At 36.8% G+C, this 43,119-nt stretch carries 35 protein-coding genes and 3 pseudogenes; 6 read left to right on the forward strand and 32 right to left on the reverse strand.

Translation table 11 applies throughout. From position 1 onward, the window contains the following. Positions 1–595: 595 nt before the first annotated feature. Complete coding sequence (locus F6K54_RS08410; protein WP_293076439.1) at positions 596–730, forward strand: hypothetical protein; 135 nt, start codon at positions 596–598, stop codon at positions 728–730. Next, positions 727–2,499 carry a VWA domain-containing protein gene (locus tag F6K54_RS08415; protein WP_293076441.1) on the forward strand — a complete coding sequence of 591 codons (1,773 nt, stop codon included), beginning with the start codon at positions 727–729 and terminating at the stop codon, positions 2,497–2,499. The genes F6K54_RS08410 and F6K54_RS08415 overlap by 4 nt, the downstream gene beginning before the upstream one ends. A 130-nt stretch (positions 2,500–2,629) precedes the next feature. On the opposite strand, the gene F6K54_RS08420 is transcribed toward F6K54_RS08415, so the two are convergent. After that, positions 2,630–2,812 carry a hypothetical protein gene (locus F6K54_RS08420; RefSeq protein WP_293076443.1) on the reverse strand — a complete coding sequence of 61 codons (183 nt, stop codon included), beginning with the start codon at positions 2,810–2,812 and terminating at the stop codon, positions 2,630–2,632. Between the two features lie 505 nt (positions 2,813–3,317). On the opposite strand from F6K54_RS08420, the gene F6K54_RS08425 reads away from it, so the two are divergent. Beyond that, complete coding sequence (locus F6K54_RS08425; protein WP_293076445.1) at positions 3,318–3,782, forward strand: hypothetical protein; 465 nt, start codon at positions 3,318–3,320, stop codon at positions 3,780–3,782. A gap of 44 nt (positions 3,783–3,826) precedes the next feature. Then, on the forward strand, positions 3,827–4,744 hold the full coding sequence (locus F6K54_RS08430; protein WP_293076447.1) for a hypothetical protein: 918 nt from the start codon (positions 3,827–3,829) through the stop codon (positions 4,742–4,744). 57 nt (positions 4,745–4,801) lie between these two features. Here F6K54_RS08430 and F6K54_RS08435 read toward each other — a convergent pair whose 3' ends face one another. Next, positions 4,802–5,149, reverse strand: coding sequence for a hypothetical protein (locus F6K54_RS08435; protein ID WP_293076449.1), 348 nt, complete (start codon positions 5,147–5,149; stop codon positions 4,802–4,804). A gap of 5 nt (positions 5,150–5,154) precedes the next feature. Here F6K54_RS08435 and F6K54_RS08440 point away from each other — a divergent pair, with 5 nt between their 5' ends. After that, positions 5,155–5,295 carry a hypothetical protein gene (locus F6K54_RS08440; protein ID WP_293076450.1) on the forward strand — a complete coding sequence of 47 codons (141 nt, stop codon included), beginning with the start codon at positions 5,155–5,157 and terminating at the stop codon, positions 5,293–5,295. Between the two features lie 17 nt (positions 5,296–5,312). Here the strand turns inward: F6K54_RS08440 and F6K54_RS08445 are convergent, their stop codons facing one another. From F6K54_RS08445 to F6K54_RS08555, 23 genes and pseudogenes are all read right to left on the reverse strand, one after another. Continuing rightward, positions 5,313–6,167 (reverse strand): Uma2 family endonuclease, encoded by an 855-nt coding sequence (locus tag F6K54_RS08445; RefSeq protein WP_293076452.1) that lies wholly within the window; start codon positions 6,165–6,167, stop codon positions 5,313–5,315. Between the two features lie 118 nt (positions 6,168–6,285). Further along, positions 6,286–7,110: a Uma2 family endonuclease gene (locus tag F6K54_RS08450; RefSeq protein ID WP_293076454.1), complete on the reverse strand. Its 825-nt coding sequence runs from the start codon at positions 7,108–7,110 to the stop codon at positions 6,286–6,288. 200 nt (positions 7,111–7,310) lie between these two features. After that, entirely contained in the window at positions 7,311–8,084 is a 774-nt protein-coding gene (locus F6K54_RS08455) for a hypothetical protein (RefSeq protein ID WP_293076456.1), read from the reverse strand. 1,554 nt (positions 8,085–9,638) lie between these two features. After that, positions 9,639–11,792, reverse strand: a complete 2,154-nt coding sequence (locus tag F6K54_RS08460) for a PAS domain S-box protein (protein WP_293076458.1) — start codon at positions 11,790–11,792, stop codon at positions 9,639–9,641. 761 nt (positions 11,793–12,553) lie between these two features. After that, complete coding sequence (locus F6K54_RS08465; RefSeq protein WP_293076460.1) at positions 12,554–13,759, reverse strand: AAA family ATPase; 1,206 nt, start codon at positions 13,757–13,759, stop codon at positions 12,554–12,556. Between the two features lie 698 nt (positions 13,760–14,457). Continuing rightward, a complete protein-coding gene (locus tag F6K54_RS08470) occupies positions 14,458–15,216 on the reverse strand; it encodes an RNA 2'-phosphotransferase (protein ID WP_366558080.1) in 759 nt (252 codons plus the stop codon). A gap of 887 nt (positions 15,217–16,103) precedes the next feature. Then, entirely contained in the window at positions 16,104–17,363 is a 1,260-nt protein-coding gene (metK, locus tag F6K54_RS08475) for a methionine adenosyltransferase (protein ID WP_293076462.1), read from the reverse strand. Between the two features lie 558 nt (positions 17,364–17,921). After that, positions 17,922–18,140, reverse strand: a pseudogene (locus tag F6K54_RS08480) (HAD family hydrolase); the annotation flags it as partial. Between the two features lie 3 nt (positions 18,141–18,143). Continuing rightward, positions 18,144–20,087: pseudogene (gene ltrA, locus F6K54_RS08485) on the reverse strand (group II intron reverse transcriptase/maturase). A 604-nt stretch (positions 20,088–20,691) separates the two neighbouring features. Continuing rightward, positions 20,692–21,198 (reverse strand): annotated as a pseudogene (locus tag F6K54_RS08490) (HAD family hydrolase); the annotation flags it as partial. Positions 21,199–21,464: 266 nt separating this feature from the next. Further along, positions 21,465–22,724, reverse strand: a complete 1,260-nt coding sequence (locus tag F6K54_RS08495) for a 30S ribosomal protein S1 (RefSeq protein ID WP_293076464.1) — start codon at positions 22,722–22,724, stop codon at positions 21,465–21,467. 826 nt (positions 22,725–23,550) lie between these two features. Then, positions 23,551–24,126 carry a transposase gene (locus F6K54_RS08500; RefSeq protein WP_293076466.1) on the reverse strand — a complete coding sequence of 192 codons (576 nt, stop codon included), beginning with the start codon at positions 24,124–24,126 and terminating at the stop codon, positions 23,551–23,553. Continuing rightward, positions 24,057–24,839, reverse strand: a complete 783-nt coding sequence (locus F6K54_RS08505) for a transposase (RefSeq protein WP_293076468.1) — start codon at positions 24,837–24,839, stop codon at positions 24,057–24,059. The genes F6K54_RS08500 and F6K54_RS08505 overlap by 70 nt, the downstream gene beginning before the upstream one ends. A gap of 157 nt (positions 24,840–24,996) precedes the next feature. Continuing rightward, complete coding sequence (nrdR, locus tag F6K54_RS08510) at positions 24,997–25,548, reverse strand: transcriptional regulator NrdR (RefSeq protein ID WP_293076470.1); 552 nt, start codon at positions 25,546–25,548, stop codon at positions 24,997–24,999. A gap of 848 nt (positions 25,549–26,396) precedes the next feature. Then, a complete protein-coding gene (locus F6K54_RS08515) occupies positions 26,397–26,492 on the reverse strand; it encodes a photosystem II reaction center protein T (RefSeq protein WP_011613950.1) in 96 nt (31 codons plus the stop codon). A gap of 181 nt (positions 26,493–26,673) precedes the next feature. Further along, the gene (psbB, locus tag F6K54_RS08520; RefSeq protein ID WP_293076472.1) at positions 26,674–28,200 is read right to left on the reverse strand and encodes a photosystem II chlorophyll-binding protein CP47; all 1,527 of its coding nucleotides are present in this window, start codon (positions 28,198–28,200) and stop codon (positions 26,674–26,676) included. Positions 28,201–28,748: 548 nt separating this feature from the next. Beyond that, the gene (locus tag F6K54_RS08525; RefSeq protein ID WP_293076474.1) at positions 28,749–29,063 is read right to left on the reverse strand and encodes a hypothetical protein; all 315 of its coding nucleotides are present in this window, start codon (positions 29,061–29,063) and stop codon (positions 28,749–28,751) included. 409 nt (positions 29,064–29,472) lie between these two features. After that, positions 29,473–30,255 (reverse strand): SDR family NAD(P)-dependent oxidoreductase, encoded by a 783-nt coding sequence (locus F6K54_RS08530; RefSeq protein WP_293076476.1) that lies wholly within the window; start codon positions 30,253–30,255, stop codon positions 29,473–29,475. 103 nt (positions 30,256–30,358) lie between these two features. Further along, on the reverse strand, positions 30,359–30,676 hold the full coding sequence (locus F6K54_RS08535; RefSeq protein ID WP_293076478.1) for a multidrug efflux SMR transporter: 318 nt from the start codon (positions 30,674–30,676) through the stop codon (positions 30,359–30,361). 32 nt (positions 30,677–30,708) lie between these two features. Continuing rightward, complete coding sequence (locus tag F6K54_RS08540; RefSeq protein WP_293076480.1) at positions 30,709–31,047, reverse strand: multidrug efflux SMR transporter; 339 nt, start codon at positions 31,045–31,047, stop codon at positions 30,709–30,711. Positions 31,048–31,382: 335 nt separating this feature from the next. After that, on the reverse strand, positions 31,383–32,114 hold the full coding sequence (locus F6K54_RS08545; RefSeq protein ID WP_293076481.1) for a sulfotransferase family protein: 732 nt from the start codon (positions 32,112–32,114) through the stop codon (positions 31,383–31,385). A gap of 477 nt (positions 32,115–32,591) precedes the next feature. Continuing rightward, positions 32,592–33,695: a mandelate racemase/muconate lactonizing enzyme family protein gene (locus F6K54_RS08550; RefSeq protein WP_293076483.1), complete on the reverse strand. Its 1,104-nt coding sequence runs from the start codon at positions 33,693–33,695 to the stop codon at positions 32,592–32,594. A gap of 398 nt (positions 33,696–34,093) precedes the next feature. Beyond that, complete coding sequence (locus F6K54_RS08555) at positions 34,094–35,107, reverse strand: mandelate racemase/muconate lactonizing enzyme family protein (protein ID WP_293076501.1); 1,014 nt, start codon at positions 35,105–35,107, stop codon at positions 34,094–34,096. Positions 35,108–35,402: 295 nt separating this feature from the next. Here F6K54_RS08555 and F6K54_RS08560 point away from each other — a divergent pair, with 295 nt between their 5' ends. After that, on the forward strand, positions 35,403–35,594 hold the full coding sequence (locus tag F6K54_RS08560; protein ID WP_293076485.1) for a hypothetical protein: 192 nt from the start codon (positions 35,403–35,405) through the stop codon (positions 35,592–35,594). Between the two features lie 252 nt (positions 35,595–35,846). Here F6K54_RS08560 and F6K54_RS08565 read toward each other — a convergent pair whose 3' ends face one another. The 7 genes from F6K54_RS08565 to F6K54_RS08595 form a co-directional block, all read right to left on the reverse strand. Beyond that, positions 35,847–36,734, reverse strand: a complete 888-nt coding sequence (locus tag F6K54_RS08565) for a hypothetical protein (protein ID WP_293076487.1) — start codon at positions 36,732–36,734, stop codon at positions 35,847–35,849. A 139-nt stretch (positions 36,735–36,873) separates the two neighbouring features. Beyond that, entirely contained in the window at positions 36,874–38,034 is a 1,161-nt protein-coding gene (locus F6K54_RS08570; RefSeq protein ID WP_293076489.1) for a TauD/TfdA family dioxygenase, read from the reverse strand. Positions 38,035–38,236: 202 nt separating this feature from the next. Beyond that, positions 38,237–38,986, reverse strand: coding sequence for a CmcI family methyltransferase (locus tag F6K54_RS08575; RefSeq protein WP_293076491.1), 750 nt, complete (start codon positions 38,984–38,986; stop codon positions 38,237–38,239). 25 nt (positions 38,987–39,011) lie between these two features. Beyond that, the gene (locus F6K54_RS08580; protein WP_293076493.1) at positions 39,012–39,713 is read right to left on the reverse strand and encodes a bifunctional 2-polyprenyl-6-hydroxyphenol methylase/3-demethylubiquinol 3-O-methyltransferase UbiG; all 702 of its coding nucleotides are present in this window, start codon (positions 39,711–39,713) and stop codon (positions 39,012–39,014) included. 697 nt (positions 39,714–40,410) lie between these two features. Next, the gene (locus F6K54_RS08585) at positions 40,411–41,187 is read right to left on the reverse strand and encodes a CmcI family methyltransferase (protein ID WP_293076495.1); all 777 of its coding nucleotides are present in this window, start codon (positions 41,185–41,187) and stop codon (positions 40,411–40,413) included. A 119-nt stretch (positions 41,188–41,306) separates the two neighbouring features. After that, entirely contained in the window at positions 41,307–42,620 is a 1,314-nt protein-coding gene (locus F6K54_RS08590; RefSeq protein ID WP_293076497.1) for an NAD(P)-dependent oxidoreductase, read from the reverse strand. Between the two features lie 114 nt (positions 42,621–42,734). Next, on the reverse strand, positions 42,735–43,119 hold a 385-nt coding region (locus F6K54_RS08595; RefSeq protein ID WP_293076499.1), incomplete at its 5' end, for a hypothetical protein.

A 43,119-nucleotide genomic window follows, 5' to 3' on the forward strand; every position in this document is an offset into this window, starting at 1 on the left:
TTTGATACTCAGGGGAAAAGTATTAGCATTTTGAGGCAAAAACAGCCAAAAACCTTGCACTTTTTAAAGGCCAAAAAAGGCTGAAAGCAATATCAGTCAATGCGCGTGATATTTAATCAGCAAGCCCTAATTAATAAAGCTTTTATCGTAAACTAAAAGGAATAGCTGATAGCTGATAGCTGATGGCTGTTTGCGCAGCATTCCGGAGGAAATGCTTACCTCCTTGAAATCTTATTCTATGCAGCTTCATTTCAATTTGATATAAAGTCTATATTCATTAAAACCACCTTATGAGAAAAAAATAAAATTCATTATCGTACTTTTATTCATTAATTCTTTCTGCCTACTTTGTACGGACTTTGGATGCAACCTCCCTGCCTAGAGATACTAATAAATTACCGAATAATTAATAATTAATAGTTAATAATTACATAATTCTGCTTTCAAGCCTCCCCCTTTTAAAGTGAAAAAGCGGTTGAGGGATGGCGAAGTCCCCTCGCAATATCCAATCAACCAAGAGAAGAAATAATATTCCCTTATATTCAATCCTCTCGGTTTTAACCAGAGGTAATTATCAATTATCCATTATCAATTAATGAAACATGGATTTTATAACTTTTACGGAAAGCGATCGCTCTTTTTTGTAGTTCAGACTAATTTGCTGAAATTAAGTAAAAATTTTTGGTCAAATTATCTCAATACTCAATCAATATCAGAGCCAAGAATATGAAGAGAAAAAATGTAAAATTCTGCCAATTTAGTCAAATAAAATTATTACTAGGCTTGTTTCCTTTATTAATGTTAATAGCCTGTGGTAGTCAACCAAAAAATGCCAGACAAGAAGCCAAAGTAGAACAAATTTCATCAGCGCCACCTGCATCTAAACTACCAACTCCAGCAACTTTAAATACAACTCCTCAAAACTCAATATCTTCTCAAGTCAGAGAAGGTGCTACTAGAGGAGGAGGTGCTAGAGGGCGTCAAAAATCAGCAGATATGGCTCTAACACAAATTGCTCCCTATTCAAATTCACAGTTTGAAACAGATTCTACAGTAGAATTAGAATCCTCAAATACAGAAGAATACAACCTCATTAATGACAACCCTTTTAAAATAGTAAAAAATAACCCCCTCTCAACATTTTCCATTGATGTAGATACAGCATCTTATAGTAATTTACGTCGCTTTATTAATGAAAATCGGCTACCACCAAAAGATGCTGTGAGAATCGAGGAATTAATAAATTACTTTACTTACGACTATCCTCAACCAGAAGCTAATCAACCCTTTTCTATTACTACAGAAATTTCTGATTCTCCTTGGAATTCCCAACATAAATTAGTTCATGTTGGCATTCAAGGCAAAGATATAGTTACAGAAAATTTACCTCCTAGTAACCTGGTATTTTTGTTAGATGTTTCTGGTTCAATGAATACCCCTAATAAACTACCCTTAATCAAATCAGCTTTTCAATTATTGGTAGATGAACTAACAGAAAAGGATACTGTCTCAATAGTTGTTTATGCTGGAGCAGCAGGAGTAGTTTTACCACCAACTAAAGGCAGCGAAAAAGATAAAATTCTCACAGCAATTAATAATCTCGAAGCTGGAGGTTCCACTGCTGGAGGTGAAGGAATTAAACTTGCTTATGATTTAGCTAAAAGGTTTTATCAATCTTCAGGAAATAATCGAGTTATTCTGGCAACCGATGGAGATTTTAATGTGGGAGTTTCTAGCGATGCTGAATTGGTAAGAATGATTGAAAATTATCGGGATGAAGGAATTTTTCTCACGGTACTTGGTTTTGGTACGGGTAATTTTAAAGATGCAAAAATGGAACAATTGGCTAATCAGGGAAATGGCAATTATGCTTATATTGATAATCTTTTGGAAGCGAAAAAAGTGTTAGTGACTGAGATGGGAGGAACTCTACTAACTATTGCTAAAGATGTGAAAATTCAAGTGGAGTTTAATCCGGCAAAAGTACAAGCTTATCGTTTAATTGGTTATGAAAATCGACTATTACGTTCTCAAGATTTTAATGATGATACAAAGGATGCGGGAGAGTTAGGTGCAGGACATTCGGTTACGGCACTTTATGAAATTATTCCTGTGGGAGTAGAAAGTAATGTGAAATTGCCAGAAGTTGATGAGTTGAGATATCAAGATAATCGAGTTGAGGAAGCGGCTTATAATAGTGATGAATTAATGTTGGTAAAGTTGCGTTATAAGGAGCCAAAGGGTACAACTTCTGAGTTGATAAAACAGCCAGTTGTTGATAAGGGAGTGAGTTTAAATGATGCTTCAAATGATTTTAAGTTTGCTGCTGCTGTTGCTCAGTATGGGATGATTTTGCGAGAATCTGAATATAAAGGTGATGCTAGTTTTAATGAAGTGTTGAAATTGGCAAATGAATCGAAGGGTTTAGATTTAGAAGGTTATCGGAGTGAGTTTATTAATATGGTTGAAAGTAGTCAGAAATTGATGGAGAAAAAGTAGATGACTGGAATTTAGGCAAAATTTTGCCCATTTTAGATTAGTATACACCAAAATTTGCGACTTTTATCCCGCTACTCTCTGAAAAAGAGAGTGCGGGATTTTTGATTAGGCTGTTAATTCAAGAACTTATTTATTTGTTCTTTTTCATTACTGGAAGAGATACCTCCACTAATTTGGCGATCGCTGTAATTAGAACAGCTGTTGCCAAGATAATATCCCCTAGACTATCACTGTTAGACAAATCAGGTTTTACCTGAATGTTTTCTGTTGCATTAGAGGGCTGCGTAATCACTACTCTTTTCTTGTTCATCATTTTACATTCAATTAATTTTTCTATTTTTATTGTCGCTGGTAATTATAGGTAGTTGAATTGTTTAGTTATTTCCTAGTAATTGTTTAGTTATTTCCTAGTAATTGTTTTATGTTCAATTTACAAGCGATTAAGTAATTAACTTTAACTATATTAAAATCTATAAAAAAAGCCGAAAAAGCTACAATAAGATTAGAAATATTTTCAGAAGTAAAACTTGTAGAAATAACTCAATTATCTTGCAGTACAATCAACTAATTTTTTACTAAAAATCCTGGAATACTTATTATGTAAAGGTTTTGTTGTGATAGCTTTGTGTTTTGTGATTGTCTTATGGTTGCCTTATTATTGTTTTACGCTCAACTTAGCTTTCCTAGAGTAGTGACCACAAAATAGGAAAAACCATAGTTAAACTTAATAGTGAGCTGCTGCGATTCGTTATAAACTACCAAAAAATAACTTTTGAGCATCCCTTAAGATTTATTTTTATAGATACCTTTTATGGCCAATGAATGTAAGCAAAGATAAAAAATCTTCGAGTAAAAAACGGGCAACTGCTACAGCAAATGATGAGTTAATTGAAAGAGCCAAAAGAGCTATGCTAATATTTGGGATATCTTCGCGAAAAAAACTTCAAGACAGAATCATAGCTAATACAGAAATTGCAATAGGTCTCAGTACAATAGATAAATTTTTTAATCAAAAGCCTATTAAACTAGATAAATTTAACATATGTAAGACACTTAAATTAGTAAACTACGAATCAGCAATACAAGAATTAGCAATACAAGAAGAAGGTAGAAAGCGGGTTTATGCTACAGCAGAAGAAACAGCCAAATTTGCAATTAGTGGTGCGATTGATAGAAAATTGATAGAAGAGTTCAAATCTATTGTTGAAGTTTTGCAAAAATTAACTGGTGACAACTTTTTTTTTCTAATAATAGAAGGGGAAAATACGGAAGAAACACCATAATTAGCTTAGATTAAGGTTACTCTCAAAACGTAATTGGTCTAGCTATGAGCAACACAAGCCAAGATAAAAAATCTACCAGTAAAAAACGGCCAACTGCTACAGCAAAAGATGAATTGCTCGAAAGAGCCAGAAAAGCTATGCTAAGATTTGGAATATCTTCGCAAAAAAAACTTCAAGACAATATCGCAGCTAATACAGAAATTGCAATAGGTCTGAGTACAATAAGTAAGTTTTTTAATCAAAAGCCTATTCTACTAAGTAGATTTAGTATCATATGTAAGACACTTGAATTAGTAAACTATGAATTAGAAATACAAGAAGGAGAAGAAGCAGAAAAAGGAGAACAAGAAGAACAAAAGGGAGAGAAAGAACAAGAAAAATTTGACGATAGAATTAACTATAGAATTATTGGTATTCCAGAAAAAACAGGAGAGGAAAAGCAAGAAAAAAATAAACAAGGAATGACCTTTAAAGAGAATACCACTGTTGATGAAAAGCTTATAAAAAAATTAAAAGATTTTATTAAATTTTTGCGGCGTAATTATACTGGTGATGCTATTCTAATAGATATTAGAGTAGGCAGTATTAAATTAATTATAAAAAGTGGTTCTCAATCAGGACTAGAAAAAATAGAAGAACTTTTTCAATCAGGGGAATTAAATAAGAAAATTTCTGAAGAAAATCTAGATATGACTGTTGTAGATGTCAGTTTTAGGGGTACTAAACTTTTTGGCAAGCCACAATTAGCTGTTACCATTCCTGGGAATTATAGTCAAGCTGGTATAGATACTTTAAAATACGAACTTATAGACACTTCAGCCAACAATATATTTAAGCAAATATCACCAGGACAAATGCTTTTACTTTTATTATTATTTTCCTTCTTGGCAATGCCTCTTATTTTAGAAGGAATTTTTCCAATAATCTTTAACGATCCACCTAAAATAGAAAATAAAAAATGAACACGATTTATGTATCAATTGCCTTTTAAATAAATCAGGCGATCGCTAATCCTAGCATCAAATTTTTGCTTGAGGTTCTCGCACTAAATCACCTTCCCAACTACCACAAGTTTTTTCAAAAAAATCAGGAGACCATTGTCGTTTTTCTTTCACAAAAGCCTCTCTTTCCTGATATTCTGGTTGAGGTTCTCGCACTAAAGGTTCACCCCTCCAACCTCCAATAACCTCTTCAAAAAATCCCGGTTGCCATCCTTCATATTTCGGCTTAATTTCCACTTCAGTTTCTAAAGCTTGCTCCAAAATTTCTGTGATTTCTTCTTCCAAACTACGATTATTTTTGGCAGCTAAATCTTTTAATCTATCTATTAAATAAGGCTTGAGTTTTTCTAAAATAATCTGAGTCATTTTTCTTGACATTTACATCAGTAATTAACTTATCTTATCATTTTATTATTTATCCTCAAATTTTTCTACCACTTAACAGCACAATCGGAAAAACAACTCGCTTTTATAAGATTTATAATTATCTCGGCGATCGCTCTAATACATAACTCTTTAACCTCAAACCTCACACCTCCGCATCGATACCCATAGCTCTTAACATTTCTGCCAACTTTTCAGCTCTTTGACGTTCTTGTGCCAATAATAATTCTTTTGTTTCCAACCTTTCCCCACTTGTAGTTAACAAATTACCCTCACTATCCCACCAACGTAACCAAGGTAGTTCCATATTTTGATAACTACCAGACCAAATACCTAACTCTACTCCTAAGTCTAAAATTGGATAATGACCCCGCTCATTTGCCTCTATTAATTCAAACTTAGCTACCAATTCATCTCCATGTATCAATTGATATACTTCTAATCTTGGTTTTTGAACTTCATAAATAGCATAATAAGCTGGTCGAATTACCCTTTCATAAACCCAGAATTTACCAGGTGTTTGTGTGGATTCATTTTCCCCTCGAATAAGAGGTGTTTTATCTCTTTCTTCCGAACCATCTCCCAACACAAATTCTATAACAATTGATGGTAAAATAGCTTCTCTCCAAAAAAAATAAGAACGACGAATTTCACCATCTAATGTGGGTAGAATATGAGGAAAATAACACCAATCTGGAGCAATAGCACCTCGTTCTAAAGGTTCCACAATTCGCCAATAAATTCCTAAACTTTGACCTATACAATATTGTTTTTCCGGATGAATTTTATCTAGTACAGGTTGAATCGAATCTGTTAATAAACTGCTTTGGGGATACTGAAAACTATTTACAAAAGTACCGTCTGATTCTGGTAAATGAGTATGGTCAGGTATAAATATTTTCGGAGGTGGATTGTTACTGAAAATGCTGTCTGATTCTGGTAATTGAGTATGGTCTGGTAGAGACATTTTCATATTAGGTGGATTATTACTGCTAGTCATTTTACCCCTTAATAATTAACTTGAATTTAGCAATTAAAACCGATCATCTTTTCATTATAATTCTGATTTTAATCTGGCGACTAATCCTCTGTAAAAAATCGTCAATTTATATAAAAACTCACTCCTCCGGATCTATACCCATTGCTCTTAACTTTTCTGCTAACTTTTCAGCCCTTTGACTTTCTTGTGCCAACCTTTCTTCACTTGTAAATAACAAATTACCTTCACTATCCCACCAACGTAACCAAGGTAGTTCCACATTATAATAACTACCAGACCAAATACCTAACTCTACTCCTAAGTCTGAAATTGGATAATGACCCCGCTCATTTGCCTTTACTAATTCATACTTCTTTCCTTCCAATTTATACACTTCTACTCTTGATTTTTCAACTTCATAAATAGCATAAAATTTTGGTTTAATTTTCTTTTCATAAACCCAGAATTTACCAGGTTTTTTTGTGGCTCCATTTTCCCCTCGAATTGGAGGTTTTTTATCTCTTTCTTCCGAACCATCTCCCGACACAAATTCTATGGCAATTAATGGTGGAACAACTTCTTTCCATAACACATAGGAACGACGAAATTTACCATTTAATGTAGGTGGAACATTAGGAACATAAAACCAATCTGGAGAAACAGCACCTCGTTCTAAAGGTTCTGTCACTCGCCAATAAATTCCTGAATCTTGACCAATACAATATTGTTGGTCTGGATGAATTTTTTCTAGTACAGGCCGAATAGAATCTGTTAATAAAATACTTTGGGGATGCTCCTGAAAATTCTTCACAAAAGTGCCGTCTGATTCTGGTAATTGATTATGGTCTGGTAGAGATATTTTGATGTTAGGTGGATTGGTACTAAAAGTGCCGTCTGACTCTGGTAATTGAGTATGATCTGGTAGAGATATTTTGATATTAGATGGATTTTTATTGATAGTCATTTTTTTAACAAAGTCTGAGTCATTTTTCTTTAAATCTACATTAATTAATAAACTTATCTTATCATTTTATTATTTACCAAAAAATTGTGCTTGAAAGCCTCATATTTTAAGGGGATAAAAAGAAAATTTTTCCTTTGAGTCAATCCTATCCGTTTTAAAGGAGAGGTAATTATTAATTATTAATTATTAATTATTAATTTTCAAAACCTACCTTCAGGTTGCTTCACTGACTCGCTAGTACGTTCTCTGAATTGTTGTTTTGAAATTACAGATTGATGAGATGATGAGTTTGAATAACTTGTATGTTGTAATTGTCTAACAAGAGTAATTAAACGCTTCAAATGAGGTTTGACAACTTCCGTATTTTGTATTTCCAAATCTTCAATTTTTGCCTGAAGTTGAGATATTTGTGATTGAGGTTCCTTGGCCAATACTTCCATATCTCTTTGCAAATTAGCGATCGCTTCCTCAATTACCAAAAGACGGCCATTCACTGTTTGCCAATCATTTGTACTCAAAACTTTTGTATCCACAGACGCTAAACTTTGTTGTACAGAAGAAACTGAAGATTCTAGTGCAGTTAGTTGCTGTTGTATTTCTGGGTTGACGGCCTGTGTTGATTGATGAGAGAGTGTTTCACGAACTGATTCAATATCTGTAGAAAGCTGTTGACGAAGCTTTAATATTACCTTTACAGCATCTTTTTCTAGCTTTTCTACTGATTTTTGAACTTCTACCATCTCAGAATGCTGAGATAATTGCATCTGTTGTTCAAATCTATACCTATTAGCCATATTTAGAGATAAGGCCAATGTTAGAGGAGCTACTGCGTAAAAAGTATGACTTCCAGCTGCTACTGCAAAAGCACCTACTGCCGAACCTACTATCGAAGCATACTCTATCAAATTTATCCAATGCTTTTTATACAAAGTTGGTTTCAAAGCTTTCCGGAGTAATGAATTTTGATTCCCCATAACTATATATTCCTTAAGCCGAATGTAAGGCAGTAGCAGAAAAAGTTTTCCATTCTTAGTCTTGAGTGCATTCGATGCCAATTTTTTTGACAGTAATCAACTTACCCTATCTGTATTTATAACAGTATTTCCCTAACATACCTATTCCATTTCCATTATGAAATTGTCCTATGGATTCTAACCATAAATAATTGTAAGACTTGGTGATGTTTCTTAACTAATCGAGAGTATCAACTTTCATAATTAAGTATGAGGTCATAAATCTAAATGCGATAAGACTTGCTTCTATACTATATTATATATGAATACTATACATATCCAATAAATACTATTGATTGTCGGATTTTGAGCAGTTTATAGTATTTTCTAATTTTCACTTTCCCATCTAAATCTCGTATCAAAAATTTGCTATGAAAAAAATTCAGTCTATTTTTAGTGTCACTTTGTTTTTTATCCTTCTTTTAGGAGTTGCATTTTTAACTGTAAATTTTTTATTAGCTATGGTAGAAAAATTTTCTTGAGATTCTAATTATAGAACCCATTTTAGGTAAGCATTTCCTAGGTCATGCTGCGCAAACAGCTATTAGCTGTCAGCTATCAGCAACAAGAATGTCTCCTTAAGGACAGTGTTTAAATTAACAACTGACTTTAAGAGTAAGGGAGGCAACTTTTGTAGTAAGACAATTCATAAAGCTTTTATCCAAAACTAAAAGCAATAGCTGATAGCTGATGGCTGACGGCTGAATGCTTACCATTTTAGATATATATAATTAGGGCTTACTGAAAAAGTCTTATGGGTGAGGGTAGGAGACAGGAGACAGGAGACAGGAGACAGGAGAAATGGGAATTATAGAGGAGATAGTAGTAAGAATCGTCCCTAGATTTTTCTGCCCAACTCTTGAGCAAAATCCGCTCTTTTTTGAACCATTACCACCTAAAGCTTCGCACTTTTTGATACTTAAAAAGGCACTTACCTTTATCTGTAAAGACTTTTAGATTTAATCAGCAAGCTCTAATTATGGTATTTAAGTCTTTTCAGGCATCAATTTTGAGGAAAAATCTGAAGAAGGAGTGTTGAATTTTTTGTATTATTTCTCCCCACATCTTTCTTATTCCCTCTTACCGAATTATTAATTATTAATTATTAATTATTAAACAATTCTGGTTTAAAGCCTCCCCTTTTAAGGGGAAAAAAATTGCTAGGATATTTCCTTCTGTTCAATCCTCTCGGTTTTAACCAGAGGTAATTATCAATTATCCATTATCCATTATCAATTAATGAACTTCTGTCTCCTGTCTCCTGTCTCCTAGCTAAAAAAACTTAATATTCATGAAGATACGGTTAGGGGTTCTATAGATAATTTTGCAACAATTAATAATCAACAATTACCTCTCCTTAAAACGGATAGGATTGGTGATATGATGTCCGTACTTTATAGTTTGTGTAAACCCAAGGGTGAATATATACAGGAAATTTAAGTTTTTTTGCCCTCCTTCCTCCTTCCTTCTTCCTTCTTCCTCCTTCCTTCTTCCTTCTTCCTTCTTCCTTCTTCCTTACCTTTCTAACTTAATAGGAATCTCAATTACAAATTCTGTGCTTTCTCTCCCTCGAGAATTACAGTACAATTTTCCATGATGTTTTTCAACAATTAATTCTTGAGAAATTGACAAACCTAAACCTATATTTTTTTCTGTATGTTTAGTAGTAAATAGAGGTTCAAATATACGACTAGATATTTCTTCAGTCATGCCATAGCCATTATCAGCAATAGAAATCTCTACAGAATAATCTTTTACATTTGTACTAATTAAAATCTCTGGTTCAAATGGTTGATGGCAGATATTTTTTGCTACTAAATCTTCATGTTTTTCCTCCAGTGAATCAATAGCATTAGTTAAAATGTGCATAAAGACTTGATTCAACTGCCCAGGATAACATTCGACTTTTGGTAAGCTCCCATAATTTTTAATCAAATTAATATCAGGACAGCCTCCTTTGCCTTGAAACTGATGCTGTAAAATTAAAAGTGTACTGTCTAAACCTTTGTGAATATCTACTGCTTTTATAGATTCTTCTTCTGCTGTAGAAAATTGTTTGAGTGAGCGTACTACATCTTGAATTCTTTCTGCTCCTGCCATAATTGACTCTAATAATTTTGGCAAATCTTCTTGAATAAAATCTAATTCTATATCTTCTATTTCTGACTCAACTTTTGGCAAAAGACTGGGATAATTTTTTTGGTAGATATCTACTAAATGCAACAAATCTTTAACCTCATTTATTGCATGAGCAATATTGCCAGAAATAAAATTAACAGGATTATTCACTTCATGAACAATACCTGTAACAAGCTGTCCTAAGAAAGACATTTTTTGCTTTTGAATTAACTGAGTAGTTGTCGAGTTTAGTTTCTGCAAAGTTTGCTCTAATTGATAAGCTTGTTGCCGGAATCTTTCCTGACTATTTCGTAGTGAAGCTTCCATTTCCAAACGTTCTGTAATATCTAAACCGACAAAAACTGCCGATGGTAACGATACTTCATCACGATAATATTTTTGAGCAACTATTAGATAAATTCTACTATTTCCTCTAACATTTGTTGTTACTTCTTTTGCATAACTCCAATCTGGTTTAGCAAAAAATTCATATACAAAATCATTAAATTCTGGACTTGTTTGCAAAAATCCTACTTCTTGATTAATAAAAGTTTCTATAGGTAAATTATAAGCATTAGCTAGATGTTGATTAACCCCTATATATCGTAAATCTGCATCTACCCATGAAACTAATCCTGGTACAGCATTTAAAACAGCTTGCAATGGTTCTTTAGCTTCTCGTAAATGTAGATTAATATTATTTTGCTGCGAAATGTTACGCACAAAAGCACATTGATATTCATTACCCTTAAATTCTAAATAATTAACATTAACTTCCACAGGTAAAATATCGCCTTTTTTTGTAAGAAAATTAGACTCAAATCTCAAATAATTTTGATTTTTAACTTTTTGCCAATGAGTCTGCCAAACTTCTAATGATAATTTTAAATCTATATCGTGGATTGTTAATTCAAGCAGTTCAGATTCAGAATAACCAAGAAAATTACAGCCCTGTTTATTTGTGTAACAAATTTTTCCACCAACTGTTATCCAGAAAATAGCATCAGCAGCATTATCTGTTGCTAACTGAGTTAATTCTTGTTGTTGTTGAAGTTGTTTGTCTGATGTTATTTCCTCTGTAGAGATAATCAGGCCACCAATAATACCTTCATCTGTATGCCAAGATTTAACATTCCATTTTACCCATTGCATTAATCCATTATCAACAGGAACCGCAATTAGATGTTCCAAATCAAATTGGTCAATGATACCCAGTAGACATTTTTCAGCTTGTTGATGCCAAAGTTCTGGAAGATTAGGGAATACCCGATCATGTTGATTACCGATAATTTCATCAGATTCAAGTTGCCAATATTGTAACCACATCCCAGAAGTTGCTATGTAGCACATTTCCTTGTCTAGCATTGCTGTAGCAAAAGGTATGTGTTTGATGAATTGACATAATTGATGGTGACTTCCATGTCTCTCTGGATATTGATGACTCTGGGGAAGGGTTGAATGACCATCATTAGTTGCTTTTGTTGGCCTTTGTTTCATTTTTGAAGTTTCTTCCCTAGTCTTATTTAGTGTTTGTACTGTTAGATGGTACATAATCTTAAATTTAATAAATTAAATTAGGGGGTGTTGAGTATGGTGGGTTTAACCCCCTGGGTTATTATATTTTTAAAACTAACTTTTCTATCAAAAAAAAGCTTTCAAATATTAAGAATATCTTGGACCGAGAAGTTAGTTATGATGCCTGAAAAAAAAGAAGAATCAGAAAAATATTTATTATACTTCTGAATAAGTTCAAAAGTGAAGAATATGAAATAGGTCAATATCAAACATGACAGAAATGAAATATAAAAAGCAAAAATTACTTTGACAAAAGATTTACTACCATAATCATTGCTCATATTCTATCTATTTTTTTTGATTTTAGAAAATTATTAAACAAAGAGTTTATTCAATCTAAAGTTCACAAATAGACAATATTAGTTACATGAATATTAAGCGATAATTATAGGTAATTGAATATAATTAAACCTTGATGCATTTTATTCAGTAATTTTCCACTAATACATAGTTATTTATAACTGAATAAAATACATATTTTAAATTCTTACACTGAACAATAAATATTGATATCTACATTCTAGTATATTATTAATTATTGTCAAGAAAAAAAACTTTTACTCTTTATTATCCAATTTTTATGATTAGTTTACCTGTAAACAGCTATAAACTCAATCCTAAGTATATTTCCCACTTAAGAGTTATAATTCTAATCTTTAATACATTTTAGCAAGCTTTTGTTGATAAACTAAAGTCTACATGAAAACTTTATAAACAATACTAAGTTCTACGCAAATTTACACAAAGCAGTAAGTAAATTCATACATTAAATCTACTCTACCTTTGCGTAAAATAGCTGGATCTAGCCTTTCTTTAGTATTACAGGTCATTAAAACAACTAATTTCTGTTTCAGATTAATTCCTGATTCATCTACGACACTTTGATATAAAGTACCATCTAGCAAACTGAGAATATGTTCTGTTTTATTGTTAATTTGTGCAGCTTGAAGCGAGCGGTCCTGAGCTAAATTATCTGCCTCATTGATAATAATACAAATTTGTTCTAGATATGCTGGTGGTACAAAATTTTCTACTGCATCATGATCTAATATAAAAATTACATATCCTAAAGGAACTAGAACTTCTTTTGCTAATGCTTGAGTCCAAGCTGTTTTACCTGTTCCTGGTTTTCCACTTACTAATACAGCTAATTGATTTTGTTCTAGAATTGCTTGTTGTACTGTGTCAGTAAAATTTTGAATATCTTGAGGAAATGTATCGATCGGAAATTGACTTTGAACCTGTCCTATACGACATTGATAACCACTTACCATCACTGCCATATTATAGGTTGATTTTCTCACAAGTGGTGCTATATCTTTAGCAATTAAACTGTAGTAACGTCTACCTTTATCATAAGTTTCTATTTGTAACCAACAAGAATATCTTGACCAATAACCATATACTGTTCCTAAAGTTTCTAGACTTTGCCAACTGATAAATCTTTCTATCGGATAGTAAAAATTTCTTTCCATGAATGATTGAGTAATTATGTCAGGTTTACCCAATAAATCAAGTATTTTAAAAATAGTAATTTCCTGTAATCTATTAAGAACATATTCAATAGCAATAGTATCTCTAGTAATAGTGCGTGTCACAGGTGTTTCTACACTTAATACATCTTGATAACGATAATCTGGAGCTGGAGGTTGAGGAGTTATATAGTCCCAAAATTCATCAAATTCATATCGTGTATTTTCCGAAAAAACATTTAATATATTCGCCCACCAAGCAAATTGATGACGACCCAAAGCATCAGCAAGATCGCTAGCTATATCAAGAGTTTTTTGACTTAGTTCCCAAAGATCATTAGATAATAAATACCATAGATATTCCAAATCAAAGTCTCGATGAAGTGGTCGCCAACCAGCTCCTAATAAACCTTTATTTTGAGGATTATTTTGTTGATAATTTTCTTTACTACCGAAATATTCTGTTCCCATATTTTGTCAAAAATCTACTTGAAGAAGGAGTCAGGAGTCAGGAGTCAGGAGTCATATCATGTCCGGTTGAACAGTGATAAATAAATAACTACGGAGGAGTCAGTCCTCAGGAGTCAGGAGTCAGGAGGAAAGAGGGAAGAAAGAAGAAGAACTGGAGTTGAAGGAGAAAGTTTTTTTATCACTAATTATCCGGACATGATATCAGGAGAGAAAATTGCTTATCGATTCTAACCCCAAATAATTTTGAACACCGCAGGTGAGGTGTGGGATATTAAACCCGCAAAAGAAAAGATAAATAAATTCCTTTTGAAAATAGTCTTTATCTCATTCACTATTCAACTTTCATAATTAATTTGATACTTGATTAATTACTTTGATTATTTTCTCATTAGACATCTCCAAAAATCAAAAAGACAATCAATTATTATCCATAAATTATCAATTATTCCCCTCCCCTCCTGGGAGGCAGGGCTGTTTTAAAGTCCCGTAAGTTAACGATTTAGGGATAACGAGAGATGAGAAGATAGTGGAACAGTGAAATTAACCAAAACTTGCCGATTTTTCAGCAAAGTACGCGTCTTTAAGCTCTGAGAGAATATCTGGTTCAACGCTACTTAAAAGCCTCGATCCCCGTGTCTGGTGTGTCTCCGCGTCCCCGTGTCTATCGAGAATGAAACAGCCCTGCCTCCTGGGAGGGGCTAGGGGTGGGTTGGGAGGGGGAGGGGCGAGGGGTGGGTTCCCTGTTCCCAGTTAAGTGTTCCCTCTTTTCTGGAGATGTCTATTATTTCTAAATACTGTGAGGGAACTTCATCAACTAACCAGACATGATTTGCAGAAAAGTAAAATTTATAATCATCTTTGTACATGGCACTTGCATCTACAGCAAATACTGCTGGTTTTCCTTTTCTTTTCCCGACATTTATAGCAGTATTAATATCTTTTGATAAATGAACATGATGTCGAGACATTTTTTGTAGACCAGTCTGTTTAATCAAGTCAATTAAATGATTTCCTGTGCCATGATAAAGTATATCTGGAGGTTTGATTGCTTCTAGTTGTAAATCAACTGTTAAACTGTGTCCTTGATTAGCACGAATTAAAGTCTTAGTAGAGTCTAAAGAAAAGCGTTTTTTATCATTTTTTTCTACAACCTCATTTAATTCTATTTGAGTTATAGGAAAGTTATGATTTTGAGATTCTTTCAACAGTTCTTCAATAGCAACCCAACCATTAGCATCAAGTTTTATACCTATTTTATCCGGGCGATGTCTCAAAACCCAACTCAGATACTTGCTGATTTTTTCTATACGATAATTATTCATATTATTATTAGACTTCTTGCAGAAGCTAGGGAATAGGGAATAGGGAATAGGGAATAGGGAATAGGGAATTGTTGATTTAATATCTTGAATTGATTTAATTAAAACTTTTGCCAGAGGTCTATTCTTAGAATTCATTATTTTTTGACAATTAATATATTTATTTTTACTTATTCAACTGAGCAAATTAGGATAGTTTATATTGTCTAGCAAATCAAATACAAAAGTAAAATTATTTTTTGTAATGCCAGTATATTACATTAAGAATACAAAAAGTGTCAAGGATAGGTAAAAATGATGTAATCTTTTTGACTTCGATGAGCTAATACCAATTGGGAAAAAGAATGTTACGGATAATCAAGGCAGTAGGAGCTTCCTGGCCATTCCCCCTACTTGACAGGAGATTTTCCTTAGACTAAAAAGATAAATTATGACCTAATAAATGGTATCCAAGATATTCATTTTGTACCTCGCTAATCCGACGTCTCTCCTACTTTACTCCTCAGAAATAACCTAGTTATTTATAGCAAATATTTATCAAATTGGTATAAAGTAGCTAGACTTGAAAGCAAGGAAAAATAAATAAAAATTAAAAAGCAGAGGGATCATAACTGAATACTAATGATTATTACAAATTGTTCAAGAGGACTTGCGTTATAATCGTTAGGTTTAACGGTAAGATGAATTTTAACCAGAAAAATAATTGAGCAATACACGGGCAGATTTTTGGTGTTATAATCGTAATCAATAGCCGTGGGGCACACGGTCTGAGAAAAGCGCACCGCCTGCGCTGAGGTTTCCGAGCGCGTAAAGACGGAGCAAGAAAGCTTGTGGAGATGGTAGTAGCGGGGGTGCAACTCAACTTGTTTGATTTGTTACCTAGTTAAGAATCTGTGATACAAGAATCTCCCGTTAGAATCGCGAGATTTAACGGTGAGAGTGTCAAAAAACAGCAACCAAAAGAAACTTCTCTTGGTTGCTCAAAATCAGATATTATTTATTATTCAAACTCTATGGACACTTAATTACACGCTAGTCGCTAACTGTGGACTAAATGCTTCCTTCAGTAACTCTACCTTATCTGTTTGCTCCCAAGGTAAATCTAAGTCGGTACGTCCTAAGTGGCCATATGCAGCAACATCCTGGTAACAACGACCTCCCCTTTCTGCAGGTAAGTTTCGGAGGTTAAAAGTCTGAATAATTCCTGCTGGACGAAGTTCAAAGTTTTCTTTAACTACTTCTAGTAACTTATCTTCATCTACTTTAGAAGTACCAAAAGTTTCAATCATCATGCTCACAGGTCTTGCTACTCCGATCGCATAACTAATTTGAACTTCACATTTTTCTGCTAAACCTGCTGCCACAATATTTTTTGCTATGTAGCGACAAGCATAAGCTGCGGAACGATCGACCTTCGTAGGATCTTTACCAGAAAAAGCTCCTCCGCCATGACGGGAATAGCCACCATAAGTATCAATTATAATTTTACGCCCTGTAAGACCACAATCTCCCTGTGGACCACCAATTACAAATTTTCCAGTGGGGTTGACAAGGAAACGAGTTTGTGAATCTGGCTTAATCTCTATATCTGCAAATATAGGCTCTACAACATACTTCCAGAGGTCTTCTTTAATCTTTGCTTGAATTTCTGATAATTCTGTAAGTTCCCCAATTGTAGCGGCGTGTTGGGTAGAAATTAAAATTGTGTCAATACCAACAGGACGACCATCTTCGTAAGCAATAGTTACCTGACTTTTGCCATCTGGCCGTAAATAAGAAAGTTGACCAGTTTTTCTAACTGCCGCTAGTTGACGACAAACACGATGCGCCAAACTGATAGGCAAAGGCATTAATTCAGGAGTTTCATTACAGGCGAAACCAAACATCAAACCCTGGTCTCCTGCACCCACTGCATCAAGTTCTTCTTCACTTAACTGTTCGCGAGTTTCTTGGGCCTTATCTACCCCTTGAGCAATGTCTGCAGATTGCTCATCTAAAGCCACTAATACTGAGCAACTATCTGCAGAAAAACCATTTTCTGCATAAACATAACCAATATCAGCAATTTTTTTTCTAGCTAATTCTATGTAATTTACTTGGGCCTTAGTTGTAATTTCACCAGTAATTAGGACTAACCCAGTGTTAACTACTACTTCAGCAGCTACACGACTCTGAGGGTCTTGGGTCAGTAGAGCATCTATAATAGTATCAGAAATTTGGTCGCAAATTTTATCTGGATGTCCTTCAGTAACAGACTCAGAAGTGAATAAGTAACGACTAGACAATAGTAGTTCCTCCTATATTTTTCCAGGCATTAGCCGTTCAATCAACTTCAGCTTAGGGAGTTAGGTTGTATAAAATAACTACTTTCTACTATCTGTGAAGTCAGATAATTTTAAACGGCCTCACCTGAGATTATTTTTACTTGTTAATACATTTTTTTGACCAGAAGCAGAAAATTCTAAATTACTTTTTACAGTCTCTAAGCTAAAAGTTGTTTTCTACTATAACAGGCGTTGGTTATGCAAATACACAAATAATTAGGGTTTGCCGAAAAAAGCAGAGTGTGGGAAATGTGGGGAGGGTAGGGAGAAAGAGAAAGTAGGAAGAATAATTTTACCTGTATCTTTCTGTGCTTGTCTGCCCAAAGTCCTAACTTTTTGGTCACTCAAGCTGAAAACTTGGCACTTTTTTTCCCTCCAAAAAGGCTAAAACTTTATATATGTCAGTGCTTTTAGATTTGGTCGGTAAACCCTAATGAATCTCGTAGCCAACTAAATGTCGCGACTTGTATATATTCTTTTTACCTATTAGAATCCCCGTGACTTGAGTCCGGGGAGTAGTCAAAATACTTTGATTTCTTCTAAATGGGCGATCGCTACATCTGCTCCCTGTAAATAGTTAACTTCTGACTTGCCCCAACAAATTCCGATACAACCTGCTGCTCCTGCTTTTTTAGCCATTTCTATATCCATGGGAGAATCTCCCACCATTAACACTTTGTCTGGTGTAACACCTAACTTTTGGCAAGCTTGTAAGAATAGTTCTGGATCTGGTTTGTTAAACTAAGCCAGTTTGTTACCAAACCGACTCGTCTTCAGAACCGGACGTGAGACTTTCACCTCATCCGGCTCCTCTCTTAAACGTCCCTTGTCATGGGTACATCCCTGTCTTTAATATCAACATATCGTCAACCCATAAATATCCATCAGGTAAATCCTGTAACTTTGGTTCTGCGTATGTCTTTTTATCTAGGGCAGTTTTAGTATCGTGGCAATGTCGGTGCAACAGTTGTTTATTCTTATATGTGTTGTCACCACCTTTAGACCTTGGAATTATATGGTCTACTTCCATGAGGTCAGTCGATCTAAAGGTTAGTCCACAAGATGCGCATTTGTTCTTTTGCTGTTTTAACAGCGTTGTGACTTCTTTCCTTACACCTGAATATTTACCGATTCTGTTACTCCAATAAGTCCAGTCACCGTCATAAGGGGATTTATTACCTTTAACCTTTATGTGCCGTACTATGGGTACATCCGAGTGCAGGTTTAGTATATAGTCGCCATCATTAAGTAACCAATTTTGGGTTCCTTTGCAGCGAGGAAAATACTTTTTCTTTACCCATTTAGCCGACTTATTGGGATGCCTCCTATTTGCCCATCTCCATATTCTATTCCAGAGGAGATTATCCATTTTATTGAATATCCTTTTACTAACTTGAGCTGAAAAGTAGTTAGCCCATCCTCTGATTACCGGGTTTAACCTAGCTATTAAAGCTCTGGTAGGGGCAGTTTTGTGGGAATCCAATATATCCGCCAATTTCCGATAGTGAGTTTTGATACTCTTGGAAGATGGTGTAATCAGCGTCTTAAACCCTTGTTTGGCTGTCTTTACCTTCCATTGCCTGATTGTGAAACCTAAGAAATCGAATCCGGGTTTATTCCCTTCATACCCTTCCAAGGTGTGAGCAATTTTGGTTTTTTTCTGGTTTTAGTTCTAATCCTATCTGGCTTAACCATTCCTGTATTACGGTTTTTGCTTGTTTGACTATTTTGACGTCCTCATGTAGGATTACGAAGTCATCAGCATAGCGTATTAAAGATAGGCTGGTTCGTTTATCTCTTTTGCTCATATTTCCAGAAGGGTATTTGAGTTGGAGATTTTCTATAAATTCCACTAGCCTTTCTTCCATACCGTGTAGGGCGATGTTTGCGCTTTTGGGGTGATATTACCCCTCCCTGTGGCGTTCCTTCCGCAGTTTTTGAGAATTGTTTGTTGTCAAATACCCCGGCTTTTAACCATTGCTTGATTAATCGTCTATAGGGTGTTTGACCAACTTTTCTCAGCAACGCATCATGGTTAATTCGGTCAAAACATTTGGATATGTCAGCATCTAATACATATTTAGGTTTGAGCTTAATGCTTCCAAAGATGGCCTCAATGGCATCATGAGTTGACCGTCCTGGTCTAAAACCATAGCTATTAGGCTCAAAGCGTGCCTCCCATTCTGGTTCCATACCTAACTTAACCAAGGCTTGTAGCGCCCTATCATACATAGTAGGTATGCCTAATGGACGCTTTTCATCTTTACCTGGTTTTGGTATATAGACTCTGCGGGTGGGACTTGCTTTGAGGTGGCGTGATGCGAGTAGGTTCACCAAGTTTAGTCGCTGCATTGGTGGTAGATTTTTAATACCATCTACCCCCGCAGTTTTCTTCCCCTGGTTATCCTGTGTCACGCGTCTAACAGCTAGCAACCTTGCGTAATAACTTTTTAAAAGAAGTTTTTGGTATCTGTGCATCTTGCGGAGTTCGCCACGGCTGGATGCTCTGTAAATCAATTTTTGTAATTTGAATACAGATTTTTCTACCTTCTTCCAATTAATATCCTTCCATTTAAGGTTAGGATTGATTGAAATTTGTGAAGATATGTCCTCTGTATCCCTTGCTACGCTTGAAAATGGTTTAGGATTTCCTAACTTTCTTTTCAGTGTCTGAGCTTTATTCATTACTATTCATTGCCTTACATTACATTCAAAAGTGGGTATGTCTGCATTACTGCTTTTTACCCAATCCTACTCTCCCTAAGACCTACAACTAATTTGTAGATTGACCTTGAATGGCGCACCTTCGTTCTCGACCTATATGCTTAGGTGTCTTAGAGAGGTTTCCTCGTTCCCTTATTCCTTTTTACGGCTGATTTAGTGAGGTAAAATCTCCCGGAGGGTTCGGTATGGTTGCTGATATTGTACCTAACATTACAATATCCAATGACCCTCTGACTTTCGTCCTACATTCCATAGCTACCTTTGGAGTGGTTTGACATAACGAGAGTTTAATTACCTTCCTGTTCGTCCACTTGTCAGCCTTTGCTTGCGGTATCGTTCCTCGGTAACTGGTATTTTCCCGCTTTTAAACCAGCTTCGGAGATTGATGTTCAGTCTCTACTCCGTGGTCTATGCTTTCTACCTAACAACAAGGCGGTGGAATTTCACCACGAAGGATATAAGAGTTATTCACAAGTCGAGGTTGTCCTCATGTGTTGACTTGGAACGGCCGTTTATACCCAGTTTCACTGGTTTAGTGGCCAACGAGTCGCACACTAGGACCATCATCAACCCCCATTTCTAGTTGGATATAATCGTTGAGTTGATAGTATTTAACAAAATTTTGTACTGCTTTTGTGGAAGCCGCAGATAATATGCCCAGTTTTATACCTTTTTCCCAGAGATACTTCAGAGATTCCATACTTCCTGTAAATATAGGAGAAGGTTCAGACTGTTGCATGATTTTTTCAGCTTCTTCAAAAGTCTCTTTGGCAATAGCTAGTGACTCTAACCATCCTCGACCTGTTTCAGCAATATAAGCTGCTGCTGCTATTTCATTTTCTCGCCTACTTCCAACTGCCATTAATCCTGTGGGGTTAAGACTTTGTCCATCAATCCCAAAAGACATTAGTAATGGTTCTCCAATTCCTGGAATTTTAGCGTCGATGAGGCGAGCCAGCTTTTGTCCTAAATTTCTGAGAAACTCTTGGGAGTTTTCCAAAGTGCCATCTTTATCAAAAATTATTGCTTGAATATCTCGGAATATTACATCTCGGCAGTTAATAGCTACCATTTTTAAAATAGGGAAGAATATATTTTTGATTATTACTTAGTTTCGCTACACAGAAGTCAAAATTCAAAACTCAAAAGTACTGATTGGTAAGGCTTTTAGGATTTTGTAACTGGTTAGTTATTTCTGCCATCCTGCAGTAGAGTTTATTCTGATTAAGAATATTAAGTCAGCAGGATATAGGGAGTAGCTATAAGTTTTTTTTGATTCAGTTATTTTCTAACTTATTCTTTTATTTACTCCCTATTCACCTACTAATCTCAATCTACTTATTCTACAGCTGCTGCTGATTTTTCTTCATCTTCTGCTGTTTCTGCTGTTGCTTCAACTTCTTCAACTTCAGGTACTTCTGTTGTTTCTACCGTCGCTTCAACTTCAGGTACTTCTGTTGTTTCTACCGTCGCTTCAACTTCAGGTACTTCTGTTGTTTCTACCGTCGCTTCAACTTCAGGTGCTTCTGTTGTTTCTACCGTCGCTTCAACTTCAGGTGCTTCTGCTGTTTCTACCGTCGCTTCAACTTCAGGTGCTTCTGCTTCAGGTGCTTCTGCTGTTTCTACCGTCGCTTCAACTTCAGCTGTTTCTGCTGTTTCTACTGTTGCTTCAACCGCTTCTTCTATAGTCTCTCCCCGTTGTGCAGCCAGCATTTTTTCTCTAAACTTAGCCGCCATTTCTTCTGCTTGGTCATATACGAGTTGTGGATTTTTGACCATCGCCCCTGGTTCTGGTTCTAGTTGCTTCGTTGACAGAGATATCCGGCCTCTGTCAGAATCTAGGTCAATGATCATAACTTTTAGTTCATCATTGACTTTTAGTACGCTACTAGGAGTTTCAATATGATCGTGAGAAATTTCTGATATGTGCAATAGGCCACTAACACCACCAATATCAATAAAGGCACCATAGGGCTTAATACCACGAACTGCCCCTATAACTACCTCCCCTACTTCTAAACGATTCATCTTCCGCTCAACTAAGGCGCGACGATGACTTAGAACCAGACGATTACGTTCTTCGTCTACTTCTAAAAATTTTAGAGGCAATTCTTCGTTCAGTAAATCTTCTTTTGGTTTACGCGTACTAATATGCGAACCAGGAATAAATCCACGCAGTCCTTCTATCCTAACTAAAGCACCACCACGGTTTGTTGCAAATACTTGTGAGCGTACTGTTGCATCTTCAGCTTGTAGTTGCCGGACTCTTTCCCAAGCCCGCATATATTCTATTCGTCGAATGGATAAAGTTAACTGTCCATCTTCATTTTCATCTGTTAAGATAAAAAATTCTCTTGTTTCATTTGACTGTATAACTTCTTCAGGGTTTTCAACCCTGTTGATTGACATTTCTTGGATAGGGATATAAGCAGCAGTTTTTGCTCCAATATCAATCAATGCTCCTCTTGGTTCTATGCTAAACACTGTTCCTGCTACAATATCTCCAGGACTAAAGTGATAGTCATATTTATCTAGTAAAGCTGCAAAATCTTCATGAGTAAAGCCAACTTCTTTGGCGGGTGTTTTCAAATTTGTCATGCGTTATAGTTTCTTGGGATTTCTCTCCTTAATGTTTTTTACCGAACAATTAATAATTAAATAATTATAATGATTAAACAATTCAGGTTAAAAGCTTCCCCTTAAAAGGGGAAAAAAATAAATTTTTTCCTTATTTGTCAATCCTCTCACTTTTAGGGAGAGGTAATTATCAATTATCCATTATCAATTATCCATTAATGAATGGCCTTGATAGAGCTGAAACCTTAATTTCATTAGAGCGTATATATACTTAAGAAAGAGCGCATATAGATTTAGGCATTTTTGTACCCATATATTAATTACAAAGCTCTTGTACTGCTAGGACATCAGCTCTTAGTGAAACCTTTAGAGTCTTTTGGCTAATACTTCTTGCCTGGTTATGGGCTTTCACTTCATTAAATTTAGGTCAGTCTCATTCAAAGTTAAACTTCACCTAGAATATTAAAGTCCTCTGGCCTGGTTAAGAATATCATATAGAATATAGATTTTATCCAGCAAAAGCTAACCCTAATCTACTATTATTACTCAAAACAATTTATTTTACCATACACTTAAATGTTGGTTTTTCATTAATCACTTGTTACCGAAACAGTGCTAACCCATAGTTTTGTATGTATTTAGGACAAATATATTGCAGATTATTTAACCCAGTCTCTAATAATTTGCTTCGCTTAAATTACCTAATTCTTTTCTATAAGTAAATTTGAGGCCACACTAATTTATCAATCCACTATTCTTTTCAGCAGTTCAGCTCCAAAATATCAAAATATCTTGAACTTACTTACTCCTATAGTTATCATCAGTGACATCCTCCCGACGCTGACCTCTACGAGGTACAGCGCGGGCTTCCAACATCGCTGTTAGACATTGCTGCCCGACGCCACTTATCTAGGCAAAATGCCCCCGACAGCCCGACTTGACAGCCAATTTCTTTCCCCCAGAGTCCCTGGGTACTCAGTTGTTCATAGCCTCGGTTGCAGATTTCTTGCGCCGAGGCTACATCTCGATCAGCCTCATATTTACATTCTGGACAGCTATGCCATCTATCAGAAAGTTCCTTTCTCACCTCAATGCGGCAGTTTGGACAAACCTGGGAAGTCCCCTTGTGCTCAACCTCGCCAACGTATACACCTCGCTGTTTCCCCACATAGGACAAAATAGACCTAAACTGTCCGAACCCTGCATCAACGGTATGCTTGCCCAAAAACATACGAGCCATGGTTCTAAAATCGATGTCTTCTACAAAGATTGTGTCTGCCATGTCACAAAGTTTGTGGGCTAACTTGAACTGATAGTCTTTGCGTTTGAATGCAATATGATTGTGCTGTTTTTCTACCTTGATCCTGGTCTTTTCATAGTTCCTTGAACGTTTCTTTTTCTTTGACAGTCTGCGTTGTAGCACTTAGCCTTCGGCAAGGCTTCCGCCAACAGCCGACGATGCTCTGTTGCAAAGAATTTGCGTCCGGGTTCTATAAATCCATCACTGGTTGCCAGGTACTTGTCCAACCCGACATCGACTCCAATAAAATGCCCGTGGGGGGTAGGGTCTGAAATAGAGATATCAGATTGAATGCTAACTACAGCGAACCACCCCATTGCTTTTTTGAGGATTCTCACCTGCTTGACAGCAAAACCATTAGGTATCTCTCGATGCAGGTTGATTTGGACTTTTCCTAGTTTTGGAAGCTTGATTTGCCATCCTGTAATCGGATCTGCTTTGAATTGAGGAAACAATATGGACTTCATTTGTCCATACTTTTTGAAGCGAGGAAATCCATAACCTCTGTTTTGGAAAAAGTCCCAACCATCATGCAATCTCCTGATAGTTGTCTGCAACACCTGGGAAGGCACTGCTGCCAATCTAGGAAATTCCCTTTTTGCTTTAGGAAGGTTGTTTTGCTGCTGCTGATATCCAGGGAACGGATAATCAGCACTCATGATGTATTCTGACTCCAAACTACATCTATCTATCGGACACTTCCTCGAAGCAATCCAATCCTTTAGCTCCCGAAGTGCATAGTTATAAGCACAGCGACAAGTTTCGAGCCATTCATTCAATAACTCAACCTGTTTTTCGTCGGGATAAATTCGATAGCTGTAGTTGAGGGTTATCATGACCTTAATAATACCACAAAAGACGATTGCAGTAAATGCTGATTTTACCGGGGTTGACCGGATAAAATCAGCTTGGGGGAGTCCATGTATCCCAACGCTAAATCGTAGATTATAGCGCGGGACTTATAGCTCCCCCAAACCCCCTCTACAGTTAAATTTAAGATGAAGTGGCTAAAGTTGCAGGGGTTTCACAATCAATAGTATCTGGAGAAATTTCAGAACTTTCTAGGGAAGTAGAATTAAAATCTAAATTATTTTTTTGATTTTGAAGATGATTTAAGGTATCTACAAAATCTCTAATACCTTTAAATTTACGATAAACAGAGGCAAAACGGATATAAGCAACTTCACTAATGTGAACTAATTTACTCAGGACAATTTCACCAATTTCAGCGCTGGTAACTTCTCTCTGGGTTCTACCCTGTAGCTCAACTTCAATTTCATCTACAAAAGCTTCGAGTTCAGTAGGTTCAATACCAGTTTTTTCGCAGGAGCGGACAATACCTCGGAGTAATTTCAACTTGTCAAAAGACTCTTTTTTACCGTCCTTTTTAATCACTGTTACTGTAACAAACTCTATTCTTTCATAAGTCGTGAAACGATGCTGGCAATTCAAACATTCTCGTCGGCGTCGGATACTCTTACCAGATTCAGCTGAACGCGACTCTAGAACACGACTATTTGTATGTTGGCACACTGGACATCGCATACTTTAAATTTCTCAGACATAAGTTCATACTTGACATCCTCCCGACGCTGCTCTACGAGACAGCGCGGGATTCCCATCCATCAATCAAACATACTAAGCTGCTTGAAAGATTCAGGGCGGGTTGACACCTCACTGGAAAATGCTGGCAAAGCCAGTCTAACACTTCCTCCGTGTCCGTTTAACTTCTCCGAGTGCCCCTCGGCGACTTGATTGAACAGTTACAGTAATCTTAACCTTGATTTTTGGTTAAGCAATATTTGTATGTTAACAGATTATCTGTAAAACCACTCTTATTGATTGGCATTCCCATACGGCGCTCCCCTGCGGGAGAGCGCGGGTATAAATGCCAACATTTAGATAAATATTCTATACCTAAATTAGGCCAATGTTCAATAATTGATAATTGATCATGGATAATTGATAATTACCTCTTCCTTTTAGGGAGAGGATTGAATAAAAAGAAAATTAATTCATTGTTTTTCCTTTAAAGGAGAGGATTTTTACCTTAATTAGGGCTTGCTGATTAAATATCGCGCGCATTTATTGATATTGGTATTGGCCTTTTTAGGTCTTGAAAAGGTGCAAGGTTTTTGGCTATTGTAGCCTCAAAATGCTAATACTTTTCCCCTGACGATGCCAAAAATTTGGCCGTAGCAGATAGTCTAAACTATTCCCTGTTCCCTGTTCCCTGTTCCCTGTTCCCTATAATCACCATCAGACTTTTTCAGCAAACCTTAATTATTCGGTAACTTATTTAAACTTAGAAGAAATGAGTACTGGGTTGAGAACTCAGTACTCATTTATCATAAAAAAAGCAATTTATTTGATAAAAAATCGATCAAAACTAATTACTTTCCAATTCTGGGGGGATCGCGGAAGGCGATCGCAAAAAATATCACACCCAAGGCCAAAGCCAATACTAAGATGTAAGCTGCGCTTTCCATAAGGGAATTTCCTGAAAATCCAGTTCTATATTAGTGTACCAGTTGAAGGTAAAAAAAAGTCCAACGAAAATACTTTGTAACTTTTATCAAAGTAGTCGTTGGACTTTTATCGAAAATTTGAAGATAAGAGATACCTAGTTTTTTTCGTGGTCCATTTATTATTTGTTAAACCACAGTAGCTTTAGGTTTCCTTCCTACGAGTACTTAGGTCTCCCAATTTCTGGAATAGACCAAACTCTACTTGTTCCTCTAGGTCTGGGTCAATACCTGCGAATACATCGCGGAACAAAGTCCGACATCCATGCCAAATATGACCGAAGAAGAAAAGTAGAGCAAAACAAGCGTGGCCATAAGTAAACCAGCCACGAGTGCTAGTCCGGAAAACACCGTCAGACCCCAGAGTTTCTTGATCGAACTCAAAAGGTTCACCTAACTGAGCTTTACGAGCATACTTCTTAACATCTGTGGCTTTAGTAAAGGTTTGACCATTAAGTTCACCACCTAAGAAGCTAACTGTTACGCCCTTCTCCTCAAAACTATATTTTGATTCTGAACGACGGAAAGGAATATCAGCCTTAACGACACCATCACTATTGGTCAAGATAACTGGGAAAGTTTCAAAGAAGTTTGGTAGACGGCGCACAAATAACTCCTCGCCATCTTTATCCTTAAATACGGGATGACCAACCCAACCTTGAGCAAGACCATCACCATTATTCATTGGGCCAACGCGGAATAGACCACCTTTGGCAGGGCTATTACCAACATAGTCGTAGAAAGCTAATTTTTCAGGAATAGTTAACCAAGCTTCTGAAGCAGTTTTACCTGCTGCTATTTCAGATTGAACGCGACGATCTATTTCTTCCTGGAAGTAACCACTGTCCCATTGATAACGAGTAGGGCCAAATAATTCAGTGGGGGTAGCTGCACTGCCGTACCACATTGTACCAGCCACAACAAAGGCTGCAAAGAATACTGCTGCAATACTGCTAGAGAGAACTGTTTCAATATTACCCATCCGCAATGCTCTGTAGAGACGTTCTGGTGGTCTTACGGATAGGTGGAACAAACCAGCAATAATTCCCACAATTCCAGCAGCAATGTGGTGGGCGACAATGCCACCAGCATTGAATGGGTTAAACCCTTCCGGTCCCCAGGCCGGGGCTACTGGTTGAATAGAACCCGTTAATCCATAGGGGTCTGACACCCACATTCCGGGACCAAATACTCCTGTCAAATGGAAGGCCCCAAAGCCAAAACAGAGTAAACCAGATAAGAATAAATGAATACCAAACATTTTTGGTAAGTCTAGAGCAGGTTCTCCGGTACGTTGGTCAAAGAATAGTTCTAAGTCCCAAAAAACCCAGTGCCATACAGCAGCTAGGAACAGCAGACCAGAAAGAACAATATGAGCTGCTGCTACACCTTCAAAAGACCAAAAGCCAGGGTTAGAAGCTACTTCTCCAGTAACACTCCAACCACCCCAAGATTGGGTAACACCTAGACGTGCCATGAATGGCATGACAAACATTCCCTGACGCCACATAGGGTTCAGGACTGGATCGCTAGGATCGAAGATTGCTAGTTCATAAAGGGCCATTGAGCCAGCCCAACCTGCTACTAGAGCAGTGTGCATTAGATGCACGGATATTAGTCGTCCTGGATCGTTCAGAACAACTGTGTGTACTCGATACCAAGGTAGTCCCATTGACTACACTCCTCCTTATTAAGTGATGTCTATTCTGAAAACTTTTTTCTTTTGTTTGCTATGCCCCGATCTAAAAATTGCCCTAATTTTAGTCCAATTGCCAAGATAGTTACGGACAATATGGCCAATTTTATCAGATAGGAGCATAAAAATTAAAACTATTTCAAGAATTGTTTGACACTCTCACCGTTAAACTAAAGATTATAACGGGAGATTCTTGCTTCACAGATTCTTAACTAGATAACAAATCAAATAAACTGAGTTGCACCCCCGTCAGACCATCTCCACAAGCTTTTTATTCAACCGTGTGCCCCACGGCTGTTGATAAGATTATAACGCCAAAAATGCGCGCGCGTATTGCTCAATTATTTTTCTGGTTAATTCATCTCATCATTAAATAAGTGCGATTATAACGGCTCAAACTCTTTGTTTCAACATTTATGATAGAGTTTTTAAGTTAATAGCAAGCAAACATTACAAAAGCGAGAAAGTTGATGATTAATATTTAGTTAGATTGACTTTTGACTTGAGACTCAAGCCTAATGGCTTTAGCCAATTTGACAGATGGCTGAGGTAGTACAAAGATATTCCAAGACTTTTTCAGAATTAATCAAGCGGGTCAACACCACATTGCCAATATTCTGATTAGAGGCAGACTTTTGGGCTTCAGCAGTGGGATAAATCTCTACCATCAATACTGCTTCTTCGACTCGATGCAGCCACATTCTTTCATTTTTGTCCAAAATACAAAGATTCATTTTTTCAATATCTGGCGCTCGTCTCCAAGCTGTTTCACTCCAGAGGCCGCCGACAGTCCAAATTCTACCTACGGCCCACCCCTCTGATAAGAAGAAGTATTTCACAGACTTTATTTAAACTTGACTAATTTATCTGAAAGTTTATCAAACATAAGACCTTCTTTTTGTTTAAAAAAATAATAGGACTGTTCAATCTTGCATCATACACTCAAATGCAATGGCAGTAGCCTGTAGTATTCTAGACTTGATATGATTAGAATTTGCCATTATTCATGTAGCAATCATCGCGATCGCCACAAGGGCAAAACTAATTTCCATCACCAAAAAATAAGGTCTGAAGCCTCCCCTTGGCTGCGCCGCGAGCTACCGCTCTACAAGGGGATGAAAAAAAATCAAGTTCAATATTTCAAGCCTCTGACTTTAACTAGAGGTACTGATAACTGATAACTGATAACTGAAATGACCTGTTTTCCAACTGACAAATACTTCAACGTTACTATCAATCCCAATTTTTTTACCACAGGGAACCTGCTGATATTGTTATATCCTCCATTGTTATGCCCAATGCCTCATCACGACATAGAAAAACAGCGAGTTCGCCAACTTCTTGTGGTTGTATGAGTCTCTTCTGAGGATAGCTTTCCTTAATTTCCTCTAAGTATTCAGCAGCAGTGCGGCCTTCAGTTTCAGCAAGTCGCGTAGCCACCTCTGTAGCCATCTTAGTTTCTACCCAACCAGGACTAATTGAGTTACAGGATACTCCGTGGGGAGCCCCTTCCAAGGCAACACAACGAGTTAATCCCAGAATTGCTGCTTTGGAAGTGCAATAGGCAGCGTGCAGCGGAACACCCACTGAAGCATAAGTGGAGGCAATATTAATAATACGACCCCATTTCCGTTCTATCATTCCAGGTAAACATAGTTTGGTAGTGCGATAGATACCGTTGAGGTTAATATCGATAACTTTATACCAGTCTTCGTCTGGATGATTGCAGATTGTATGCTCACAGGCTATTCCCGCAGCATTGACCAGAATATCAACTTTGCCAAAACTGTCGAGTGTTGCATCATAAAAAGCCTGAACTGAATTAGTTAAGGATACATCCAAATTCATCACTAGAGCTTTGACACCCTGTGACTCAATTTCTGCTTGGCATGAACTTGTGCTAGCAGAACGAGAACCGACTGCAACATTAGCTCCACTTTGAGCTAAAGCAATAGCAATAGCTTTACCTATGCCAGATGTACCGCCAGTTACTATTGCCACACGACTTTCTAAAAATTTTACTTGACTCATCTTTCTTTAGACATCTCCAAAAATCAAAAGTAAAGTCAATTATTGTTCATAAATCATCAATTATTTTTCCTTGTTTCCTGTTCCCTGTTCCCTGTTCCCTCTTTTAGGCAAACAACTCTAGTATTACTACACCTGCTACGATCATAGCAATTGACAGAACTGTTTTCAGACTTACTGATTCCTTAAATTTGATAATTCCTATAATTACAGTAGCCGTCGTTCCTAAACCCGCCCAAGTTGCATAAGCAACGCTAATATCAATTGTTTTCACAGCTAGTCCCAAACAATAGAAACATAAGCCATAAAATAAAAACAACAAAATGGATGGTAACTTTTTGGTAAAGCCCTCTGAAAGCTTTAGACAGGTGCTACCTGCTAACTCAAAACCAATTGATAACATTAAATAAAGCCAACCCCACATTTTTTTCTTTTTGTTTTCCTCTTGTTATGTTGCTACGAACGTTCTTCAGCTACTTTAGTAAAGTTTAATGTAACTAACCCAATCGCTACAAAAGTCAACCCTACTATCTTAGCCCAAGTTAGTTGCTCGTGAAACCATAGTAACCCTATAAATGTTATTCCTACCGTTCCCACTCCTGACCAAACGGCATAAGCGAGGCTCAAGTTTAATTTTTTCAGAGCCGCTGCAAAAAAACTGAAGCAAGTAACATAGAAGACAACAACAAAAATCGAAGGAACGAGATTGCTCAAACCATCTGAAAGCTTGAGACAAGTTGTACCTGCAATTTCCAGAATAATTGCTAAACTCATATAAAGCCAACTAATAATCATTTTCCTTTTGGTTTCAATAGTTCTACTAGGGTAAACTAAATAGGCTAAAATGGTGAATCAAGCCAAAGGCTGCCCTCAAAATGTTGGTAAAAACAACTCTTTTATCTATAGAACCCCTAAGCGCATCTCCAAAAATTTAGGCGTATGCTCCTATTACTTAACTTAAGCATATATCTTTTCTTCAAAAGACATTTCCAATCATCAAAAATCAAATCAATTATTGTAGATAAATCATCAATTCTTTCCCCCCTACTCCCTACTCCCTACTCCCTACTCCCTTTTTTCTGGAAAGAGCTAAAAGATACCAAATGGGTTCTATATTAACTCTAGTAATTTTATTCAATCCGCAGTCGATGTTCGTAAAGTTTTTGGTAATAAGGCAAGCAATACTCGTAGGCTTGTTTTAAGCGATCGTTATCTTCAATGCTCACATAATTTTTTTTGTTGTTTTCTTGAAATCCTTGAGCTGATAGTAAATAAGTATGCCAGTTCCTAACCCATTTAGGAATTTCGGGAGCCTTAGAACCCCATTCTAAGGCGTTGGGAATAAATGGAATTCCCACAGCATTACAGTAAGCTTTAATTGTGGCTTCTGGTTTCTGTACTAAATCATCTGAGTCGATTGTGGGAGGAATTTTTCCTAGAAACGCAGTGGTTAATTCAAACAATCGATATAGTTCTGCATATCCTGCTTCATTTAAGCTGAAATCAGGCCAAATGGCAAATAGAGAAGGAAGAGATTTGGCAGGATCGCGAATAATAAAAGTGTGTTCAAAGTGAGATAAAAATGTGGGGTTTGCTCGACCGCAAATATAATAAGCCATATCTTTAATAAAAACTGGTCGGCTTTGAGCTTTATCAATTAATTCCTGGAATAGAGATTCAAAATTATAGGCGGGATTAACCTCAATTTGTGCATAGCGATCGGATTTTCTTTCCTCACTACGGTAAAAGTAAAAACTAAAAGGTTCATGAAGAACTAGAAAATCTCCTCTCTGTCGCATCATCGTTTCAAAAACCGTGGATGTCGATCTCAAAGTTGCCCATAATATTAGAATTTTTTTCATTTTTGCTGAAGTTCTTTGATAGCAAACTAATTACTGATATAGAATCCGGTTGAATAGTTATCGTATAGTTGGGAGTAGGGGAGTAGGGGAGTGGGGGAGTGGGGGAGTGGGGGAGTAGGGGAGTGGGGGAGATTAAAGGCTTGAAGTAATTATAAAATTATCAACATATACTATATAACCGGATTCTATATGAAGAGCCAAGATTGTTAACAATTCGAGATCAAGTAGGGAGGATCGCATTTAGGCATAGATTTTCCCGTATAGCCATCCCCAAATCTTTAATTTTTGCAGAAAGTATAGTAACTCACCAGCTTCTATTCATAAACAGCGATCGCTTCACCCAAAACATCCATTATTGGCTCTACACGCAACCCCGGTTCCTCTAGCACATAAGTTTTCCCGCCCTGGTTCCGAGGCAAATGGCCGTTCGCCTCCTACTAGATATAGTGGTTCTGCGTAAGTACTGATTGCTATATTTTATTGATATACAGCGATAGCTTCACCCAAAACATCCATTATTGGCTCTACACCCAACCCTGGAACTTCTGGTGCAAAAGTCTTACCCCCTTTATTCCGCGCACCACCTGTAGCTGTATCCACAGTCAACATTTCATGGCATAACCAAGTTGCCCGCAAGTGAGTTAGTGGGGTACTCTGAGCAAGATGGACTGCTCCTGAGTCTCCAATCACACTTCCTCCAGTGACTTCAATATTCATCCGAATTCCTGTTTCCATACAAAAATCTCGGATACGCCTGGCCTTGGTTAATCCTCCTACTCGACCAATTTTCAATCCAATAGCCTCACAAGCACTGTCAGCTTGAGCGCGAACAACATGACCATAAGCTTGAATACATTCATCTAAGATAATGGGATGGGAGGTCAGTTTGCGTAGTTGCAAACACTCTTCATAAGTTTCACAAGGCTGTTCAAAATACAAAATCGGTTCTTTTACAGAATTCATTACCCTCACACCATCATCTACTAACCAAGCTCTATTCACATCAAAAGTTGCAGTTTCATTAGCAGGTAAATAAGCACCGATCGCTTGAATTCTTTCAATATCTAAAGCTACATCCGCTCCAATTTTACAGGTATGAATAGTCTCTCCTTTTTCTTGACCCCGCTTAATGGATTCAATCATTTCTTCTGGGGTACCTGTGGGAACAGAATTTTGAATGGTTATTTCTTGGTCGAGACGACCGCCAAATAGTTCGCAAAGTGGTAGACTTGTTGATTTACCCAGAATATCCCAACAAGCCATATCCAGAGCTGATTTAATGTAGGGATGACCCGGTAGAGCAGTATCCATAGTCCGATAGATAAAATCGATGCGTCTAGGATCGAGTCCAAGCAATTGAGGAGCTAACTCTTCAATCCCTGCTCTGATACCCCGTGGAAAAGCGGGTAAATAAGTAGAACCCCAAGGACATCCTTCTCCCCAACCCCGAATTCCTTCATCTGTATCCATAGCAATGATAGTAGAATCCAGTTTGTCAAAATACAACCTACCACCTGATAGTCGGTAAGGATGTTCTAGGGGTAAAGTCACCTGATAGACTGAAATTTTAGATATTTTCATAATTCTGTGCAAGATTTAGACTCTTAAAAAAGAATACAGCACAAGTAAAACAGCTATTTACTCAGATATAAATCTTTATATTGCTCAAAATTATCTCTTCCTGTGATATGATCCCAAGCTAATATCATGTCCGGTTGAATACTTACACTTTGGAGTCAGGAAGGCAGAAGGCAGAAGGCAGAAGGCAGAAGGAAAAGAAAGATTTAAAGGGAGAAGGTTTTTCATCACTAATTATCCGGACATGATATAATTATCCTACTCTCAAAAGTCGGCTTCCCGAACTGAGGTCGAAAGACTTTCTGCCACGAATAATCCAATTATTATTCATCAGCAGGCACTCTCCCTTCTCCATAGAAAAGATTCAATAGTAAGTCAAGAGCTAGCTTATCATTAGACAACTATTCATAAACAGCGATCGCCTCTCCCAAAACATCCATTTTTGGTTCTACTCCTAACCCTGGAGTTTCTGGTGCAAAGGTTTTACCGCCTTGATTGCGAGAGCCACCAGTAGCCGCATCAATAGTTAGTATATCGTTGCACAACCAAGTAGCCCGTAAAAATTCTCGTGGAGTAGATTGAGCCAGATGTACTGCTGCTGTATCAGCGATGATACTACTTCCTGCATCTTCAATATTCATCCTAATTCCCGATTCTACACAGAAATCCCGGATGCGCTTTGCTTTAGTTAAACCGCCAACCCTACCAATTTTCAGCACTAGGACTTCACAAGCATTGTCAGCTTGAGCCCGAACAATATCACCATAACGCTGAATACATTCATCTAGTATCATGGAATGAGAAGTAAGTTGGCGGACTTGGAGACACTCCTGATATGTTTCGCAAGGCTGTTCAAAATAACATACCTTGTCGGTGACACTGTTCATCACCCTAACAGCTTCATCCATTAGCCAAGAGCGATTAGCATCAAAAGTTGCACTTTGATTTCCAGTGACAAAAGAACTCACTGCTTCGATTCTCTCAATATCTTTAGCCACATCGGCCCCAATCTTACAAGTATGGACTGTGTAGCCTTTTTTTTGACCATCCTTAATGGATTCAATCATTTCTTCTGGGGTACCAGTAAAAACAGAATTTTGGATAATAACTGGTTCGTCTATGCGACCGCCCAACAGTTCGCACAGAGGTAATCCTGTTGCTTTGCCTAGAATATCCCAACAAGCCATATCCAGAACTGATTTAATGTAGGGATGACCAGGTAGAGCAGTATCCATCGTCCGATAGATAAAATCAATACGTCTGGGATCGAGTCCAATTAGTTGGGGAGCTAACTCTTCAATACCAGCTCTGATACCCCGTCCAAAAGCTGGTAAGTAAGTGGAACCCCAAGGACATCCTTCTCCCCAACCTCGGATTCCTTCATCTGTATCTATAGCAACGATGGTGGAATCCAGTTTGTCAACAGATAACCTACCCCCTGATAGTGAGTAATATCATGTCCGGTTGAATAGTTATAATTAAAGCTTGTAGTAGGGCTTCAGCCCGAACTGTAGATAGATAGGGCTAAAGCCCTACTAACAACAAAAACTTTTTTATCACTGATTATCCGGACATGATATAAGTATGCTCTAAAGGCAAGGTTACTTGATAGACAGAAATTCGAGATATTTTCATAATCTGAGGTTGGTAAATTAGTGTATGGTATTAATCTTACAGCGGTTTTCATATCAGTAGACCACAGTAGGGACGTTGCATGCAACGTCCCTACTTGGTTTTGGTTATGACGATGTGGTTCATCAATTTGAAAAGCGCTGTAATTCTTTAGGAGTCAGGAGTCAGGAGTCAGGAAGGAAGAAAGAAGAAGAAACCCCTAGTAGAAGGAGAAAATTTTTTGGTCGCGTAAAGGTTACGGAGTTCTATCGCGCTCTGATCAGGACATGATATCATACCTCTTTTCACCAACGCCCATAATCTTTTTATATAGAATCCGGTTATATAGTATATGTATATGACTAGGAATGAGATGGAATCCGGATAAGTAGTTGATGAAAAACTTGATCCCTTTTAACCTTTTCTTCCCTCTCTTGGTGCGCATTCCCTTGCGTCTGACGCCGACGCGGGGTCGCACCGCTTCTGCCTTCTGCCTTCTGCCTTCCTTCTGTAGATACGATAAGTATTTAACCGAATTCTATATTAGAGCTTTTTGAAATTGGCGAGGTTGTCAGAAATAATGTCACCATCTTGGAGAAATTTACCTAGTTGATAGCCAATATCACTGTCAAGATCCTTGGTACTAGAGTTTAAGAGTGAGTAGGTTCCCTCAATCGAAACTTTTGAATAGCGAGCTTGGCAATCTACAAAACGCATTACATAAGCTTTTCTTGATGGTAATTCTCCCTCTTTTAAACTACAACTTTTGTGCCAAACAAATTTGCCTAATAAAAGAGCATCACCTACTTCAAAGTCATCTTCTACTTTATTGTTATCCAGAACAAAAGTTTCAACCGGAGAAGCATACTGAAAATCCCAATTCTTAAATTCTTCAGTCTTAGAAAACTCAGAAATATTCTCTTGTTGCACTAATTGGTAAACTATATCGAAATAATGGCGAGCAGAACAAACTTTGTGAGAAACATAGGACAATCCTCCATGTTGCTCTTTTATATTAATTGGATCGAGTGGTATCCAGAGAGTATATGCTAAGTCTTCAGGCATAACGCAACAAAAGGAAAGGATATCGTGATGCCAATGGAATCCTTTCTGATTGGCATCAAGTTCAAATCCGATTCCTTGGATAAAAGCTGCTCCCCGATTATTTGTTAATTGGTTCAAAACATTTTTAAAATTCGCCGAAGAATAGATATCTCTTGTAATCGCTTCTTCAATGTCATAACCCATTTTTGATATTTCTCCAGAGTAAAACTCGGGAGGAGCTTTCATTGCATTAGAGTTAGAGATTAACTTTCGCAATCCATCGACAGCTTCTGTTGTTAACAGTTTTTTCAGTTTAATAAATCCATGATCTGAAAAAAACTGTTTCTCTTCTTGGGATAGAGTAATTTGATTGGTTAATGAGTTCATGTTTATTAATACTCCTTTTGCGATTTACTTAGGGCTTGCTGATTAAATCTAAAACCATTGACATATAAAGATTATAGCCAACAGTTACTAGCCCTCATACCATCATCTACTAACCAAGAATAGAACACAAATGCAACACCTATTTACTCAGATACAAATCTTTATATTGCTGAAAATTTTCTCTTCCTGTGATATGATCCCAAATTACATATCCTACTCTCAAAAGTCGGCTTCCCGAACTGAGGTCAAAAGACTTTCTACCATGAAGAATCCGATTATTATTCATTAGCAAACAGTCTCCCTTCTCCATACGGAAACAGTATTGGTAATCTGGATTTTTGAGATAGTTAAAGAAGGTTGCATAAGCTTGATAAAACTCCTCCATCTGCTCGAAAGGAAGATTCCAATTACTAACGTGGAAGTGAGCAAAAGTAATCGCAACTAAATCTCCAGAATCATGCAACTTAAAAATAGACCTACTTCTAGTATAAAAATACTGCCAATCTTGATATAATTGACGGAACTGGATGGGAGTTTGAGCTAATAATCGAAAGTAATGGGGATATTTTTCACCAAAGTCTTTAGCAACACGAAAACCATCTACTAAAATCGATTCTCCTCCTATCGATTCATTTTCAACCATGTAAAAGCAAGTTAGCAAGTGAGGAAAATCTCTGTTTGTGTAATCAGTGTGAGGGTTGAGATGATGGCAAGTATCTGCTAAGTCGTTCGCTCCAGGCTTGTACTCGATGTCATAGAAAGCTCCTGCTTCAGTATGGAGCATTGGTCCAATAGAAGCTAGAAAATCCTGATGTTTTTGTGGAGTTAAGTCATGGATTAAACTAAAACCATATCTAAAAAGCCGATCTTTCCATCCTTGAGAAACCCCGAAACTAGAATTTTCCCACTCAGATAGATAGTTCTCCAGCAAAGCTTTATTCCACAAAAATTCTTCAGGATAGCGACTTTGTGATTCTTTATGTTTGTCCTTGTGGTCATCTTGGTTGCGATCGTAAGCATAAGTCATCAACCATTCAATAGGAAAGATGCTGCGATGTGGAGGATCTTCGTCCCAGTCAATTATCAATTCTTCATCTGTTAACTTCACGGAATTTGGCTTTGGGATTTCTTTTTCTTTGCTGAAGTCATAGAGTTTCGTGAAAGAGCTAGGATGGCGACTTGTCTCAGAAAGACAATTATCGCGTAACCAAATGTAGTGAAAGCGTTTGTTGTTAACTGTTACAAAAGATTTATTTTCCTTCATCGGTAGTGAAAGTAGTATATTTACAACTTTTTTCATATACTTAGAGTTTTATACACAAAAAAGTTACAAATCCAAGTCTGGCATTTATTATTTCTATTTGAGAAAAACCCGTTTGAGTTAATAATTCTATATTTTGTCTTACAGACAGAGGAACTAAGACACCTTCTAAATTGTTGTTTCTTGCGTTCAATTTCTTCATTATCAAATCATACCCAGAATCAGCAACGCCAAAAATTATTCAAACTCGCTTTAAAATAGAGTTCCAGTTTTTAGAGTTATTGTAACCAAATAAATCTTGATAGTGAGTATCAACTAAGTATTCATCTTCATGGGAATGCAACCATTTTTTCATATTGTGTAGTTTCTCCAATGCTTCCTTAATTTCTTGTTTTTCTTCCCAACCCTGATCGTCCCAAAAATTCCAGATTGAGGCATTAGTGTCCTCTAGAATAAAGTAGTCCCCTGGTTGCAACCCATTTTGATGAAAGTAGTCACAAATTCCTACGGTATTGATATGGACATCATCAATCAACAGCCAAGGATGGGGTAAATTGGCTAGAAGAGTAGGGGGGAACGCTGATTCTATCTGGTTACAATCCCCTTGGATAAAGTGAATATTTGGCTTCGATTTAGCTTTTTTATCCAACAAACCGAGGTCAATATCCACAGAATAGATTTCTGCTTGAATGCCAAAAATTTCCAAGTTATCTGCTAGCCAAAGGGCGCTTCCTCCATTCAATGCCCCCAGTTCAATAATGGTTTTAGGTTGCAACTCATACAGAAGAATAGGATAGCTGGCAATCTCAGTACATCCTTTATTCAAAATAATCCCTTTCCAGGTTTGCAAATAAGTATTCTTCAGCAAAGTCTGCCATACAGAACTAGGAAGATCACTTCGTTCCTCTCGCTGTGATATTTTGACAAAGCGATCGCTCCTAGACAACACGGTTTCATGTTTTGCCTCTTTGATAACATCAGTATATTTCATATTATTTTCGGATAATGTTGTCTGCTTAGGGTTTTATGCACAAAAAAGTTACAAATCCAAGTCTAGCATTTATTATGTCTGTTTGATAAAAACCAGTTTTATTTAATAATTCTATATTTTGTCTTACAGATAAGGGATTTAATACACCTTCTAATTGTTGTTTCTTGCGTTCAATTTCTTCATTACTTAATCTTTTGTTTTGTTTGAAAAGTATATATTGATTTTCTGTTATTTGACTTTGAAGTGTTTTTTCTGTCAGGATAAATAATCCTTTACTAATTAGGGAATCAAAAATAGCTTTTAAGTACTCTTGTCTTTCTTGAATGAAATGAAGAGTCCAGTTACAAATAATAGCATCAAAAGTCATATTTTGAACGAATGTTTTCGATCGAAATAGTCTTGAGGGGAAATCTTTGTCAACTTTACTCAGATTTTTGCCAGCTACTTTTAACATTTCTTGAGAATCATCTATCCCAAACAATTTGTTGAAACCTTGTTTATATAAATACAACAATGTATTACCACTAGCACATCCTACATCAATGATATACCCATCTTTAGGCACATTATCTTTAAGTATATTAATTGTTAGCTCTATTACTTTCCAGTAGTCAGGTATATGTTTTTCTGCTTCATCAGTAAACCTATTAGCTATTTCAGCATCAAAAACCCACTTTCCTGTACTATTAATATTGTTTTCTGAAGATTCTACTTTGTTGTCATACATATAAAAATATTAAGGCTATAAATTTTCAATTGTCATATCAAATCCGGTTAAACAGCCATAGAATGGTTAAGTCTTTAGAATTCAGAATTCAGCAATTCTGCAATTCAGAATTCAGGAGAAGAAAGATAAGACAAGATGAGCGTAGTTATGACAATTGGATAATTTTTTTATGTCCAATTAAGCGGATTTGATATCATAAGCAATAAGGAAGGCAGAAGGCAGAAGGCAGGAGGGAAGAAAAGGTTAAAAGGGATCAAGTTTTTTGATCGCTGATTATCCGAATATGATATTACTCCTCTACTTAACAAGGTGTAGAAAAATTTTTGAGAAATGGTATCACTCCTACCCCGTCTAAATTCCCATTTCTTCTGTCTTCCCCTCCTGGGAGGCAGGGCTGTTTCAAAGTATCGCAAGTTAACGATTTATGGAGAATGGAAGATTAGGGGACAGGAGAATAGGGAAATTTACCAAAATTTGCCGATTTTTCAGCCAATAAGCGTTTTTAAGCTCTGACTAAAATGGTGAAAAGTCAACTTTTAATCACAAATTAAAAGCCTCCATCCCCGTGTCTCCGTGTCTCCGCGTCCCCGTGTCTATTGAAAATGAAACAGCCCTGCTCCTGGGAGGGGGAGGGGCTAGGGGTGGGTTGTCTCCTGTTTCCTACCCCTACTAAAAGACTTTTGAGCGCAAACCCTAATTAGACTACTTTTTTCAAAATAGAATTCCAATGTTTGGTAACGTTGTAACCAAACAAGTCAAGATAATGGGTATCAACCAAATATTCTTGAGGACGAGACTTTAGCCAATTTCTCAAATCCGCTAATTTATTGTTTCCTCTTTCTACTTCATCAGGACTGAACCATTCTGCTTTTGACTCTCTCTGCTCTTCTTCTGTCCAAGGACTCCAAACAAAAGGATTGGTATCTTCCATAATTAAATAGTCACCGCTCTGTAACCCATTGTTATGAAAATATTCACATATTCCGGCAGTGTCTGCATGGGTATCGTCAATTACCAACCAGGGATGGGGTAAGCTTTCTAAAAGCTTGGGAGATAACACCTTCTCTATTTGGGTACAATCACCTTCTATAAAATGAATCCTTTGATCCGATTTAGCTCTTTCATCAATCAGAGATAAATCGATATCTACTGAATAAATTTCAGTCTTAACTCCAAAAACTGATAAAATATCGGCGAACCAAACAACAGTACCTCCGTTTAAGGCACCCAGTTCAATAATAGTTCCAGGTTGTAATTCGTGCAATAACATTTCATACATGGTTCTTTCTGCAATCCCTTGATTAGAAAGAATCCCTTTCCAAGTTGTTATATAACTGTTGCTACCGTATAAAACAGCCCATCCAGCTTCGTCGATATCGCTTCTGTCTTCTCTTTGAGAAATTTCAACAAAGCGATCTGGTCTGGATAAAATAGTTTCGTGTTTTTTTGCCTTAATTATCTCTTTGTAACTCATTGTCAATATTCCTAGCTAACTGCTCTATAAAACAGATCGATGATTCAAGGTCTTATGGTTGCTCATTTTTAAATTACTTGATGAGCAAACCATAATATCAAAGTGTTGAAAAACTTATTTTAACGACTCAGATGTGCCAAAAATTTTGTTAATACTGGAAGTTTCACTTTGCTGCCAAAATCAAAGGATTTTATCTTCTCTACAATCTCTGGGTTTGGTTGATAAGTATCAAGATTATCAGATACCCAACAGGTTCCAACACTCCAACGAATCACATCCACTAATAATTCATCGGTTAAACCCATACCTTTCCCTAGATCGTTAGCTTCCCCTAAGATTAAGTAATTGATATATGCCGTAAAATCTGTGAGAGATTTAGCAATATCCATCAATTTCTCATCTTGCAAAGGTTCTGGGGTAGCATACTCGAGTTGATAAGGAAGAGGTTTAATGCGACCAAAACTATCAGTTACTCTTTCTTCAGAATGAATGTAACTCCGGTCTAAACCATAAGGGGATGGCGCTGTAAAATCAGGCAACCGCAAATCTAAATTGTTGTCTTCTTCAATTAATTTAGTGACTTTCACATGATTATCATGGGCATCATATTTCTGTCCAGCTTCTCGATATCTTTCTTCAACAATACGCCCTAACGGTAACGGAACATTTAATTCATCAGCTAATTTGACTGTTAAATCAGTATCTTTCACCGTAATTTCCAAAGAGCAGGAATAATCATAACTGCCATCAAAAATAAAGGGACTTACTTGCTCTGTCACTACACTATTTCCTTGGGAAGCTCGAATATAATCCCACATCCATAACAAGGGAATGCCATATATTTTGCAAATCATATAAACTTCCCCTAATGTCACCATTTGTGCATAAAATAAAATGTTGGTTAGGAGTTTTACTGTTTGGGCTTCACCTATAGTGTTACTCACAAAGAAGGAAATTTTGCCGATCGCATCGAGGGTTTCTTTGCTCAGATCGTAGCCTTTTCGGTCTCCACTAACATAGTAACTAACATTACAAAAATCTACACCCATGTGAGATAGGTTGCTCACAGGAGATTCTAAACTGAATATTCCTTTTTTGGCAGCTTCTCCTGCTATATGTTGGGTATTATGGTAGTCAGTTGTAGAAAAATCCATCCAAGTTGCACCCGGTCTCATTCCTTCTGCTGCTCCAGTTTCTCCCAACATATTTTCTAGTACATGATGGGGCAAGGGTAAATTAGTAATTACCAAATCCATCCCTTGAGCAGCTTCCTTGGGACTATCTTTCCAAATAGCCCCTTTTTCAATAACTGGTTTTGCTGCTTCTGGATACTTATCATAAACTTGGACTTCATACCCATCCTTAAGCAGTTTATAGATGTTTTGTTTGCCCATCGCACCAGTGCCGATGTAACCAACTTTTTGTTTTGTCATAATTTTCTCCTGAAATTTTAATCTATTACAATTAGTATAGTTGTTTGACGATCAGTTTAATTGTGCAATACTCATAATTCTATGAAAATATTTTCACCGTCAGAACTAGAATTATTATTGAGAACAGTTCCTTAGAACTGGACTAATTTTTTCCCACAACCATTCTGGTATAGTATGATGATTTTCATACACTTGACCAAATTTATTCTGAATTTGCTGAAAATAATTTTCTACAGACTTACCACTATTTTGTAACGGTGTCAAAATTTCCTTTTCAAACAGAGCGATACAGCTGACGCCACGCTCCGCGATCGCCTGATTTCTTACACCTTGTTGATAAACCTTGTAAAAATAAAGTTGAGTTTCCTCAGGCATTCCTACACATTCCCAAGGAATATAACCTTTTAATCCCAATAATTCTGACCAAATATATAAATTTTCTTCCATGGCAAAGAGGTCTTTACCAAAAGCTTTAATTACCTTTTCTCTATCTCCATAA

It is taken from the genome of Okeania sp. SIO3B5 (assembly GCF_010692555.1).
In the GTDB taxonomy this organism is placed as follows: domain Bacteria; phylum Cyanobacteriota; class Cyanobacteriia; order Cyanobacteriales; family Microcoleaceae; genus Okeania.

What these genes read in the sequence shown, in the direction of transcription:
- F6K54_RS08575 (WP_293076491.1), bottom strand. Translation starts at nt 38,986, where the DNA reads ATGAAATATACTGATGTTATCAAAGAGGCAAAACATGAAACCGTGTTG.
- F6K54_RS08410 (WP_293076439.1), top strand. Translation starts at nt 596, where the DNA reads ATGAAACATGGATTTTATAACTTTTACGGAAAGCGATCGCTCTTTTTT.
- F6K54_RS08415 (WP_293076441.1), top strand. Translation starts at nt 727, where the DNA reads ATGAAGAGAAAAAATGTAAAATTCTGCCAATTTAGTCAAATAAAATTA.
- F6K54_RS08515 (WP_011613950.1), bottom strand. Translation starts at nt 26,492, where the DNA reads ATGGAAAGCGCAGCTTACATCTTAGTATTGGCTTTGGCCTTGGGTGTG.
- F6K54_RS08460 (WP_293076458.1), bottom strand. Translation starts at nt 11,792, where the DNA reads ATGTACCATCTAACAGTACAAACACTAAATAAGACTAGGGAAGAAACT.
- F6K54_RS08570 (WP_293076489.1), bottom strand. Translation starts at nt 38,034, where the DNA reads ATGAAAAAAGTTGTAAATATACTACTTTCACTACCGATGAAGGAAAAT.
- F6K54_RS08470 (WP_366558080.1), bottom strand. Translation starts at nt 15,216, where the DNA reads ATGAATTCTAAGAATAGACCTCTGGCAAAAGTTTTAATTAAATCAATT.
- F6K54_RS08550 (WP_293076483.1), bottom strand. Translation starts at nt 33,695, where the DNA reads ATGAAAATATCTAAAATTTCAGTCTATCAGGTGACTTTACCCCTAGAA.
- F6K54_RS08445 (WP_293076452.1), bottom strand. Translation starts at nt 6,167, where the DNA reads ATGACTAGCAGTAATAATCCACCTAATATGAAAATGTCTCTACCAGAC.
- F6K54_RS08450 (WP_293076454.1), bottom strand. Translation starts at nt 7,110, where the DNA reads ATGACTATCAATAAAAATCCATCTAATATCAAAATATCTCTACCAGAT.
- F6K54_RS08495 (WP_293076464.1), bottom strand. Translation starts at nt 22,724, where the DNA reads ATGACAAATTTGAAAACACCCGCCAAAGAAGTTGGCTTTACTCATGAA.
- F6K54_RS08435 (WP_293076449.1), bottom strand. Translation starts at nt 5,149, where the DNA reads ATGACTCAGATTATTTTAGAAAAACTCAAGCCTTATTTAATAGATAGA.
- F6K54_RS08465 (WP_293076460.1), bottom strand. Translation starts at nt 13,759, where the DNA reads ATGGGAACAGAATATTTCGGTAGTAAAGAAAATTATCAACAAAATAAT.
- F6K54_RS08430 (WP_293076447.1), top strand. Translation starts at nt 3,827, where the DNA reads ATGAGCAACACAAGCCAAGATAAAAAATCTACCAGTAAAAAACGGCCA.
- F6K54_RS08540 (WP_293076480.1), bottom strand. Translation starts at nt 31,047, where the DNA reads ATGATTATTAGTTGGCTTTATATGAGTTTAGCAATTATTCTGGAAATT.
- psbB (WP_293076472.1), bottom strand. Translation starts at nt 28,200, where the DNA reads ATGGGACTACCTTGGTATCGAGTACACACAGTTGTTCTGAACGATCCA.
- F6K54_RS08580 (WP_293076493.1), bottom strand. Translation starts at nt 39,713, where the DNA reads ATGTATGACAACAAAGTAGAATCTTCAGAAAACAATATTAATAGTACA.
- F6K54_RS08505 (WP_293076468.1), bottom strand. Translation starts at nt 24,839, where the DNA reads ATGATAACCCTCAACTACAGCTATCGAATTTATCCCGACGAAAAACAG.
- F6K54_RS08585 (WP_293076495.1), bottom strand. Translation starts at nt 41,187, where the DNA reads ATGAGTTACAAAGAGATAATTAAGGCAAAAAAACACGAAACTATTTTA.
- nrdR (WP_293076470.1), bottom strand. Translation starts at nt 25,548, where the DNA reads ATGCGATGTCCAGTGTGCCAACATACAAATAGTCGTGTTCTAGAGTCG.
- F6K54_RS08420 (WP_293076443.1), bottom strand. Translation starts at nt 2,812, where the DNA reads ATGATGAACAAGAAAAGAGTAGTGATTACGCAGCCCTCTAATGCAACA.
- F6K54_RS08565 (WP_293076487.1), bottom strand. Translation starts at nt 36,734, where the DNA reads ATGAACTCATTAACCAATCAAATTACTCTATCCCAAGAAGAGAAACAG.
- F6K54_RS08530 (WP_293076476.1), bottom strand. Translation starts at nt 30,255, where the DNA reads ATGAGTCAAGTAAAATTTTTAGAAAGTCGTGTGGCAATAGTAACTGGC.
- F6K54_RS08535 (WP_293076478.1), bottom strand. Translation starts at nt 30,676, where the DNA reads ATGTGGGGTTGGCTTTATTTAATGTTATCAATTGGTTTTGAGTTAGCA.
- F6K54_RS08590 (WP_293076497.1), bottom strand. Translation starts at nt 42,620, where the DNA reads ATGACAAAACAAAAAGTTGGTTACATCGGCACTGGTGCGATGGGCAAA.
- F6K54_RS08455 (WP_293076456.1), bottom strand. Translation starts at nt 8,084, where the DNA reads ATGGGGAATCAAAATTCATTACTCCGGAAAGCTTTGAAACCAACTTTG.
- F6K54_RS08425 (WP_293076445.1), top strand. Translation starts at nt 3,318, where the DNA reads ATGAATGTAAGCAAAGATAAAAAATCTTCGAGTAAAAAACGGGCAACT.
- F6K54_RS08545 (WP_293076481.1), bottom strand. Translation starts at nt 32,114, where the DNA reads ATGAAAAAAATTCTAATATTATGGGCAACTTTGAGATCGACATCCACG.